At 67.5% G+C, this 54,717-nt stretch carries 61 protein-coding genes (1 of these 61 running past the window's edge); 35 read left to right on the top strand and 26 right to left on the bottom strand.

Annotation, left to right across the window (positions count from 1 at the left end; translation table 11 throughout):
* Positions 1-173: 173 nt before the first annotated feature.
* The 5 genes from BLU02_RS11600 to BLU02_RS11580 all read right to left on the bottom strand — a co-directional run bounded on the left by BLU02_RS11600 (position 174) and on the right by BLU02_RS11580 (position 5,379).
* Complete coding sequence (locus tag BLU02_RS11600; RefSeq protein WP_025104028.1) at positions 174-377, bottom strand: cold-shock protein; 204 nt, start codon at positions 375-377, stop codon at positions 174-176.
* Between the two features lie 73 nt (positions 378-450).
* The gene (locus tag BLU02_RS11595; protein ID WP_167627849.1) at positions 451-3,318 is read right to left on the bottom strand and encodes a helix-turn-helix transcriptional regulator; all 2,868 of its coding nucleotides are present in this window, start codon (positions 3,316-3,318) and stop codon (positions 451-453) included.
* Between the two features lie 68 nt (positions 3,319-3,386).
* The gene (locus BLU02_RS11590; RefSeq protein WP_083370983.1) at positions 3,387-3,611 is read right to left on the bottom strand and encodes a hypothetical protein; all 225 of its coding nucleotides are present in this window, start codon (positions 3,609-3,611) and stop codon (positions 3,387-3,389) included.
* Between the two features lie 130 nt (positions 3,612-3,741).
* A complete protein-coding gene (locus tag BLU02_RS11585; protein WP_083370982.1) occupies positions 3,742-4,830 on the bottom strand; it encodes a DUF998 domain-containing protein in 1,089 nt (362 codons plus the stop codon).
* Between the two features lie 93 nt (positions 4,831-4,923).
* Entirely contained in the window at positions 4,924-5,379 is a 456-nt protein-coding gene (locus BLU02_RS11580) for an SRPBCC family protein (RefSeq protein WP_025104032.1), read from the bottom strand.
* Between the two features lie 101 nt (positions 5,380-5,480).
* Between BLU02_RS11580 and BLU02_RS11575 the strand changes: the two genes are divergently transcribed.
* The 7 genes from BLU02_RS11575 (at position 5,481) to BLU02_RS11545 (ending at position 12,262) form a co-directional block, all read left to right on the top strand.
* Positions 5,481-6,518: an FUSC family protein gene (locus BLU02_RS11575; protein WP_060923400.1), complete on the top strand. Its 1,038-nt coding sequence runs from the start codon at positions 5,481-5,483 to the stop codon at positions 6,516-6,518.
* A gap of 106 nt (positions 6,519-6,624) precedes the next feature.
* Entirely contained in the window at positions 6,625-7,284 is a 660-nt protein-coding gene (locus tag BLU02_RS11570) for a DNA alkylation repair protein (RefSeq protein ID WP_060923399.1), read from the top strand.
* Positions 7,285-7,297: 13 nt separating this feature from the next.
* Positions 7,298-8,011, top strand: a complete 714-nt coding sequence (deoD, locus tag BLU02_RS11565) for a purine-nucleoside phosphorylase (RefSeq protein WP_060923398.1) — start codon at positions 7,298-7,300, stop codon at positions 8,009-8,011.
* 110 nt (positions 8,012-8,121) lie between these two features.
* Positions 8,122-8,493, top strand: coding sequence for a roadblock/LC7 domain-containing protein (locus BLU02_RS11560; protein ID WP_025104036.1), 372 nt, complete (start codon positions 8,122-8,124; stop codon positions 8,491-8,493).
* Positions 8,494-8,561: 68 nt separating this feature from the next.
* The gene (locus tag BLU02_RS11555; RefSeq protein WP_060923397.1) at positions 8,562-9,125 is read left to right on the top strand and encodes a GTP-binding protein; all 564 of its coding nucleotides are present in this window, start codon (positions 8,562-8,564) and stop codon (positions 9,123-9,125) included.
* On the top strand, positions 9,122-9,622 hold the full coding sequence (locus tag BLU02_RS17680) for a roadblock/LC7 domain-containing protein (RefSeq protein WP_060923396.1): 501 nt from the start codon (positions 9,122-9,124) through the stop codon (positions 9,620-9,622). The genes BLU02_RS11555 and BLU02_RS17680 overlap by 4 nt, the downstream gene beginning before the upstream one ends.
* Before the next feature lie 24 nt (positions 9,623-9,646).
* Positions 9,647-12,262 (top strand): DEAD/DEAH box helicase, encoded by a 2,616-nt coding sequence (locus BLU02_RS11545; RefSeq protein ID WP_083370981.1) that lies wholly within the window; start codon positions 9,647-9,649, stop codon positions 12,260-12,262.
* A gap of 15 nt (positions 12,263-12,277) precedes the next feature.
* On the opposite strand, the gene BLU02_RS11540 is transcribed toward BLU02_RS11545, so the two are convergent.
* The 4 genes from BLU02_RS11540 to BLU02_RS11525 are packed head-to-tail and all read right to left on the bottom strand — an operon-like array spanning position 12,278 to position 15,440.
* Complete coding sequence (locus BLU02_RS11540) at positions 12,278-12,667, bottom strand: VOC family protein (RefSeq protein ID WP_060923038.1); 390 nt, start codon at positions 12,665-12,667, stop codon at positions 12,278-12,280.
* A 42-nt stretch (positions 12,668-12,709) separates the two neighbouring features.
* Complete coding sequence (locus BLU02_RS11535) at positions 12,710-13,660, bottom strand: D-alanine--D-alanine ligase family protein (RefSeq protein ID WP_060923037.1); 951 nt, start codon at positions 13,658-13,660, stop codon at positions 12,710-12,712.
* Positions 13,657-14,778, bottom strand: a complete 1,122-nt coding sequence (gene alr, locus BLU02_RS11530) for an alanine racemase (RefSeq protein ID WP_060923036.1) — start codon at positions 14,776-14,778, stop codon at positions 13,657-13,659. Before alr ends, BLU02_RS11535 begins: the two co-directional genes overlap by 4 nt.
* Positions 14,775-15,440, bottom strand: coding sequence for a M15 family metallopeptidase (locus tag BLU02_RS11525; protein ID WP_060923035.1), 666 nt, complete (start codon positions 15,438-15,440; stop codon positions 14,775-14,777). Before BLU02_RS11525 ends, alr begins: the two co-directional genes overlap by 4 nt.
* Positions 15,441-15,527: 87 nt before the next feature.
* Between BLU02_RS11525 and BLU02_RS11520 the strand changes: the two genes are divergently transcribed.
* Together BLU02_RS11520 and BLU02_RS11515 are read left to right on the top strand one after the other, a co-directional pair.
* Positions 15,528-16,199: a response regulator transcription factor gene (locus BLU02_RS11520; RefSeq protein WP_060923034.1), complete on the top strand. Its 672-nt coding sequence runs from the start codon at positions 15,528-15,530 to the stop codon at positions 16,197-16,199.
* A complete protein-coding gene (locus BLU02_RS11515) occupies positions 16,192-17,283 on the top strand; it encodes a sensor histidine kinase (RefSeq protein WP_060923033.1) in 1,092 nt (363 codons plus the stop codon). Before BLU02_RS11520 ends, BLU02_RS11515 begins: the two co-directional genes overlap by 8 nt.
* Positions 17,284-17,353: 70 nt before the next feature.
* On the opposite strand, the gene BLU02_RS11510 is transcribed toward BLU02_RS11515, so the two are convergent.
* Positions 17,354-18,871: an SDR family NAD(P)-dependent oxidoreductase gene (locus BLU02_RS11510; protein WP_025104046.1), complete on the bottom strand. Its 1,518-nt coding sequence runs from the start codon at positions 18,869-18,871 to the stop codon at positions 17,354-17,356.
* Between the two features lie 107 nt (positions 18,872-18,978).
* On the opposite strand from BLU02_RS11510, the gene BLU02_RS11505 reads away from it, so the two are divergent.
* From BLU02_RS11505 to BLU02_RS11475, 7 genes are all read left to right on the top strand, one after another.
* On the top strand, positions 18,979-19,179 hold the full coding sequence (locus BLU02_RS11505; protein WP_060923032.1) for a hypothetical protein: 201 nt from the start codon (positions 18,979-18,981) through the stop codon (positions 19,177-19,179).
* Between the two features lie 94 nt (positions 19,180-19,273).
* Positions 19,274-20,344: a M4 family metallopeptidase gene (locus BLU02_RS11500; protein WP_060923031.1), complete on the top strand. Its 1,071-nt coding sequence runs from the start codon at positions 19,274-19,276 to the stop codon at positions 20,342-20,344.
* Positions 20,319-20,630, top strand: a complete 312-nt coding sequence (locus tag BLU02_RS11495; protein WP_060923030.1) for a protealysin inhibitor emfourin — start codon at positions 20,319-20,321, stop codon at positions 20,628-20,630. The genes BLU02_RS11500 and BLU02_RS11495 overlap by 26 nt, the downstream gene beginning before the upstream one ends.
* A 103-nt stretch (positions 20,631-20,733) precedes the next feature.
* A complete protein-coding gene (locus BLU02_RS11490; protein WP_060923029.1) occupies positions 20,734-20,955 on the top strand; it encodes a hypothetical protein in 222 nt (73 codons plus the stop codon).
* A 99-nt stretch (positions 20,956-21,054) separates the two neighbouring features.
* Positions 21,055-21,813 carry a ribonuclease H family protein gene (locus BLU02_RS11485; protein WP_060923028.1) on the top strand — a complete coding sequence of 253 codons (759 nt, stop codon included), beginning with the start codon at positions 21,055-21,057 and terminating at the stop codon, positions 21,811-21,813.
* A 28-nt stretch (positions 21,814-21,841) separates the two neighbouring features.
* Complete coding sequence (locus BLU02_RS11480; RefSeq protein WP_060923027.1) at positions 21,842-22,228, top strand: DoxX family protein; 387 nt, start codon at positions 21,842-21,844, stop codon at positions 22,226-22,228.
* A gap of 138 nt (positions 22,229-22,366) precedes the next feature.
* Positions 22,367-23,065: a Pr6Pr family membrane protein gene (locus tag BLU02_RS11475; RefSeq protein WP_231919563.1), complete on the top strand. Its 699-nt coding sequence runs from the start codon at positions 22,367-22,369 to the stop codon at positions 23,063-23,065.
* Here the strand turns inward: BLU02_RS11475 and BLU02_RS11470 are convergent.
* From BLU02_RS11470 to BLU02_RS11450, 5 genes are all read right to left on the bottom strand, one after another.
* The gene (locus BLU02_RS11470) at positions 23,056-24,408 is read right to left on the bottom strand and encodes a flavin monoamine oxidase family protein (RefSeq protein ID WP_083370980.1); all 1,353 of its coding nucleotides are present in this window, start codon (positions 24,406-24,408) and stop codon (positions 23,056-23,058) included. The genes BLU02_RS11475 and BLU02_RS11470 overlap by 10 nt on opposite strands.
* 95 nt (positions 24,409-24,503) lie before the next feature.
* Positions 24,504-25,481 (bottom strand): SRPBCC family protein, encoded by a 978-nt coding sequence (locus BLU02_RS11465; protein ID WP_060921762.1) that lies wholly within the window; start codon positions 25,479-25,481, stop codon positions 24,504-24,506.
* Position 25,482: 1 nt separating this feature from the next.
* On the bottom strand, positions 25,483-25,887 hold the full coding sequence (locus BLU02_RS11460) for an ArsR/SmtB family transcription factor (protein WP_060921761.1): 405 nt from the start codon (positions 25,885-25,887) through the stop codon (positions 25,483-25,485).
* A 456-nt stretch (positions 25,888-26,343) separates the two neighbouring features.
* Entirely contained in the window at positions 26,344-27,693 is a 1,350-nt protein-coding gene (locus BLU02_RS11455) for a dihydrolipoyl dehydrogenase family protein (protein WP_082750005.1), read from the bottom strand.
* The gene (locus tag BLU02_RS11450; protein ID WP_060921760.1) at positions 27,690-28,004 is read right to left on the bottom strand and encodes a hypothetical protein; all 315 of its coding nucleotides are present in this window, start codon (positions 28,002-28,004) and stop codon (positions 27,690-27,692) included. Before BLU02_RS11450 ends, BLU02_RS11455 begins: the two co-directional genes overlap by 4 nt.
* A 54-nt stretch (positions 28,005-28,058) precedes the next feature.
* Here BLU02_RS11450 and BLU02_RS11445 point away from each other — a divergent pair, with 54 nt between their 5' ends.
* From BLU02_RS11445 to BLU02_RS11425, 5 genes are all read left to right on the top strand, one after another.
* Positions 28,059-28,463, top strand: a complete 405-nt coding sequence (locus BLU02_RS11445; protein ID WP_082750004.1) for a heavy metal-responsive transcriptional regulator — start codon at positions 28,059-28,061, stop codon at positions 28,461-28,463.
* A gap of 185 nt (positions 28,464-28,648) precedes the next feature.
* Positions 28,649-29,245 carry a recombinase family protein gene (locus BLU02_RS11440; RefSeq protein WP_060921759.1) on the top strand — a complete coding sequence of 199 codons (597 nt, stop codon included), beginning with the start codon at positions 28,649-28,651 and terminating at the stop codon, positions 29,243-29,245.
* Between the two features lie 7 nt (positions 29,246-29,252).
* Entirely contained in the window at positions 29,253-30,641 is a 1,389-nt protein-coding gene (locus BLU02_RS11435) for a TnsB C-terminal domain-containing protein (protein WP_082750003.1), read from the top strand.
* Positions 30,641-31,450, top strand: a complete 810-nt coding sequence (locus BLU02_RS11430) for an AAA family ATPase (RefSeq protein WP_060921758.1) — start codon at positions 30,641-30,643, stop codon at positions 31,448-31,450. The genes BLU02_RS11435 and BLU02_RS11430 overlap by 1 nt, the downstream gene beginning before the upstream one ends.
* 166 nt (positions 31,451-31,616) lie before the next feature.
* Positions 31,617-31,928: a hypothetical protein gene (locus BLU02_RS11425; protein WP_029153956.1), complete on the top strand. Its 312-nt coding sequence runs from the start codon at positions 31,617-31,619 to the stop codon at positions 31,926-31,928.
* A gap of 228 nt (positions 31,929-32,156) precedes the next feature.
* Here the strand turns inward: BLU02_RS11425 and BLU02_RS11420 are convergent, their stop codons facing one another.
* The 6 genes from BLU02_RS11420 to BLU02_RS11395 all read right to left on the bottom strand — a co-directional run bounded on the left by BLU02_RS11420 (position 32,157) and on the right by BLU02_RS11395 (position 36,814).
* The gene (locus BLU02_RS11420) at positions 32,157-32,690 is read right to left on the bottom strand and encodes a signal peptidase II (protein WP_029264099.1); all 534 of its coding nucleotides are present in this window, start codon (positions 32,688-32,690) and stop codon (positions 32,157-32,159) included.
* A complete protein-coding gene (locus tag BLU02_RS11415) occupies positions 32,687-33,295 on the bottom strand; it encodes a cadmium resistance transporter (RefSeq protein ID WP_036275918.1) in 609 nt (202 codons plus the stop codon). The genes BLU02_RS11420 and BLU02_RS11415 overlap by 4 nt, the downstream gene beginning before the upstream one ends.
* Positions 33,295-35,220 carry a heavy metal translocating P-type ATPase gene (locus tag BLU02_RS11410; protein WP_197676692.1) on the bottom strand — a complete coding sequence of 642 codons (1,926 nt, stop codon included), beginning with the start codon at positions 35,218-35,220 and terminating at the stop codon, positions 33,295-33,297. Before BLU02_RS11410 ends, BLU02_RS11415 begins: the two co-directional genes overlap by 1 nt.
* Complete coding sequence (cmtR, locus tag BLU02_RS11405; RefSeq protein ID WP_036275916.1) at positions 35,217-35,576, bottom strand: Cd(II)/Pb(II)-sensing metalloregulatory transcriptional regulator CmtR; 360 nt, start codon at positions 35,574-35,576, stop codon at positions 35,217-35,219. Before cmtR ends, BLU02_RS11410 begins: the two co-directional genes overlap by 4 nt.
* Before the next feature lie 321 nt (positions 35,577-35,897).
* Positions 35,898-36,416, bottom strand: coding sequence for a DUF305 domain-containing protein (locus BLU02_RS11400; RefSeq protein ID WP_231919562.1), 519 nt, complete (start codon positions 36,414-36,416; stop codon positions 35,898-35,900).
* On the bottom strand, positions 36,413-36,814 hold the full coding sequence (locus tag BLU02_RS11395) for a four-helix bundle copper-binding protein (RefSeq protein WP_082750002.1): 402 nt from the start codon (positions 36,812-36,814) through the stop codon (positions 36,413-36,415). The genes BLU02_RS11400 and BLU02_RS11395 overlap by 4 nt, the downstream gene beginning before the upstream one ends.
* 215 nt (positions 36,815-37,029) lie before the next feature.
* Here BLU02_RS11395 and BLU02_RS11390 point away from each other — a divergent pair, with 215 nt between their 5' ends.
* The 14 genes from BLU02_RS11390 (at position 37,030) to BLU02_RS11325 (ending at position 51,177) form a co-directional block, all read left to right on the top strand.
* Positions 37,030-37,311: a metal-sensitive transcriptional regulator gene (locus BLU02_RS11390; protein WP_053095982.1), complete on the top strand. Its 282-nt coding sequence runs from the start codon at positions 37,030-37,032 to the stop codon at positions 37,309-37,311.
* Between the two features lie 30 nt (positions 37,312-37,341).
* Positions 37,342-37,665 (top strand): heavy-metal-associated domain-containing protein, encoded by a 324-nt coding sequence (locus tag BLU02_RS11385; protein ID WP_060921756.1) that lies wholly within the window; start codon positions 37,342-37,344, stop codon positions 37,663-37,665.
* Between the two features lie 55 nt (positions 37,666-37,720).
* Complete coding sequence (locus BLU02_RS11375; RefSeq protein ID WP_164479519.1) at positions 37,721-39,859, top strand: heavy metal translocating P-type ATPase; 2,139 nt, start codon at positions 37,721-37,723, stop codon at positions 39,857-39,859.
* Positions 39,860-39,906: 47 nt separating this feature from the next.
* Positions 39,907-40,347 carry a DUF6153 family protein gene (locus tag BLU02_RS11370; RefSeq protein WP_042538298.1) on the top strand — a complete coding sequence of 147 codons (441 nt, stop codon included), beginning with the start codon at positions 39,907-39,909 and terminating at the stop codon, positions 40,345-40,347.
* 86 nt (positions 40,348-40,433) lie between these two features.
* A complete protein-coding gene (locus tag BLU02_RS11365; protein WP_026049681.1) occupies positions 40,434-41,030 on the top strand; it encodes a DUF305 domain-containing protein in 597 nt (198 codons plus the stop codon).
* Between the two features lie 143 nt (positions 41,031-41,173).
* Positions 41,174-42,019: a F510_1955 family glycosylhydrolase gene (locus BLU02_RS11360; RefSeq protein ID WP_017201937.1), complete on the top strand. Its 846-nt coding sequence runs from the start codon at positions 41,174-41,176 to the stop codon at positions 42,017-42,019.
* 420 nt (positions 42,020-42,439) lie between these two features.
* Positions 42,440-42,694: a hypothetical protein gene (locus BLU02_RS11355; protein ID WP_081859903.1), complete on the top strand. Its 255-nt coding sequence runs from the start codon at positions 42,440-42,442 to the stop codon at positions 42,692-42,694.
* Positions 42,695-43,018: 324 nt separating this feature from the next.
* Positions 43,019-43,828: an RNA polymerase sigma factor gene (locus BLU02_RS11350; RefSeq protein WP_029264083.1), complete on the top strand. Its 810-nt coding sequence runs from the start codon at positions 43,019-43,021 to the stop codon at positions 43,826-43,828.
* Entirely contained in the window at positions 43,825-43,989 is a 165-nt protein-coding gene (locus tag BLU02_RS17440) for a hypothetical protein (protein ID WP_157547053.1), read from the top strand. Before BLU02_RS11350 ends, BLU02_RS17440 begins: the two co-directional genes overlap by 4 nt.
* 189 nt (positions 43,990-44,178) lie before the next feature.
* Positions 44,179-44,385: a hypothetical protein gene (locus BLU02_RS11345; RefSeq protein WP_017201940.1), complete on the top strand. Its 207-nt coding sequence runs from the start codon at positions 44,179-44,181 to the stop codon at positions 44,383-44,385.
* 574 nt (positions 44,386-44,959) lie between these two features.
* Positions 44,960-45,787, top strand: coding sequence for a TnsA-like heteromeric transposase endonuclease subunit (locus tag BLU02_RS11340; protein WP_164743619.1), 828 nt, complete (start codon positions 44,960-44,962; stop codon positions 45,785-45,787).
* A complete protein-coding gene (locus BLU02_RS11335; protein ID WP_060921754.1) occupies positions 45,777-47,813 on the top strand; it encodes a TnsB C-terminal domain-containing protein in 2,037 nt (678 codons plus the stop codon). The genes BLU02_RS11340 and BLU02_RS11335 overlap by 11 nt, the downstream gene beginning before the upstream one ends.
* Positions 47,810-48,853 carry a TniB family NTP-binding protein gene (locus BLU02_RS11330; RefSeq protein ID WP_017201943.1) on the top strand — a complete coding sequence of 348 codons (1,044 nt, stop codon included), beginning with the start codon at positions 47,810-47,812 and terminating at the stop codon, positions 48,851-48,853. Before BLU02_RS11335 ends, BLU02_RS11330 begins: the two co-directional genes overlap by 4 nt.
* Complete coding sequence (locus BLU02_RS11325) at positions 48,850-51,177, top strand: zinc-ribbon domain-containing protein (protein WP_082750001.1); 2,328 nt, start codon at positions 48,850-48,852, stop codon at positions 51,175-51,177. The genes BLU02_RS11330 and BLU02_RS11325 overlap by 4 nt, the downstream gene beginning before the upstream one ends.
* Positions 51,178-51,362: 185 nt before the next feature.
* On the opposite strand, the gene BLU02_RS11320 is transcribed toward BLU02_RS11325, so the two are convergent.
* The 5 genes in view from BLU02_RS11320 to trxB are tightly spaced (at most 25 nt apart) and all read right to left on the bottom strand, a layout consistent with a single transcriptional unit that may run on beyond the window.
* Complete coding sequence (locus tag BLU02_RS11320; RefSeq protein ID WP_029264080.1) at positions 51,363-51,770, bottom strand: arsenate reductase ArsC; 408 nt, start codon at positions 51,768-51,770, stop codon at positions 51,363-51,365.
* A gap of 25 nt (positions 51,771-51,795) precedes the next feature.
* Complete coding sequence (locus tag BLU02_RS11315) at positions 51,796-52,788, bottom strand: metalloregulator ArsR/SmtB family transcription factor (protein ID WP_029264079.1); 993 nt, start codon at positions 52,786-52,788, stop codon at positions 51,796-51,798.
* Positions 52,789-52,790: 2 nt separating this feature from the next.
* Positions 52,791-53,885, bottom strand: a complete 1,095-nt coding sequence (gene arsB / locus BLU02_RS11310; RefSeq protein ID WP_042538305.1) for an ACR3 family arsenite efflux transporter — start codon at positions 53,883-53,885, stop codon at positions 52,791-52,793.
* Positions 53,882-54,208 carry a thioredoxin gene (gene trxA, locus BLU02_RS11305; RefSeq protein ID WP_060921753.1) on the bottom strand — a complete coding sequence of 109 codons (327 nt, stop codon included), beginning with the start codon at positions 54,206-54,208 and terminating at the stop codon, positions 53,882-53,884. Before trxA ends, arsB begins: the two co-directional genes overlap by 4 nt.
* A protein-coding gene (gene trxB / locus BLU02_RS11300) for a thioredoxin-disulfide reductase (RefSeq protein ID WP_029264076.1) crosses the window boundary here: on the bottom strand, positions 54,205-54,717 show its 3' portion. The gene runs 465 nt beyond the window's last position; only the last 513 of its 978 coding nucleotides appear in the window; its start codon lies off the right edge, out of view; the stop codon is at positions 54,205-54,207. The genes trxA and trxB overlap by 4 nt, the downstream gene beginning before the upstream one ends.

The raw sequence follows: 54,717 nt of genomic DNA, 5'->3' as shown, positions 1-54,717 counted from the left end.
GCCTCGCCTAATCTAACACGGAGGTTAGGGCGCCCTCACTCCCGTTTCGAATCGCTCACCTTGTCCCATCCGGCGCCCGGATGCCGCAAAGTGGGCGATTCGAAAGTGCCGGGGCAGCGAAAAGCCGGCCGGACCCGTGCGGATCCGGCCGGCTTCAGGAAGTCAGCGCACGCTCAGAGAGCGCGGATGTTCGCCGCCTGCATGCCCTTGGGGCCACGCTCAGCGTCGAATTCGACCTTCTGGTTCTCGCGGAGCTCCTTGAAACCGGAGCCGGCGATAGCCGAGTAGTGGGCGAAGAGGTCTTCGGTACCGTCATCGGGAGCGATGAAGCCGAAGCCCTTCTCTGCGTTGAACCATTTCACAGTGCCAGTGGCCATGTGTTTTCTACTTTCTGTTGACCGGCCGCTCACGCGGCCTGCATCATGCCGATGATCCGACATGCATGCTCGGTCACGCTACCACGGCGGACTGACGGGTCTCCCCTTCTTCGGCCGTGCGATGGGCGAGCGCCGCTTCGGTGCGCGTGCTCACGCCGAGCTTCCGCAGCACCGCCGAGACGTGGACGCTGACGGTCTTCACGCTGATGAACAGGCGCTCCCCGATCTGGCGGTTGCTCAGGCCCTCCGCGATGAGGGCGAGCACCTGCCGTTCTCGGGCCGTCAGCTGCTCCGTGTCGGTGGCCTCGCGGGGCCCGATCGGACGCAGCCCTGCCGCCTCGCCGAACCGCGCCAGAGCCTTCCGCAGCGGGACGTGACCGAGATCCTCCGCGATCGCCGTCGCCGCGGCGAGCACGGCCGCCGCCTCCGCGCGCTCACCCGCCGCCACGTGCAGCCGGGCCCGTTCGAGGCGCAGCACCACCCGGAACGTCACCGGCACGTCATCGCCGTCCGCGCGGAGCAAAGCCTCGTCGACAGCAGCGGCCGAGGGGTCGAGGAGTGCGCCGAGCACCGTCGACCACGCGTCGCCCTGCAGTTCCTGCGGCTGTGCCGCCCACGCCGCCTCGATCGCCGCGACCGCCGCCTCGTCGTCCCCACCGCTCGCCCGCAGCTCCGACACGAGGGCGCCGGCCTCGAGGAGCAGTCGGCGCTCGTGCAGCAGCACCGGACCCTTGTCCGCCAGCATCTCCCGCACCGCGTCCAGCGCCTCGCGGATGTCGCCACGGCTCTCCGCCACCGCGACCGTCATCGTGATCCGGTCGTACCAGATCTGCCGCTCCGAGACCCCCGTCTCCTCGAACGCCGGCAGCCACTCCTGCAGGGTCTCCGCGGCCTCCGTCGCCCGGCCCCGCCACGCGAGCACGCGCACCCTGGTCATGCTGACGTACATCCGGAAGACTCGCAGCGTGCCCTGCAGGAAGTCTCGGGCCAACATGTCCTCGACCGTGCCGATCTCCCCGAGTTCGAGCAAGGAAACGATCATGTTCTGCGCCATGATCGAGCCCGACGTCCGCTCGACGCGCAACTCGCGGGCCCGGCGCAGGCCCTCCTCCGCAACGGCGACCGCCTCCCGATAGCGACCGAGCAGCGTCAGCAGATCGGAGTAGTTGACGCGGTACCGCATCTCGGCGGTCGATCCGGCGGCCAGCTCACGCGCCCGTTCGTACTCGCGCACGCCCTCCGCAATCCGGCCGAGGTGGGCCAGCGACGCGCCGCGGACATTCGCGGCGATCGAGAGCTGATCGGTGGTCGCGGCGCCCTTCGCCCGACGTTCGGCCTCGTCGGCGAGCCGGATCGCGTCCTCGCGGTCGCCCGCGATCATTCGGCGACTCGCGAGCTGATTGAGCAGCTCCGCACGGAACACGTCGTCGTTGATCCGCTCGGCCAGTTCGAGAGCCTCCTGCAGCAGCGGGATCGCCCCCAGCCGCCCGAGGTTCACGAGATACAGCGCTTTGTTGCGGAGCAGCCGCGCGTGCAGTCGCGGGTCGACCGTCGCCGGGTCGACCTCGCTCAGGGCGACATTGGCGACCGCCAGCGCGCGCTCGCCGTCACCGGCGTTACGGAGGACCGACCCGAGCACGTGGAGGAGCGCGAGCCTCGCGAATCCGGTGGCCTCCTCCGCGTCCGGCACGAGCGGCCAGAGCTCGAGGACGAGCTCCCCGAACCGCGCCGCACTGGCGAAGGCGTACTGGGCCTTGGCCTGCCGCATGGCCTCCGCGGCGGCGGCGATGGCGCGACGGTCATCCTGTGCGAGCTGCCAGTGGTAGGCCAGCGCCGCCGGGTCGTCAGCCTCTCCCTGCTCCAGCGCCTCGGCATAGGACCGGTGCAGGCGCGCCCTCTCGCCGGGCAGCAGGTCGTCGTGCACGGCCTCGCGCAGGAGGGCGTGACGGAATCGGTAGTCGTCCTCATCGACGACGATGATGCTGCTGCGCACCGCTTCACGGACCGCCTCCTCGAGCCGCGCCTCCGGAAGCTCGGCGAGGCGCTGGAGGAGCGGGTCCGCGATCGGCCGCTCGGCGCCGGACAGGACCTGCACCACGCGGCGCGCGTCGTCGCCGAGACGGTCGAAGCGGGCGAGCAGGAGGTCGCGCAGACTCTCCGGCAGCGGACCTTTGGCGCATCCGGCGATCTCCTCTACGAAGAAGGGCACGCCCTCGGCACGCACCTGCAGCCGCTCCAGCGCCGTCACGCTGGGCGCGCGTCCTGTGATCTGCTCGACGAGCTCGCCGACCGCATGGTCGTCCAGGCGCGGCACGGTCATCCGTTCGAGCAGCCGGGCTCGCGAGGCCTCGCCGATGAACCGGCTCACCGCGTCTCCCCGACGCACGTCGTCGGTGCGGCACGTGATGAGCAGGAGGAGCCGTCCGCGGTCGAGCGTGCGGAGCAGGAAGGAGAGGATCGCGAGGGTCGAGTCGTCGGCCCAGTGCAGGTCTTCGACGAGGATGACCTGCGGCGCCAGTTCCGTGGCCGCTTCGATGAGTGAGGCGATCGCGTCGCGCAGGCGCTCGGGGCTCGTGCGGTCACGGGCGGCAGGGGTGTCGACGAGTTCCGGCAGCAGCATGCCGAGCGCCTCGACGCCCACGCCGACCGCCTCTCGTGCCCGCTCTTCACCCAGCCGCTCGACGATCGAACGAAGGATGCCGGCGAGCGGTCCGAATGGGGCGCGGGAGGAGCCGAGGTCGAGGCACCATCCCACGTGCACGTCGGCGGCGTTCGCGACGTCGGCGCCGAACTCCCGGACCAGCCGTGACTTGCCGATCCCCGCCTCGCCCTCGACGAGCAGCGCGGCGGGAACGCCCTCGCGCACGCCGTCGAACAGGCGGCGCAATTGGGCGAGCTCGGCGTCACGCCCGACCATCGCGGCGGCGGGGGCTGGGGCCATGGATCCATCGTGCCACTCCCCCCGGACATCCGGATGGCCGAGCGGGAAGGACAGCACGCCGACGTCGGTCATCGGGCGACGGCCGGGTCGCACGCTCCCGCGCGCGGCACCCGGTTCGCCGCGGCTCCGCTGCCGCGTCCGAGGCGGCGCAGCAGGCGGCGCAGCGGGCCTGCGGGGCGCGGGAGGATCTGGTCCGCATGCTCGATGAGCATCCGGCGCCGCGCGACCGCGCGCTCGATCTGCTCCTGCTCGAAAGCAGTGACCTGCTGGGTGAGGTAGGGGTGCTCGAACATGATGTCTCCTCGCGGTTCGGTGTATCCCTACACTCCGCTCTGAGGTGGCCCCTCGACATCGGACGGATGCCCTATTTCCCGCACCCTTTCCCTCCCGACGCCCCACGCCGACGCAGGCCTTCGCGCCACGTCAGGCGCTTGGCGCGCGCACCTGCCTGAGCTCGCGCGACCGCCTGCCCTGCCAGAGCGAGGGACGCGCGGAGGGACGCGCCTCCTCCGGCGCGAGGATCGCCAGCACCCGCACGAGCGTCGTCATCCACAGCAGCCCGAGCCCCACCACCACCGCCTCCACCGCGGTCACCGGGAAGAAGCCGATGGGCCACCACAGCAGCACCGCCGCAATCACGAGGATCCCCACAGCGACGGAGGTCACGACGAGGGCCAGGGGCCGCCCGGGGACGGCGGCGGTCGTCACCCCGGCCGCCCCAAGGAACAGGAGCAGTGCCGCGACGGCGGCGATGTCGTGCGGCACGGGCGCCCGGGAGAGCGGGACGAGACCCACCGCGGAGAGCGCGAGTCCGGCCGCGGCCCACAGCACGACCACGGTCGCGATCCGGGACAGCGCGTCGTCGCCGAGCAGCCGATGCAGGTCGCGTCCGATGTACGCGCCGACGGTGGCGACCAGCAGCCCGGCCACGACGAGGGTGCCGTTGAACGCCCAGCCCACCCCGAGCTGCGAGAAGTTCTCCTCCCACCACCGAGGGTCGACGGCGGTCACCATCGCGAACAGCGTGCCGATCACGAGGAACCCGAACAGGAGTCCGGCGAGGTCGGCGGTCCGGAGACCGATCCCCGCACCGAACGCGAGTCGTCCGCCGACCGCCGCCGCGACCCCCGTGAGCAGCCCGCCGCCGATCGCTCCGAGCGCGAGACCGCGCAGGCCCGCCGCGAGCACCTCCGCGGTGAGCAGCACGCCCATCGCCGTCACGGCCCCGAACGCGACGGTGAGGGCGGCGGCCGAGAGGCGCGACACGACCCGTTGCCAGCGCGGCATCGCGGCTGCCTCATCGCGACGGTGCAGGAGCGTGCTGACGACGAAGGCCAGCGCCGCCACGCCGCCGGCGACTCCCGCGGCGGGCAGCGCGAGGCCTCCCTCCCCTGTCAGGGGCCGCGGCGGACCGGCGAGGAGCAGCGCCCCGGTGAGACCTCCACCGACGAAGCAGATCACGGTCGCCAGCACGGCTCGAGCTTCGCCCCGGAGACGCTCCGTCGTGTCCATGCGCCCATGCAAGCACGCCCGTCCGACGTCCGCACGCCTGCGGACGCGACGAGGCCCGGGACCGTACGGGTCCCGGGCCTCGAAGAGGATGCGTCAGGCGTCCACGTCACCGCGCCAGGCGCCGGTCTCGACGCCGCGGCCCTCGATGAACTCCTTGAAGTTCTTCAGGTCCTTCTTCACCGCGTGGGATCCCGCGCCGACCAGCGCACCGACCTTCTCCAGCAGCCCCTCCGGCGCCCAGTCGAGCTGGACGGTCACCCGCGTGGTGTTGTCGTCGAGCTTGTGGAACGTCACGACGCCCGCGTGCTCGGTCTCGCCGCCGACGCTGTTCCACGCGACGCGCTCATCCGGGTGCTGCTCGGTGATCTCGGCGTCGAACTCACGCTCCGCGCCCCCCACGTTCACCTTCCAGTGCGTGTGGGTCTCGTCGATCTGCGTGATGGAGACGACCTCGTCGAGGAACTTCGGGAAGCTCTCGAACTGCGTCCACTGGTTGTACGCCGTGCGGACGGGAACGTCGACGTCGATGGTCTCGATGATCTGCACCATGGGGATGCTCCTCACTTGTTCGTCGTTCGTGTGCCTCCATTCAGCCTGCTGGGCGCGAGAAGGGCGATGGGGTTGACATCGGCGCGACTACCGTGGAGGTCATGCGCATCCCCGCCGCGATCCGCGCCTCCCAGCGCTCCCCCCTGCTGCAGGTGGTGAAGTCGGCCGCGGCGACCATCGCCGCGTGGCTGATCGCGGGCTGGGTCTTCCCCGGGCAGCTGCCGGTGTTCGCCGCGATCGCCGCGCTCCTGGTCGTGCAGCCCAGCGTCAACCAGTCGCTGTCGAAGGCGCTCGAGCGCAGCATCGGCGTGATCGTCGGGGTCGTCATCGCGGTCGGTCTCGGCCTGCTCCTCGGCTCGCCGAGCTGGATCGTGCTGCTGGCGATCGTCGTCGCGATGCTCGTCGCGTGGATCTTCCGGGCATCCCCCGGCACCGGCAACCAGGTCGCGATCTCGGCGATGCTCGTGCTGGCGCTCGGGTCGTCGAGCCCGGAGTACGCGGTCGCCCGGATCGTGGAGACCCTGATCGGGGTGGTGATCGGCATCGTCGTGAACGCGCTGATCGTGCCCCCGGTGCTCGTCGAGCCGGCCCGACGGAACGTGGGCTTGCTCGGGCGGGAGCTCGCCGCGAGCCTCGACCGCCTGGCGGACGCCCTGCCCGCCCCGCAGACGCCGGCGCGGCTGCAGGAGCTCATGGTCGAGGTGCGGCTGCTGCGGCCCATGAAGGATGCCGCGGCCACCGCCATCGCCGCCGGGGAGGAGTCGCTCACGCTGAATCCGCGGCGTTCGACCCATCGCGCCGACCTGCAGGAGCTGAAGGCGCTGCTCGACCGGCTCTCGCCCATCGTCACGCAGACCATCGGCATGACCCGCGCCTACTTCGATCACTACGACGACCGGCTCGGGGAAGAGCCCGCGGTCGCCGCGATCGCCGAGCAGCTCCGCCGCGCCGGACACGATGTGCGCCTCGCGGTGCAGACCACGGCTCCCTCCGCGGAGCCCGAGCCGCTGACCTCCGCCATCCCGGCCCTGACGGCTCCGCTCGTGATCCGTCCGCCGTCCTCGCAGCACTGGATCCTCATCGGCTCCCTCATGGAAGACCTCCGTCGCATCCGCGGCGAACTCCTCGACGAGGACTGACCTCCCTCCGATCCACCCCCTTCCGCGCCACCCGGCCCCGTAAGTGCGTCCGCAGGGGGCCGGGATGCACCGAAAGGGGTGGGTCGACGAGGGTTACCCTGGCGGGATGACAGTGGAGGAGGCGCTGGCGGAGCTCGCGGCGCTGGAAGACCCCAAGCAGCGCGCGGCGAACGAGAGGCGCGGCGACGACCACGGCATCAACCTGAGCCGGATGCGCGCCCTCGCGAAGCGCATCAAGACCGATCAGGCCCTCGCGCGCGAACTGTGGGCGACGGGCGAGACGTCCGCCCGGCTCCTGGCCCTGCTCGTGTGCCGCCCGGCCGACTTCACCGCCGACGAGCTCGACACGATGCTGCGCGAGACCCGTCCGCCCAAGGTGAACGACTGGTTCGTGAACTACGTGCTCAAGAAGTCACCCCTCGCCGAGGAGCTGCGCCGGCGCTGGTTCGACGATGCCGATCCCACCGTCGCCGCGGCCGCGTGGTCGCTCACGACGGTCCGGGTGACGAAGGACGCCGACGGCCTCGACCTGCCGCACCTGCTCGACCTCATCGAGCGCGACCTGCAGCAGGCCCCGCCGCGCCTGCAGTGGGCGATGAACGAGACCCTCGCGAACATCGGCATCTTCCATCCGGACCTGCGTGCACGGGCGGTGGACATCGGCGAGCGGCTCCAGGTCCTGGCCGACTACCCCACGGCCCCTGGCTGCACCTCACCCTTCGCGCCCCTCTGGATCGGGGAGATCGTCCGCCGTCGCGAGGGCTGAGTACGCTGAGCGGATGAGCACCCACATCGCCGCGGAACCCGGTCAGATCGCCCCCATCGTGCTGTTCCCCGGCGACCCGCTGCGGGCGAGGTGGATCGCCGAGACCTTCCTCGACGACGCCGAGCTGTACTCCGAGACGCGGGGGATGCTGGGCTTCACCGGCACCTGGGAGGGGCATCGGGTCTCCGTCCAGGGCTCGGGCATGGGGCAGCCGTCGATGGCGATCTACGCGACGGAGCTGTTCACCCAGTACGACGTGCAGACGATCGTCCGGGTGGGGTCGTGCGGCGCGCTGACCGAGAGGCTCGCGGTGCGCGACATCATCATCGCGAACGGCGCGAGCACCGACTCCGGCATCAACCGCGTGCGCTTCCACGGCCTCGACTACGCCCCGCTCGCCGACTTCGCCCTGCTGCGCGCGGCGGTGGAGGCGAGCGAGACGGAGCCCCTCTCGTCCACGGTTCACGTGGGGCCGCTGTTCTCGAGCGACCAGTTCTACAGCACCCGTCCGGAGCTCACCGCGCCCTTCGTGCAGCACGGCATCCTCGGCGTCGAGATGGAGGCGGCGGGGCTCTACACGCTCGCCGCCTTCCACGGGCGCCGCGCCCTCGCGATCTGCACGGTCAGCGACCACATCGTCACGGGTGAGGAGACCACGGCCCAGGAGCGCGAGCAGACGTTCGGCGACATGGTCCGCATCGCCCTCCGCGCGGCGACCTCGGTCTGAGACTGGCCCGCTCGCCGAGTAACGTTATACACTTCACAGGTCGCGCGGCGCTGGGGACGACCGCACAGGGCGGTCGCTGCTGCGCGCGACGGAGACGACTGGGGAGAACCATGGCCACGCAAGATCAGCTCAACGCGCTGCTGGCGGACATCGAACGCGACATCAACGGATTCATCGGGGCGTCGATCGTCGACCTCGAATCGGGGCTGCCGCTCGCCTCGAGCTCCGTCCGCCCGGATTTCGACCTCGAGGTCGCGAGCGCGTTCAACAGCGAGATCGTGAAGAACAAGAAGCGCACGATCGACGCCCTCGGCATCGAAGGCGAGCTCGAGGACATGCTGCTGACGCTGAACACGCAGCTGCACCTGCTCAAGATGCTCGACGACGACCTGTTCATCTACCTGGCCGCCGATCGCCAGGCCACGAACCTCGCCCTGCTGCGCTCCTCGGTGAACCGCCGGGTCGCCGCCCTCGGCGCGTGATCCATGGGGCCGTGGGGAGCGGCCTCGGGAGAGGGCGACAGCGGAAGAGCGGTCCCGTGGGGCGGACGATGAGGCGCCCGCGTCGGCGACGGACCGACCTGCCCCAGCGGTACCGGGTGATCTTCGCCGGACCGGTGGGCGCGGGCAAGACGACCGCGGTCCGCGCCCTGAGCGACGTCCCGCCGGTGGACACCGACGTGCCGATGTCGCTCGCGAGTGGTGACGGCAAGACCACGACGACCGTCGGGCTCGACTACGGGACGTGGCGGCCGACGCCGGAGGTCTCCATCGCGCTCATCGGCATCCCGGGACAGCAGCGGTTCGCCTCGGCGCGACAGCGCGTCTCGATCCCTGGCACCCGGGTGCTGCTCTGGCTGCGCGGCGACCGCGACACCCTCGTCGCCGACGCCGAGGAGTGGCTCGGCGTGTTCGCGGGCGAGGAGCATCGCGTCGCGATCGCCGTCAGCCACACCGCCGCACGAGCGATCGGCGACATCCGCCGCGCCCTCGCCCCCGTGCTCGCGCGACACGGCATCCCGGCCTCGCGTGTGCTCGCGGCCGACGCGCGCGACCGCGACAGCGTGATGCGCGTCGCCGGTGCCGCTCTCGATCTTCCGGAGGAGAAGCCATGACCGGACCCGCCGGGCGGCAGGACGCCGCCGCGACGCCCGATCCGTCCCGCATGCACCCCGACGTCGCCGGCAACTGGGCGCTGTGGTCGCGGATCGTCGGCCCGTCGGCCCAGACCCGTCTGCAGCAGTTGGAGGAGCGCTTCCCGGAGCTGACGACCGCGGTCCTCGGCACTGCGGACGGCCTCCACATCGCCTCCCTCGGCGTCGACCCCGACGGCGGCGAGCAGCTCGCGGCGATGAACGGCTCGCTGTTCGGGGTCGCGCGGGCCGAGGCCGAGATCATCGCGGGAGGGACGGAGCCGACGCTGTCGGCCATCGTGTCGCTGTCCATCGGCGAGAACCAGATGGCGCTGCTCAGCTTCATCCTCGCACCCTACGGCCAGCTCCTGCTGTCGGTGTCGGCGTCGTCGTCGCAGCTCGGGACCGTGATCGTGCACGCGCGCTCCACGGCGTACGAGCTGCTCACCGCGCTCGGGGTCACGGGATCGGCGACATGACGCAGATGGGATGATCGAAGCACCATGAATCCCACGCCGCGGCTCGAACCCTCGCTCGTTCCCGACGCGGCGGACGCCGATGCGGTGTACCTGACCTTCGTGGAGTGGGCGGAGTCGACCGGCATCCGCCTCTACCCCGCGCAGGACGAGGCGCTCATCGAGATCGTCTCGGGTGCGAACGTCATCCTGTCCACGCCGACGGGCACCGGGAAGTCGCTCGTCGCGGTCGGCGCCCACTTCGCGGCGATGGTCGGCGGACGCCGCAGCTACTACACGGCACCGATCAAGGCCCTCGTGAGCGAGAAGTTCTTCGCGCTGGCAGAGGTGTTCGGCGCCGAGAACGTGGGGATGGTCACGGGAGACTCCGCCGTGAACGCGGACGCCCCCATCATCTGCTGCACCGCGGAGATCCTCGCGAACCTGGCCCTGCGCCAGGGCGACGCCGCCGATGTGGGCCTCGTGGTCATGGACGAGTTCCACTTCTACGGCGACCCCGACCGCGGCTGGGCCTGGCAGGTGCCGCTCCTCGAGCTCCCGCAGGCGCAGTTCGTGCTGATGTCGGCCACCCTCGGCGACGTCACCACCCTCGCCGCCGACCTGACGCGCCGCACCGGACGGGAGACCGCCTCGGTCACGGGGGTCGAGCGCCCGGTCCCCCTGCACTTCTTCTACGAGACGACGCCCATCCACGAGACCATCGACGACCTGCTCAACACGGGGCAGGCACCGATCTACATCGTGCACTTCTCGCAGGCGGCGGCCATGGAGCGGGCGCAGGCCCTGTCGAGCACGAAGGTCGCCACGCGTGAGCAGCGCGACGAGATCGCCGCCCTCATCGGCGGCTTCCGCTTCACGACGGCGTTCGGCAAGACGCTCTCGCGCTTCCTCCGGGCCGGCATCGGCGTGCACCACGCCGGCATGCTGCCGAAGTACCGCCGACTCGTGGAGCAGCTCGCCCAGCGCGGTCTCCTCCGGGTCATCTGCGGCACCGACACCCTGGGCGTGGGCATCAACGTCCCCATCCGGACCGTGCTGCTCACCGCGCTGACGAAGTTCGACGGCACGCGGATGCGCCAGCTCAACGCGCGGGAGTTCCACCAGATCGCGGGCCGGGCCGGACGCGCGGGCTATGACACCGCTGGTACCGTCGTCGCTCAGGCCCCGGAGCACGAGACCGAGAACCTCGCCGCGATCCGCAAGGCCGGCGACGACCCGAAGAAGAAGCGGAAGATCATCCGCAAGAAGGCCCCCGACGGCTTCGTGTCGTGGGGCGAGCCGTCGTTCCGGAAGCTCATCGACGCGACGCCGGAGACCCTGACCTCGCACATGCAGATCACCAGCGCGATGCTGCTCAACGTGATCGCCCGGGGCGGGGATGTGTTCGCCAACGTCCGCCGGCTCGTCTTCGACAACCACGAGCCGCGCGCCCGTCAGCGCGCGCTCGCGCTCCGCGCCCTCGCGATCTTCCGCACGCTCCGGGAATCGGGCGTCGTGGAGACGTTCGACACGGGCGTACCGGGAGAGCCGAAGGGCGTCCGGCTCACCGTCGACCTGCAACCCAACTTCGCGCTCAACCAGCCGCTCTCCCCGTTCGCCCTCGCGGCGTTCGATCTGCTGGACCCTTCGACAGGCTCAGGGACCCAGACTTCGACAGGCTCAGGGACCCAGACTTCGACAGGCTCAGGGACCCAGGCGGGCTCGGGGGATCAGGGGGTGGGGACGGGGTCGTACGCGCTCGACATGATCTCGATCGTCGAGGCGACGCTCGACGATCCGCGTGCCGTGCTCAGCCAGCAGGAGTTCCTCGCACGGGGCGAGGCGGTCGCCGCGATGAAGCGCGAGGGCATCGAGTACGACGAGCGGATGGAACTCCTCGAGGCGATCACCTACCCGAAGCCGCTGGAGGAGCTCCTCGATGCGGCCTTCGAGACCTTCAGCGCGGCGCAGCCGTGGATCCGGGACTTCGCGCTGCACCCGAAGTCCGTCGTCCGCGACATGTACGAGCGGGCCATGTCGTTCGGCGAGTACGTCGCGTTCTACAAGATCGCCCGCTCCGAGGGCGTCGTGCTGCGGTACCTGTCGGACGCGTATCGCGCCGCCTCCCAGACGATCCCCGAGGAGCGGAAGGACGAGGACCTCCACGACCTCATCGCCTGGCTCGGCGAGCTCGTGCGCCAGATCGACTCCAGCCTGCTCGACGAGTGGAGCGAGCTGACCGCCGGCACCGCCGCCCGCAGTGAGACCGACGAGCCGATCGTGCCGCCCGCACCGAAGCGCCTCACGAGCAACACCCGCGCCTTCCGCACGCTCGTCCGCAACGAGCTCTTCCGGCGGGTGCAGCTCGCCGCCCGCGAGGACGTGGACGCGCTGGCCGAGCTCGACCCGTCGTTCGGCGCCGCCGCCTGGTCGGACGCGCTGGACGCGTACTTCGCCGAGCACGACGACATCGGCATCGGCCCGGACGCCCGGAGTTCCCGGATGCTGCTGCTCACCGAGGGCCCGACCGCCTGGACGGCACGGCAGATCATCGACGACCCCGCCGGCGACCACGACTGGGGCATCAGCGCCACCGTCGATCTCGCCGCGTCCGACGAGGCGGGCGAGGCGGTCGTCACGGTGACGGCGGTCGACCGGCTGTGAGCGAGGCGGGCCCCGTCAGGCCTGCATGACGGCGAGCACGTTGCCCGCCGGGTCGCGGAACCACGCGATGTCGGGGCCCTGTCCGTTCCCCCTGACGATGCCGCGGGAGTCCGACGGGAACTCGTCGTCGCCGTAGATCTTGGTCTGCACCCCGCGCTCGTTGAGCTCCTCGACGGCGGCATCGATGTCCGCCACCGGGAAGTTCAGGATCGTGAAGCTCGCCGGGGTGTGGTTCGGCTTCGCGTAGACGAGGACCGACCCGCCGCGGGGGAGGCGCAGATCGAGGAACCCCATCGCGTTGACCTCGACGTCGAGCCCGAGGGTCGTGCCGTAGAACTCTCTCGCCGCGTCGATGTCGTCGACGCTGAAACCGCTGAACGCGTTCTCCGCTGTGAAGGCTGCCATGCCCCCAGCATCCGCCTCTCCCTTACAGATGTCGACCCCTTCTCACACGGCCGCTCGGACGAGCCGGTCCACGAGGTCGACGTAGTCCACTCCGGCCGCCGCGAACATCCGCGGCACCTGGGAGGCGGCGGTCAGCCCGGGCATCGTGTTGACCTCGTTGAGCACCGGACCTTCGTCCGTGAGGAAGAAGTCCATGCGGGCGACCCCGTCGCACCCCAGCGCGTCGAACATCGCGATCGCGGCGCGTTTGAGCGCTGTCGTGGCGGCCGCGTCGAGCTGCGCGGGAACCGTGAAGCGGGCCGTGCCGTCGTACTTCGTCGCGGTGTCGAAGAGCCCGGGCGCGTGGATCTCCAGGGGCGGGGCGGCCCACCGCACCCCGCCCTTCTCCCGCAGCACGGCGACGTCGATCTCCCGCGCGTGCACGACCTCCTCGACCAGGACCCGCCGGTCGAAACGCGCCGCCCCCCGCAGCGCCGTGAGCAGATCGCCCTCCTCCGTCACCAGGCTCACGCCGTGGCTCGAGCCGGCCGTGACCGGCTTGACCACGACGGCGCCCTCGAACTCCACGTCGCCGATGTCCTCCGCGGCGACCAGCCGCCCTCGGGCGGTGCGCAGCCCGACGGCCTGGGCCACGAGCTTCGTGGCCCATTTGTCCATGCCGATCGCCCCCGCCCCCAGCGCGGAGCCGACGGCCGGCACCCCGGCGAGCGCACACAGCGCCGCGAGGGCGCCGTCCTCCCCGAGCGCGCCGTGCACCGCAGGGAACACGACGTCGCTCGCCGCGAGCAGCGGCAGGGCCTGCTGCAACGACGCCGCCGGACTCACGCCGGGCGGGATGCCGTCGGCCCGCCACACGCCGTCGCGGTCGATCGTCACGGTCGTGACGGTGTGTCCCCCCAACCGCAGCGCCGCGGCGACCGCTGCCGCCGAGGCGAGCGACACCTCGTGCTCGGGATTCTGTCCCCCTCCGATGACCAGGACCTTCATCGTCATGCCACGCTCCTCTTCACCCGCGGGCCGATGCCCGTGACGATGGTGTGCGGGATGGTGCCCGCCCACCGCGCCCACTCCTGCACCGACGGCACCGCGCCGCCGTCCGGCCCGAACACCGTCGCGACCGCTCCCCGGGGGAACGCCCTCCCCCCGGTGTCGACGACGATCTGATCCATCGACACCCGGCCGACGATCGGATGCCGTTCGCCTCCGATCTCCACCCCCGCGCCCGACGCGATCTCCCGCGGGACGCCGTCGGCGTATCCGACGCCCACCACGCTCAGGTGCGTGGCCGCCGCCGTCGTGTGCGTCCCGCCGTAGCCCACCACCGTGCCGGCAGGCACGGTGGCGCTGTGCACCACGGGCGCGGTGAAACGCGAGGCCCCGACCAGAGAGACCGTCTCGGACGGGTCGATCCCCACGAGGGCGGCCCCCACCCGCACCATGTCGAAGTGCGTCGCCGGATCGGTCAGGGCGCCCGAGGTCGCCGCGAGATGCACGAGCAGCGGTCCGAAGCCGGCGCGCAGGACCGCGTCCCTCCCCTGGCGCATCCGCAGCACCGCGGCCGCATTCGCCCGCGGATCCGCGCTGTCGGCGTGCGGGAGGTGTCCCATCACCCCGACGACCTCGATCCGGCCACGGGCCGCCCGCGCCGTGCGCAGCAGCGCATCCCAGTCCTCCACGGGACACCCTCCGCGCGCCATCCCGGTGTCGAGATGCAGATGCACCCGCACGGAAGCTGTGGCATCGGCCGCGAGCTGACGAAGCTCCTCGACGGAGCCCACAGCCACGTCGACCCCGGCGGCGGCCGCGAGCGGCGCGTCGATGCCCGCGGGGTGCAGCCAGGCGAGGATGGGCACGCGCAGTCCGGCCTCGCGCAGCACGACCCCCTCGGCGACGTCGGTGACCCCGAGCCACTCGGCCCCCGCGGCCACGGCGGCGGTCGCCACGGCCACTATTCCATGGCCGTACGCGTCGGCCTTGACCACGGCCATGACGGGTACCGCGGCGGCCTCCCGCACACGGCGGAGGTTCTCGGTCACGGCGTCCGGGAGGGTGGACAGTGTCGGTGGGTGGAGGCGGGACAGGGTCATCCCCTCCGCGAGCACGGCCGTCATCGCTGCATCCTCGGGTCTTCGGTGGGGTCGGCGTACTGTGCGGGGCAGCCGTTCTCGACGGCCTCCGGTCGCAGCTCGTAGTGCCAGGATTCGTTGCCGTAGGTCTGGCAGAGGCCGTAGCGCCATCCGCGCTGTGTGAGCCAGTCGAGAGTGGGCAGGGGACCGAGGTCGACGGCGTCGCCGGAGACGTGCGCCGAGGTCTCCGCGGTCGCCACCCAGCGGCGCGCCTCCTCTTGCGAGCCGTAGTCGTCGATCGCGTCGCGAAGCAGCTGCTCCTGCAGGGCCGCCGAACGCCATCCGCTGTTCACGAGGAACGTCACCCCGTCGGCCTCCGCATCGGAGGCGGCGCGCTGGAGGGCGTCGAGCAGGGCGGGGTCGAGATTGCCGACGGCGACCCTGTCGACGTCGAACACCGTGGGCTGATCGCCGTCGCGGATCACGCCGTCGGCCTCGCTCGGGGCGAGCACCGATCCGGTCGGCGGGTGCGGATAGGAGGAAGGGGCGGGGCCGGCGACGTGCGGGGCGGTCTCGGCGAACGCGGCCGACAGCGACTGCTGCACGGCGACGGCGCCGACCACGGCGAGCGCCAGCACGGACGCCGTGGTGGCGATCCGCCGACGGCGCCGGGCACGGACGGCTCGGGGGGTGCGGAGGTCGTTCATGCTTCCAGTGAAGAGAGCACGCGGTTGCCACGGCGTATGGCCTTTTCCATACACCGGCGATATGCCGCACTGCGTAGGATCACTGCCATGCGTGTGCTGATCGTCGAGGACGAGCCCTACCTCGCCGAGGCGGTCCGCGACGGGCTGCGACTGGAGGCGATCGCGGCTGACATCGCCGGCGACGGCGACACCGCGCTCGAACTCCTCGGCATCAACGCGTACGACATCGCGATCCTCGACCGCGACGTGCCAGGCCCGTCCGGCGACGACATCGCGCGGTGGATCGTCGCCTCGGGCAGCGGCATCCCCATCCTCATGCTCACGGCCGCCGACCGCCTCGACGACAAGGCCTCCGGGTTCGAGCTCGGCGCCGACGACTACCTCACCAAGCCGTTCGAGCTGCGGGAGCTGGTGCTGCGGCTGCGTGCCCTCGACCGCCGCCGACAGCGCGCGCGGCCACCGGTGCTGGAGATCGCCGGGCTGCGCCTCGACCCGTTCCGCCGCGAGGTCTACCGCGACGGCCGGTACGTCGCCCTCACCCGCAAGCAGTTCGCCGTGCTGGAGGTGCTCGTCGACGCCGAGGGCGGGGTGGTCAGCGCCGAGGAGCTGCTGGAGCGGGCGTGGGACGAGAACGCCGACCCGTTCACGAACGCCGTCCGCATCACCGTCTCCTCGCTGCGCAAGCGCCTCGGCGAGCCGTGGCTGATCCTCACGGTGCCCGGCGTCGGCTACCGGATCGGAGCCGACGCGGATGCGTAGGCGACGGGGGCTGAGCGTCCGCCTCAAGCTGACGCTGAGCTACGCGGGCATCGTCGTCGTGTCCGGCCTCCTGCTGCTCGGGGCCGTGGCGCTCTACCTCCTGCGGTACGTCCCGGATGTGCAGATCCCCGTCGTCGATTTCTTCGTCCCCAACCGCTCGGATCTGATCCGGGCGTTCGTGCCGGTCGCGGCGATGGTGATGGTCGCGCTGCTCGCGATCGGCCTCGGCGGCGGGTGGCTGCTCGCCGGACGGATGCTGGCGCCGCTCGACCGCATCGGCGACGCCGCACGGCTCGCGGCGCAGGGCTCCCTCTCGCACCGGATCCGCATGGAGGGCCCGAGCGACGAGTTCCGCGACCTCGCCGACGTCTTCGACACGATGCTCGAGCAGCTCGAGGCACACGTCGCCGAGCAGCAGCGCTTCGCCGCGAACGCCTCGCACGAGCTGCGGACCCCGCTCGCTATCTCGCAGACCCTCCTCGACGTGGCCCGCACCGATCCCGACCGCGACGTAGACGCCCTGATCGACCGGCTCCACGAGGTCAACACGCGCGCGATCGATCTCACCGAGGCGCTGCTGCTGCTGAGCAGGGCGGATCAGCGCACCTTCCCGCGGACGCTCGTCGACCTGTCGCTCCTGGCCGAGGAGTCCGTCGAGGCTCTCCTCCCGCTCGCCGACCGCCGCGGGGTCGAGGTCGAGGTGTCCGGCGTGCCGGCGACCGTGCTGGGCTCCTCCGCCCTGCTGCCGCAGCTCGTCATGAACCTCGTCGCCAACGCGATCGTCCACAACCGCAGCGACGGCGGCGGCTCCGTCGCGGTGCGCACGCATTCCCTTCCGCACGCGGAGGCCCTCGTCGTGGAGAACACCGGTGCGGAGCTGCACGCCTCCCAGGTCGCGACGCTCGTCGAGCCCTTCCAGCGCGGCACCGAGCGCACGCGCGGGCCGGAGCACGCCGGGGTGGGTCTCGGCCTCGCGATCGTGCAGCGCATCACGCAGACCCACGGCGGCACCCTCGTGCTCACACCCCGCACCGGCGGAGGCCTCATCGTGACGGTCTGGTTCCCGCACCCCTACCCCGGCTGACGGCTTTCGAATCGCCCGATTGGCCCTATTTCGGCTCCGGATGGAACCATTCAGGCGATTCGAACGGGCGTCACCAGGGGCTGGGCTCGTAGTCCTTGAGGAAGACGCCGTGGATGTCCTCGCCGGCCTCGCCGCGCACGATGGGGTCGTACACCCGGGCGGCGCCGTCGACCAGGTCGAGCGGGGCATGGAAGCCCTCCTCCGCGAGGCGCACCTTCGTGTAGTGCGGGCGCTCGTCGGTGATCCAGCCGGTGTCGACGGCGGTCATGAGGATGCCGTCCTTCTCCAACATCTCCCCCGCGCTCGTGCGGGTCAGCATGTTGAGCGCGGCCTTCGCCATGTTCGTGTGCGGGTGCCCAGGCCCCTTGTAGCGGCGGGAGAACTGCCCCTCCATGGCGGAGACGTTCACGACGTACTTCCGGCGCGACGACGACGCGGCCATCGACGCCCGCAGCCTGCTGATGAGCAGGAACGGCGCGGTCGTGTTGGCGAGCTGCACCTCGAGCATCTCCAGCGGGTCGACCTGATCCACCGACTGCACCCAGCTGTTGACGCGGTTCACGTCCGGCACGAGGCCGCCCGCATCGATCGCCGTGCCATCCGCGTGCTTCTCGAGCGAGGAGGAGCCGGGGGCCATCGCGAGCCTCGCGAGGTCTTCGGCCGTAAGGGCCTGTCCCCCCTGCTCCGCGACCGTGCCGCCGAGCGCCGCGACCGACAGCAGCGGATGCGCGTCGACCGATGCCTGCAGCGCCTGCGGGTGCGGGTCGACCGTGTGCCCGAAGGTCTCCATCTCCGGCAGCGGACCGTCCGGCAGCGGCTGGAGCTCTGCGTCGGCGAGCAGCGAGTACGCCCCCGGTGAGCGGCGGACCGTCTGTGCGGCGTTGTTGATGAGGATGTCGAGCGGGCCCTGCGCGGCGACCGAGTCGGCGAGCCCGATCACCTGGGCGGGGTCGCGGAGGTCGATGCCGACCACGCGCAGCCGGTGCAGCCAGTCGCCCGCATCCGGCAGGGCCGAGAACCGGCGCACGGCGTCACGCGGGAACCGGGTGGTGATCGTGGTGTGCGCGCCGTCGCGGAGGAGGCGCAGCGCGATGTGCATGCCGATCTTCGCGCGGCCGCCCGTGAGCAGGGCGCGCTTGCCGGTGAGGTCGGTGCGGGCGGTGCGCTTGCCGTGGCTGAAGCGGGCGCAGTCCGGGCAGAGCTGGTGGTAGAACGCGTCGACGAGCGTGTACGGCTGCTTGCAGATGTAGCAGTTGCGCGGCTTGAGGAGCTCGCCGGCGATGGGGGCGTCGATCACACGGGACGCGAGGTCGTGCCCGCGCGTCTCGTCGTCGATGCGGTCGGGGGCACCGGTGGCGGTGCGGGCGACGACGGCCTTGTCCGCCTCGGCGATCGCATCCCGGATCTCCTTGCGCCGCACGCGCTTGACGGCCTTGAACATGGCCGCGGTCGCGTGGCGTACGGCCACGAAGTCGGGGTGCTCGTTGTCGATGGTGTGCAGCTCGGCGAGGACGCGCAGCGTCGTGGCGAGGTCGTCGGGGTCGATGCCGGGGCCCAGGTCGGGGGTGGCGTCGGGCGCGTCGGTCATTAGGCCGATTTTACGCGACCGTCCTGGGGGTCTCCTGCTGTGTGGGGTGCCGGGCGCCTCGCGGCTACGCTGTGTCCGGACGGAGGGATGCGATGAGGAGGGCCGGCATGCTGAGGATCATCGGTTTCGTGTGCCTCGCTCTCGCCGTCGTCGGGACGGTCGCATCCTTCTCGGTCGTCCGGGCGGGTGGCGCCGACGGCGCCGTGTACCTCGGTGTGAACGTCCTGCTGGCGTTGCTGGGAATCGTGCTGCTCGTCATCGGGGCACGACGCCGACCGGGCGCCTCCCGCGGCGAATCCGCCGACTAGTACGCGCTCGGCCACCACCGACATCGCTCCCGCCCTCATCGCAGAACGGCGGCGGGTCTCCTGCTGTGTCCGCGCCCCGGCGTAGGGTCGACGCATGAGCAGCGCAGAATCCTTCCCGCATCCCGGCGTCGTCCCCTCCTACCTGCTCGCCCGGCTGGCGGAGTCGGGTCGGTTCCCGAAGGCCGCCGCCGCCGCCCGACAGACGCTCACCGCGGGGCGCCCGCCGTTCCGCGCCCGCATCGACCTCTCCATCGACGAGAACGGCGACCTCGTCGCGCAGCTCTCCGATGCGCCGAACCGCACGATCAGCGACGCCGGCAACACACAGCAGCTTCCGGGGGCCGTGGTCCGCACGGAAGACGATGAGCCCGTCGCCGACACCGCGGTCAACGAGGCGTTCGACGGCCTGGGCGCGACGTTCGAGATGCTGCTCTCCGCGTTCGGCCGCAACTCGCTCGACGACGCCGGCGCTCCTCTCGACGCGACCGTCCACTACGGCGTCGACTACGACAACGCCTTCTGGGACGGCGAGCGCATGGTGTTCGGCGACGGCGACGGCGAGGTGTTCCAGCACTTCACGGGCTCGCTCACCGTGATCGGACATGAGCTCGCCCACGGTGTCGTGCAGCACACGGCGAACCTGGAGTACCAGGGCCAGCCGGGCGCACTCAACGAGTCCGTGGCCGACGTGTTCGGCGCCCTCACCGAGCAATACTCCCTGGGTCAGTCCGCCGACCAGGCGAGCTGGCTCATCGGGGCGGAGATCTTCACGGATGCGGTGGAGGGCTCAGCTCTCCGCTCAATGATCGCGCCGGGCACGGCCTATGACGACGATGAACTCGGGAAAGACCCGCAGCCCGACCACATGAGCGGATTCGTGCGCACCACCGAGGACAACGGGGGCGTGCACATCAACTCCGGCATCCCGAACCGCGCCTTCGCCCTCTTCGCCCTCGACCTCGGCGGCAACGCCTGGGAGCGCGCCGGAACAGTCTGGTACCGGGCACTCACCGGCGGGCTGTCGAGCACCGCGAACTTCACCGAGTTCGCCGACGCCACGGTCGTCGCGGCAGCCACGGTCGATCAGGAGACGGTCGCCGCCGCTCGACGCGCGTGGACGACCGTGGGAGTCTATGAGGATGACCGAGGATCCGACTCCGCCTGACGCCCCCGTCGTCATCGCCGTCGTGCGCTCGGGAGGTCTCGCCGGCATCCGTCGCCAGTGGCGTGTGGAGGCCGAGCCGCCGGACGCCGAGGAATGGATCGGCCTCATCGACAGCTGCCCCTGGGACGACGACGTCGACACGGAGCCCGGGGCGGACCGCTTCGTGTGGAGCATCCGCGCCCGCACCCCGTCCGAGCGCCGGGAGCGCGAGCTGCCCGACTCCGCCGTGGACGGTCCGTGGCGCACCCTCGTCGATGCCGTGCGGGAGGCCGCTCGCGACGCGTGAGCCGCGGTCGGAGATTCGCGCTCCCGTCGCAGGATGCCGCCGGATCCCTGCGACCTCGGTGCGAAACCGCGACCTCGCGCCGCCCGGGGGCGACAATGGAGACATGGGACTCTTCCAGCAGCGACCGGAGGAAGAAGAGAAGCAGTGGGGACTCCCCTCTGAACCTCTCGAGACCTCGGCCGCAGACACGCTCGACGCCGCGCCGACGGTCGACCCGCTGACCCTCGGCCTCGACACCCCGTCCTCGGTGAGCTCCATCGTGTTCCCCGTCGCCCCACCCGCCCCCGAGGCCGCGAGCACCGAGAACGCCGACCCCGAGGACTGACACCGCGCGTCGCTCTTTCGCACTCCCGTCGCAGGTTCCGCGGGAATCCGTGCGACCGCGGCGCGAAAGTGCGTCCGCGGCCAGCGATACGGTGGACGGATGACCATCACCGCCGCCGCAGACGGCTCCGCCCTGGGCAACCCCGGCCCGAACGGCTGGGCCTGGTACATCGACGACGCGAACTGGGCGGCCGGCGGCTCCCCGCACGGCACGAACAACCAGGGCGAGCTCCGCGCCGTCCTCGAACTGCTCCGGGCGACGGCCGGCACCGACGAGAAGCTGCTGATCGAGTGTGACAGCCGCTACGTGATCGACTCCGTGACGAAGTGGATGCCCGGCTGGAAGCGCCGCGGGTGGCGGAAGTCCGACGGCGGGCCCGTGCTGAACCGCGACCTCCTCGAGGGGATCGACGAGGCGCTGCGCGGTCGCGACGTCGAGTTCTCCTGGGTCAAGGGCCACGCCGGGCACCCGCTGAACGAAGCCGCCGACGAGCGCGCGAACGCCGCCGCCAAGGCCTACCAGCAGAAGCAGGAGCCGCGTCGAGGCCCCGGGTTCACCCGCGCGACCGATGCCGGAGCCGCCGTCGCCGCCTCCGCCCCGGTCGCCGCTGCCGCCGCCGAAGCCCCGGCATCCTCCTCGACTGCAGCCCCATCCCGCACCTCGACACCCGTCGCCGAGGCGGAGTTCGCCGCGCCGCTGTGGGCCGAGACCTCCGACCTCCTCGACGGACTCGACCTCGCGCAGGACGACCCCATCGTGCTCCAGCTCCCGCTGTCGCCCGACGAGCACGCCCGCCTCCGGGACCGCGCCGACGCGCAGGGCATCACCCTCGAAGAAGCACTCCGCCGCCTGATCTGACGGAGACCGCGAGGCGTACACTCGCAGCATGTCGACTCCCCGCACCATCGGCCGGATCTTCCTCGGCGTCTCGCTCGTGTTCGCCGGCGTCTCCCACCTCACGTTCGCCCGCGAGGAGTTCCAGGCGCAGGTGCCGGAATCGTTGCCGCTCGATCCCGACACCACGGTGCTCGCGTCCGGCGTCGCGGAGGTCGCGCTCGGCTCCGCTCTCCTCTTCGCCCGACGCCGCCGTCGCACGGTCGGCACCGTCGCCGCGCTCTTCTTCGCGGCGGTCTTCCCGGGCAACGTGGCGCAGTGGATGCATCACCGGGACGGCTTCGGACTCGACACCGATATGAAGCGCTTCGTGCGTCTGTTCTTCCAGCCGGCGCTCATCGCGCTGGCCCTGTGGTCGACGCGCGCCCCGCGCCGCTGACTCCCTCCGCCACAGCAGGCCTTCGCGCGAGAACAGGCCCCCACGCCCACCCGCGCCTGAACCCGCGCGACGGCCTGATGCGGCGTCCCCCGGATCGGCTCCGTAGACTCGGCGGATGGCGGAAAGGACGAGGCGACGGTGAACAAGCGCACCGTCTTCGGCCTGCTCCGGCTCACCGCCGCCGCCGTCTGCCTCGTCGCGCTGATCCACCGCCTCGCGTGGGGACTCGCGTCGAACACCATCGCGAGCCAGAACTTCTTCGCGTACCTGACGAACCAGTCGAACATCGCCTTCGTCGTCCTCCTCACCGTGGCCGGAGTCCTCGCGCTGCGCAGAGCCCGCGATCCGCGGTGGCTCACGGTGGCGCTCGCCCTCGTGCTCACCTGGACCATCACGGCGGGACTCGTGTTCGCGATCCTCGTCTGGCAGGCCGGCGTCCGGGGGATCCGCATCGACGTCCCGTGGTCGGATCAGGTGCTGCACTTCTGGCTGCCCGCGGTGACCGTCGCGGCCTGGGCCCTGGCCCCGGGGCATCGGGCGGTGCCGTGGCGCGTGATCCCGGTGACCCTCGCCTATCCGGTGCTGTGGGGCGTCGCGACGCTCATCCGCGGGCCACTGATCGGCTGGTACCCGTACTACTTCCTCGACCCGCGGCAGGTGAGCGGCCCCGTCGAGTTCACCGTCTCCTGCGCGATCGCGCTGGCCGTCTTCGCCGCCGTGGCGACCGCGCTCGTGCTCATCAGCCGCCTGCCGGACCCGTGGGACCGCGCTCCTGCCGAGCCCCCTCCCGAGGACCGCGCCCCGGTCGAGGCCGCACGCGAGACGGTTCAGGCGTAGAGCGCCAGCGATGCGAGCGCCGCCTCGACGGCCTCGGCCTCCCCGAGCTCCGCGAAGTCCCGCGCCGCCGCACCGCCCACGATCCCGACGAGCACGTTCTCGCCGGTCGAGGGGCGGAGGTTGATCCACGTGGGGATCGCGATGTCGTCGCCCACCGCGTGCCAGATCGCCTCGTCACCGTCCCAGAACGGCTCGTCCCATCGCAGCCACACCGTCTCGATGGCGCCCATGCCGAGCGCGGACACGGCGCCGCGGTTGTCGAACGGCAGCGGCGGGTCGAACTCGAGGGCCTGCTCCTGCAGCACCCCGAGCGGCACCGTCAGCAGCACCCGGTCGAAGGAGAGGGCCTCCCCGGTGCCGAGGCGCACACTCACCCCGGTGTCGTCCCACGCGAGACGGGTGACCGGCGAGCTGAGGCCCACCTTCACCCCGTCCAGGGCACTCTCGATGAACGGGGTCAGGTCGTCGCCGACCCCCTGCAGCGCCGCGTCGGGGAGCGGCGGGGCGAACCAGCTCGACAGGTCGGCGGCGTCCGCGCCCGTCCGTGCGGCGAGGAGCGCCAGGAGCGCAGCGGTCGCGGGATCCTCCGGGTCGATGCCGGCTGCCGCGAGGGCGTCCGCCACCGAGGAGTCCTGCGGGGCGGACTGCGCCGTGGTCACCGCGGCCTCCACCGGCTGCGGGTCCACGGGGTCGACATCGCCCTCGGCCGAGCGCCACCGCGCCCCGTCGAGGTCGACGAGGTCCATGTCCCCCTCGTCGATCGTCTCGAGAAGCTCCGCGTCGGCGTCGCCGAACAGCCACGCGCCGAGCTGCACCGGAACCGGCCAGTCGTCCTCCGCGCGGGAGAGGATCCGGCCGCCGACGCGGTCGCGCGCTTCGAAGACCGTCACCTGCAGGCCGTCCTCCGCGAGCTGCGCGGCCGCGGTCGCCCCGGCGATCCCGGCGCCGATCACGGCCACCCGCTCGCCGTCCTCGGCGGCGACGATGAGCTCCCGCGCGGCACGGCGGCCCGAGCGGAGGGCTCCCCGGACGGTACCCGGCGCCTCGTCGTCGGTCGCCTCACCGGCGAAGAAGAGCCGGTCGTCGACAGGCTGCGCGAGCGCCGCACGGGTCGCGGCGAGCACCCCCACGGGAGTGAAGCTCGCGGCGCCCCGGGCGAAGGGGTCGGTGGTCCAGGTGCTGCGGACGCTCCCGCTCGGGGCGGGGACGCCGGGCGGCGGCTCCGGTTCGCGCGTGCGGGTGGGGGTCGGCGTCGGTTCCGGCTCCGGAGTGCAGGAGGCGAGAAGCACCGAGACGGCACCGGCTCCGGCGCCGAGGAGCAGGGTACGGCGCGTGATCCTCATCGTGCCGCCACTTTATCCCGCTTTCGCACAGGCAGAAGCGCCGGAGCAGGCGGCTCTCGATGAGAACCGCCTGTTCCGGCGCGAGCGCCTGCGTGTCAGACGGACAGCAGCTCCCGCTCCAGTCGCGCGAACGAGGCCTCCATGCCGTCGGCCATGCCGGTGGCGAGGATCATGTCCCGCGTCTCCTTGTCCGGGTACTCGATGAGCACCGTGACGAGGGTCGCGCCGTCCTCCTCGTAGAGGTTGAGGTCGTTGAGCGTCTCGGTCGGCATGCCCTGCATCCGCTCGGTGGTGACGGCACGCTTCGGGGCGTCGATCAGCAGCGCCTCCCCCTCGAATCCGAACGGCTCACCCTCCGTGTCGCCCACGGGCGCCCAGGAGTTCCGGTACGACTGGCCGACCTCGGCCGCCGACACGCACTCGGTCATCTCCCACCCGTCCGGGCCGAGCATCCACTGCCGGATGAGGTCGGGCTCGAAGTGGGCGCGCCACACCAGCTCGCGCGGACCCTCGACGAGCCGGGTGATGCGCACGTGCGTGTCGTCCAGCAGCTCCACCCGGGTGCCCTTGCCCTGCGCGTAGTCGCGGAGGTCCTGCAACACGGCGTCGAGCTGGGCCGTGGCCATCCGGGTGCCCTCAACGGCGCCCATCGCGACGACCTGCTCGAGCGCCTCGGCAGACGTGAAGTGGCTCGTGTTGACCATGCGTGTGCCCTCGGCCGTCGGCTCGAACGTGAAGGTCATGCGCATGGAGGGGAGGTTGGCGTCCGGCGTGCCGTCCTCGTCAGCGAACGAGTCGAGCACCGTGAAGCTGCGCGGCGCGTCGATCTCCAGGAACTCCCAGGTGCCGGACGCCTTCTCCCCGCGGGGGCCGTTCATCGTGTACACGGCTCGGCCGCCGACGGTGTGGTCCCACCGGGAGAAGGTGGCCGGCCAGCCGGGAGGGCCCCAGAACCGCTCGAGCTGCTGCGGGTCGGTGTAGGCGGCCCAGACGCGCTCGACGGGCGCGGCGAGGTCGGCGACGACGGTCATGGTGAGGTTCTTGGCATCCGTGATGATGTCCGTGACAGGCATGTCAGTCTCCTTGCGATTCGTTGCGTTGACTGCTGGTGGGGTCGGTGGAGGCCGGCTTCCCCGCGGGCGGGGACGGCTCGGCCAGGAGATCGTCGAGCCGGGCGATGCGCGACCGCCACAGCTCTTCGTATCGGGCGAGGAGCGCCCTGGCGCGGGCGATCATCTCGGGGTTCGCGCGGACGAGCCGCTCGCGTCCCTCGGCGCGCTTGACGATGAGGTTCGCCGCCTCCAGCACGGCCACGTGCTTCTGGACCGCGGCGAACGACATCTCGTACTCGGAGGCGAGGGTCGAGACGGACTGCTCCCGCTCGATCGTCCGGCGCAGGATGTCCCGCCGGGTCGACGTCGCCAGTGCGTGGAACACACGGTCGACCTCCGCTTCGCTCAACTCCGTTTGTGCAACCATTTGGTTGTACGTTAGACCTGGGCCCGGATCGTGTCAAGAGTTTTTCTGTGACTTGCGGCTTTAGATCGGACTAGATGCTTTACATCGGACTACCCGAGGCTGAGCCGGACTGAGTCCGATCTAAAGCAGAGTGCTGGGGGCCGCCTCCCTTCGGAGTGGCAATGAAGCCAGCTGCGGTCGCGAGGAAAGTCAGATCGTCAGGCCGACTCATGCAGGACGACGGTCAAAACGCGCGCACATCCAGACCCCGAATACGGATGGTTGGCGGTCGGCAGAACCTGCGCCGAAACCCATACACCACCCGTTTCGGCGCCCTAACGTTTCGGCAGGGGGTTACGGCGGGGCGACGTGTGGACATTGTCGCTTTTTGGCGGTGTTTTGTGATCGCTTAGTGACGGGTGTGGCTGGCCGGCGACTGACGGAAAGCAGAGGTAGTCGGCTCTGTGTGTTAGTTGGTCAGAGTAGGGAGCCGAGGTCGGAGCCGAGGGAGGGGTAGGTGGCGGTGGTGGATTTGAGTTGCCGGGTGGTGAGACCCAGTTTGATGGCGATGCCGAAGGTGTTGATCAGTTCGGAGTAGCCGGGGCCGAGCAGGTGCGCGCCAAGGATCTGATCGGTGTCGGTATCGATGATGATCTTCGCGGCGGCGGTGGTTTCGGCGACCCGGTAGGTGGAGTACCAGTTGCTGGTGTCAGTGAAGCGAACGGCGGTGTTGTGGCTTGTGGCGGCTTCTTCTTCGAGGAGGCCGACCCGGTTCAGCTCCGGGATGGTGAACACGGTCGTGGGGACCCCGGTGTAGTCGGGTGCTGTGGTGGTTCCTTTGAGCATGTTCGACGCGGCGACTTTCCCCTCAAACACGGCCACCGGAGTCAGGGGACGTCCCGCGGTGTCGGCGGCGTCTCCTGCGGCATAGACGGCGGGGTTGGTGGTGCTTTGCAGGTGCCCGGCGACGGTGACTCCACGTAGGCTGCCGGCAATACCGGCAGCGTCCAAATGGAGGCCATCGAGGGCGGGGACGCGACCTGCTCCATGAACGACGAGGTCCGCGTCAAGACGGGTGGTCGTGCCGTGGGTGTTGATGCTGATCTGGAACCCGGCGGGGGCGGCCTCGATGGCGGTGACGTTGGTGTTTCGGTAGACGTGGATGCCGGCTTGCTCGGTGCGGGAGGTCAGCAACTCCACCAGGTCGGGGTCGAACTCGCGCAGGGGTCGCGGGCCGTGGTCGATGATCGTGCACTGCGCGCCGGCGCGGGCGGCGATGTGCGCGAACTCGAACGAGATGAAGCCGCCGCCGATGAACACGATCCGCTGCGGTAGAGCATCGAGGTCGAGGAATTGGGTGCTGTCGATGAGGTGTGCCGCACCGGGGAACGTCAACGGCCTCGGGGTGGCCCCGGTGGCGATGAGGAAGCGGTCGGCGTGGTGGGTAGTGCCATCGATGGTGAGGGTGTTCGGGCCAGTGAACTCGGCGTGGCCGTGAAAAGTGGTGGCACCGTTGCCGGTGAGTTCGTCTTCCATGCCTTTCGGGACACCGTCGGTGAAGCCGCGCTTGCGCCGCATCAGGGCCGGCCAGTCGACACGGAGGCCGCCTTCTGTAATGCCGGTGTCGTTCATCAGCCGGGCGGCATCGACGATTTCGGCGCCGCGGCGGAGGATCTTTTTCGGGTCGCATCCCCGGAGCGCGCAGGTACCGCCGTAGGGCAACGCGTCGACAATCCCGACCCGCCAGCCCTGCGCCGCACACTTGTTCGCAGCGGACGTGCCCGCCATGCCTGCACCGATGACCAGCAGATCGAACGCGTCACTCACCGGATACCCGCTTCGACGGTCCTGATGGCGTCCCGGATCTGCTCTGTCGTGGGCGACCCGGCAAGACCTGCCGGTGTCAAATACACCCGGCACGACAGGCCGGGCGGAGCTTCTGGCGCGGGAAACAGCGGCACACCGTCGGCCAGGAGAGTCGGGGACCCGCGGAAGTCGAGAGCTTCCGCTTCCTCCTGCGTCTCGATGAGCTGCCGGCTCACCGTGACGTCGGATCGTTCCGCGGCGATCACCGTGAGGCGATCCGCGGCCGTCTCCCAGTTCGGGCACCCATCGAAGTACTGCAACGTGATCTGCATGCATCGACCGTAAACGTTGCAGCCCGGTACAAGGTCAAGTGGTGAAATGGGGGTATGCGCATTGGAGACCTCGCCGCCACCACGGGAGTCAGCACCCAGACCCTTCGTTTCTACGAACGCGAAGGGCTACTTTCTGCACCGAGTCGACAAAGCAATGGATACCGGGTCTATGACGATGAGGTCGCTTCCCGCGTCGGATTCATTCGCGCCGCTCAATCTGCCGGATTGACGCTGGCCGACATCGCCGGAGTCCTCACTCTCCGGGAAGACGGGCAGGCGCCCTGCTCGCACGTGCACTCGCTGCTCGATGGCAAACTCAATGAAGTCAGGGTCCGTCAACAAGAACTCGCCCGTCTCGAAACAGAACTCGTCGACATGCTCACCACCAGTTCGGCCGTCGACCCAGCGACGTGCTCGGAGCGCAGCATCTGCAACGTCATCCCGCGGCTGCTACCGTAAACCCGTCGTTGTACGCACCAGCAGGGCATCTCGAAAAGCTACAGCTTTTCGAGACATCGGCCGGATCCCGGCTGTGTGATCGCTGATCCGTGTGATCCTCGGTCAGCGTCTGTCTCAACAATGCGTCTCACCGGAAAGTGTCTCAGCGCGATGACGCGGCGGGGTTTGTGAGGCACAATGGCCGAGTGAGACTTCTTGGATACACCCGCGTGAGCACATCGAGCCAGGATGCGCAGCTGCAGCTCGACGCACTCGTCGCCGCTGGTGTTCAGAAGCGCGACGTGTTCGCCGATGTCACCTCCGGGAGCAAGACCGCGATCGAGCGTCGTGGGATGAAAAAACTCCTCGAGCACGCAGAAGCCGGTGACACCGTCGTCGTCTGGCGCGTGGACCGCCTCGGCCGCTCCCTCATCGACGTGCTGAACACCGTAAACCTGCTGCGCGAGCGGGGCATCCATGTGCGTTCTGTCTCGGATGGGATAGATCCAGCGACATCGACGGGCCGGTTGATGCTGAACATGCTCGCCACGCTCGCGGAGTACGAGCGTGAACTGATTGTCGAGCGGGTAAATGCTGGGATCGCCGCCGCCAGGCAGAGCGGCACTCGCTTCGGTCGTCCACTCTCGGACCCAGCGGTAATCGCCGACAAGCTCGCGATCGCCGCCGACGCCCGAGCGAAAGGTCGCACCGCCGAAGATGCAGCACGGCTCGTCGGGTGGAGTCGCGCCACGCTCTACCGCCACCAGCAAGCCCTCGCCAGCCGCGAGAGCATCACCATCTAGCGATGTGATGAGCGGCGGGGAGCGGTGGCGAATTCTTCGACTACACGTCGAGGACCAGATACCTCTCACCGCTCTCTCCCGAGAAACCGGGATTGGCCTGCGTACGCTCCAACGCTGGCACCAGCTCTACCGAGACCACGGCATCACTGCACTCGACCCTCAACCGAGAGCCGACGCCGGCATTCGTCGCACGGGGGGCGAATTGGTCAGATTCATCGAGCACCTCGCGTTGACCAGGCCGAGGCCAGCGATCGCGACGCTGCACCGCCTTGCGAGTACCGAAGCGGAGCGGCAAGGCCTGGTGGTGCCCAGCTACGCCACTGTCAGAGATATCGTGCAGTCCCTCGACCCGGCACTGGTAACGCTCGCGTTGGATGGACCCATTGCGTATCGCGATCGATACGAGCTCGTATACCGGCGCCGAGCCGACGGGCCCAACCAGATCTGGCAGGCCGATCACACCGAACTCGACATCCTCATCACCAGTGCCGTAGGCGGCAAATCTGATCGACCCTGGCTCACGATCGTGATCGACGACCACTCACGCGCGATCTGCGGATACACCGTCTTCACCGGTGCACCATCAGCGATGAACACGGCCCTCGCGCTCAGGCAGGCGATCTGGCGCAAGACCGACCCCGCGTGGGCCATGTGTGGAATACCCGACGTGCTCCACGTCGACCACGGCTCCGACTTTACCAGCCATCACCTCGAACGCACCGCCATCGAGCTGCGCATCCGGATCATCCACTCCACCGTGGCTCGGCCCCAAGGCCGCGGCAAGATCGAACGCTTCTTCCGCACCATCAACACAGAGCTTCTCTCCACTCTCCCCGGGCACCTCAGACCAGGCGACAGGAATCCTCACCCCGCTCTAGATCTGGCCGCCCTCGACCAGGCGATCGGCGGGTTCATCGGGATGTACAACGCACGCCCGCACCGGGAGCTCGGAGTATCGCCTCGGGACGCGTGGGTCGCGAACGGCTGGCTTCCGCGAATGCCCGACAGTCTGGAACAACTCGACGGCCTCCTGCTCACGGTCCCCAAGAACCGGGTCGTGCAGCGCGACGGCATTCACTTCCAGGGCCAGCGCTACCTCGCTCCGACACTCGCCCCCTTCGTCGGGCACACGATCACAATCCGCTACGACCCGCGCGACATCTCCGAGATCCGCGTGTACGACCGCGACACATTCGTCTGCATCGCCGTCGACGAAGCCCACCCCAATCTCCGCCTCAGCCTCCGCGACATCGAAACCGCCCGCCGAGCCCGCCGCCGCGCACTCCGACACACCATCAACGACCGCATCCTCACCGCCGTCACCCGCGACGAGCCACGCGACGTCGCGGCACCTCCGCATCGCCGCCGGCTACGCACCTACGAAGAGGACGAGTGATGAACCAGCCATTCATCGTCACCAAAGAGCACCGACGCTTCACCGAATTCGCGAACGCCGTCCGCAAAGAGAAAACCATCGGCATCTGCCACGGCGACGCCGGCGTCGGCAAGACCAACTCCGCCCGCCGCTACGCAAACTGGGACGCTCTGGAGCCCTACATCAACAAGTGGGGACCTCGCGGCGAGCACGACGCCAAGCACTACGCCCTCGCCAACCGATCCCGGACTGTCTTCTACACACCCGAGGTCCTCTGCAGACCCAAAGATCTCATGCACGACATCGACCGCTGGCAGGCAAAGGTCGAGATCTGCGCCGACGAACACCTCCGCTCGCGTGAGACCGAACCGACCACCACGCCGATCGGCATGTCTCACCTCGTGGATCTGCTCATCATCGACGAAGCCGAAAGGCTCACACCGACTGCGCTCGAGCTGCTCCGCGACCGCCACGACCGTGAACACCTCTCTATGATCCTCATTGGCATGCCCGGCATCGACCAACGGTTCCGCCACTACCCACAGCTCTACAGCCGACTCGGCTTCTCCCACCACTACCGAACCCTCGGCCGAGAAGAACTCCTCTTCGTCCTCGACCGCCACTGGAAACACCTAGGACAGCAACTCGACCCAGAGGACTTCACCGACGCGCAGGCGATAGCTGCGATCGAACGCATCACCCGTGGCAACTTTCGTCTCCTTGAACGGCTCTTCCCTCAGATCGCCCGAGTGCTGAAGATCAACGGGCTTGAGACCATCACCGACGACGTCATCGAAGCCGCAGCTAGCATCCTCGTCATCGGCAACTAACGCCGCCAAGCGATCACAGAACACCGCCACCGAGCGATCAACTCCACAGGGCGACGCTCGGCGTGTCGCACTTCCCCAGCACCACCACGGGTGCCCGGCCGCAAACGATCGTTTTCGGTGGTAGCCCGGGCACGACATCAACAGCGAAGTCGAGGATGATTGAGTCGTGGAGATTGAGCTGCTTTATATCGCCGGTTGCCCCAGCTGGGTTGAGGCTGGCCGTCGTGTTTCTGAGGCGCTACGAGAAACAGGCCACGACGAATCGGAGGTTCACTACCGACTCATCCGGACGGAGGAGGACGCGGGCGCAGTCTCGTTCGCGGGCTCCCCCACGATCACCCTGGATGGCAACGATCTCTTTCCGGGGTCGGGGCGAAGCAATGACCTCGCCTGCCGTATTTACAGCACCCCTGCTGGGCTGGCCGGGATGCCAACGGTTGAACAGATTCGAGAGGCGCTCTCCGCTCATGGCGACTGACGAGGACGTTGCGTGCACGTGCTGCGGGCGACATCTGCCACGCAAGAAGCTGCACGCACTCGGAGACGATCGCGCTTTCATCTGTCGACGATGCGGCTGGTGGGTGGCTCTGCGCCTACATCGCGACCGCCCGCCTGCCTAAGCGTGAACTCACTCAACGGCTGCCCACGGCGATCGCGCCGATGTAGAGGGCGAGTTGATGGGTGTCCCACCACCGCACAACGGATCTCACTCGGTGCTCTCATCCCCGGCGCGGATCATGAAAACTGCTCCGGTGATCGCTGCGGCGAAGATTACGATGTCGGCGATGTTGCCGATGAACCAGTTTCCGTAGGCGAGGAAGTCCACGACGTGACCACGGGCGAATCCGGGGTCCCGGAAAAGGCGGTCGCCTGCGTGTGAGGCGGAAGCGCCGCCGAGCGCGCCGATGACGATCGCCCATCTCACGCGTTGCACTCGGAACGCGAACACGATCGCTGTGACCGTGGCGGCGACAGCGAGCAGCGCGAACACCCAGGTGAAGCCTTCCCCGAAGGAGAATGCCGCTCCGGGGTTATAGGCGAGCTGCAAACCCAGCAGGTCACCGATCAGCGGGATGCGCTCACGGTCGGTGAGGGTCGCTTCGGCCCACACCTTGGTTCCCTGATCGATCAGCACGACGACCACGGCGATCAAGAGCGCTCCACCAGTGAGCTGCCGCCGCCGGGTCGACGACAGCTTGCGCGCAGCGGGCGGATGAGCCTCTGACTGGGAGGAGGTCATGCGAGCACCTCGATCAGACGGACGATGACCCCAGATTCGATCAGGATGAACAGGCCCAGGCCGATGAACACGGCCGGTACGAGCCAGTGCTCGACGCGCTCCAGCCCCTCGGTAACAGCCTTGTTGGTGCCGATCAGCCGGCCGGCCGCGCACCAGACCGCGACGAGGATCAGGAATACGACGATCATGATCGCGACGTCGCTGGGGGCGCTGGTGCGGAAGATCGGCGTGTAGAGGGAGATGTTGTCGGCCCCGTTGGCGATCGTGATCCCTGCGACGCCCCATAGTCCGACCGCGGTGATCTTGGAGTCGTCATCATCGTCATCGCTGTTACGGCGCAGGCCGCGAATGAGCGTCCAGATGCCGATGCCGAGCGGGATCAGACCCAGGAAACCGACCCATTCGTCCGGAACGATGGTGAGACCGAGAGCGGCGATCACGCTGATCACGACGAGGGTGATGAACCCGAGATACTGGCCCGCGACGATCTGCCACGGCCGGGGCTTCCCTCGACTGGAAGCCAGGAACAGCACGGTGAGCACGACAATGTCGTCGATGTTGGTTGCCGCGAACAGGCCGATCGCTGAACCGATAGTTGCGAGCATCAGCTTTCCAGTCGTGGCGTGCGGGTGCGTGCGGCGCGCAGACCGTTGAGGATCACGATGACCTCCGCGACCTCGTGGACCAGGACGACGGCCGCGAGCCCCAGGACGCCGAAGAGCGCGAGCGGGAGCAGTGCAGTGATGATCAGCAGCGACAGGATGATGTTCTGGTTGATGATCCGTCGACCGCGGCGGGCGTGATCGAACGCTCGCGGGATGAGGCGCAGATCATGGCCGGTGAAGGCCACGTCGGCGGATTCGATTGCCGCGTCGGAGCCGGTGGCGCCCATCGCGATACCGATGTCTGCGCCAGCGAGGGCCGGTGCGTCGTTGATTCCGTCGCCGATCATCGCGACCGGCCCCGCCTTTGACAGCTCGCCGATCGCGGTTGCCTTATCCTCGGGACGCAGTTCCGCGCGCACGTTGCTGATCCCGGCCTGCGCGGCCAGTGCACGAGCGGTGCGGGCGTTGTCTCCGGTGAGCATCGTCACGCCGACGCCTTGGTTGGTGAGCGTCCGGACTACCTCGGGGACTTCAGGGCGCAGTTCGTCGCGGACGCCGATCGCGGCGACGGGGGTTCCGTCGCGGTGGACGATCACGACGGTCATGCCCTGCTCCTCCAACTCCGCGACCTGCTTCCCGAGGTCGCCCGCGTCCAGCCAGCGAGGACTGCCGACGGTGATTCTCGATCCGCCGACAGTGCCGTCGATGCCGTGCCCGGCCTGCTCGGTCACATCTGCAGCTGCCGGTGTGCCCGGGGCCGCGGCGGTGATCGCAGAGGCAAGGGGATGCGTGCTGTGCTGCTCCAGTGCGGCCGCCCAGGCCAGCGCCTGTGTCTCGGTCACGCCGTTCGCAGTGAGCACCGCGGTGACCGCAGGTTCGTTGCGGGTGAGGGTGCCGGTCTTGTCGACCGCGACGTGGCGGACCGTGCCGAAGCGCTCGAAGACGGCGCCGGACTTGATGATCACGCCGAACTTGCTTGCTGCGCCGATCGCGGCGACGACCGTCAGCGGCACCGAGATCGCCAGCGCACACGGAGAAGCGGCGACCAGCACGACAAGCGCGCGGGTGATCCACACCTCTGGATCGCCCAGCAGCGACCCGATGATCGCGACGAGCGCTGCGAGGATCAGAACGCCGGGTACGAGCGGGCGGGCGATCCTGTCCGCGAGACGTGCACGCTCGCCCTTCTCGGTCTGCGCCTTCTCGACCAGCTCCACGATCGTGGTGAGCGAGTTGTCGGTGCCCGCAGCGGTCGTTTCGACCTCCAGCGCGCCGGCGCTGTTGATCGCACCGGCCGACACCGCATCGCCGGGCTCGACCTCGACGGGGATCGACTCCCCGGTGATCGCCGAGGTGTCCAGGCTGGAGCGGCCAGAACGGACGATCCCGTCGGTTGCGATCCGCTCGCCGGGACGGACCACCATGACCTGGCCGACCGTCAGCTCTCTCGCGGGCACCTGCGCAGAGACGCCGTTCTGCAGCACGGTCGCTGTCTCCGGCACGAGGTTCAGCAGCGCCCTCAGCCCGCCCCGGGCACGGTCCATCGCCTTGTCCTCGAGCGCCTCAGCAATCGAGTACAAGAACGCCAGAGCCGCAGCCTCCTCCACGTAGCCGAGGATGACCGCGCCGATCGCGCTGATCGTCATCAGCAGCCCGATACCGAGCTTGCCCTTGAACAGTTTCCGGATCGCGCCGGGCGTGAACGTCGACGCACCGAGGAGCAGACCGGCCCAGAACAACACCAGCGCCGGGATCTCGAGGCCGGACCATTCAAGGATCAGACCGGCCAGGAATGCGACACCGGAGAAGACCGGCACCATGATCCCACGGTCCCTCCACCAGGGCCGCACAACCTCTTCGGTCTCATCCTCCGCCGCAGTGGCAGGCTGGGCAGGCTCGTGCTCGCAGCCACACGCCGCGCTCACGCGTCCGCCCCCGTCCCACAGCAGCCAGCCACCGTGCACGCAGAGTCCACGCACGGCGCGTGCTCATCGACCGCCAGCGTCACGTCCACGAGCGCGACGAGCGCAGCCGTAAGATGCGGGTCGGCGATCTCGTAACGAGTCTGGCGACCCTCCGGCTCGGCAACGACAATCCCGCAGTCACGCAGGCAGGTGAGATGGTTCGACACGTTCGAACGCGTCAGCTCCAGCTCACGAGAGAGCACAGCCGGGTAGCTCGGTCCACCGAGCAGAGACATTAGGATTCGGGAACGCGTGGGATCGGCCATGGCCCGGCCGAGCCGGTTCATGACATCGAGGCGTGAGGAAATAGTCAGCACACACTGAACTATACAGTGATTGATGACCTATTGGAACGGCTTCACCCCAGGCGACATCTCTGGGGCCTGGGTGTAAGTACATCCGGCTCACACCCCACCGAATACGCCTACCGAAACCCGCTTACGGCGCACGTTTCTGGCATTCGATCTGGTGTGCCTTCACTCACCGCGCCGCAAACGATCGTTTTCGGCAGCTCTCGCGTAAGGCTGAGGCGTAAGGTTGCCTGGTCGACCCGGACCCTGTCGACGGCGGTGATCCGGTCCGCTCGTCATGAGCGCGGTAGCCGGTCCACTCGTCGCAAGGGTGGTGCCGACGCCCCACTAATCGTCGAGACGGTCGAGAATCTCATTCATCTGGTCGATCTCTTCCTGCTGTGACGAGATGATCTGCTCACAGAGATCTTGGATCTCCGGGTCGCTGATGTCTGATTGCTCACACACCAGAATCGCTCGAGAGTGATGCGGGATCATGGAACGGAGGAACTGGTCGTTACCGACGAGCGCTTCCGAGCGTCCCATGAAGAAGGCGACAAGGAAAAGCGCGGCGAAACCTACGAGCAAGCTGATGTTCGCGGCCTTGTTCGGGAACATCTTCCACATGACGATGACCATGATGATGCCCATGGGGAAGACCATCATCAGTGCCATGTAGAGGTTGCTGATGTTGAGGAAGAGATCGTCCAGGACGTTGATCATCGCAAACGTGAGGAAGTACATCACAACGAAGCTGAGCGATAGCGAGACGGCGAGCTTAAGGTAGCTCGACATCCCGCCCTGATTCTTCCCCTGGGAGTGGCCGGCCGGCGGGCGTGAACCGTTGTCGGCGTGCTGGCTTGTCATAGCGACTCCAGCAGTGCAACGCACGCCTGTTCGCAGCGTCGGCATGCCTCAGCGCAGATCGTGCAGTGTTCGTGCATGGTGTGCTGTTCACACTCGTTAGCACAGCTCAGGCACGCCGCTCGGCAAGCTTCGAGCGCGGCACGGGTGACGCTGGCGTCGTGCCCGGTGCGACGGGAGAGGATCCGGGTGGTGGTTACGCAAAGGTCTGCACAGTCCTGGTTCGCGCGAATGCACTTGATTAGGTCAGCAACCATGTCCTCGCTGAGGCAAGCGTCGGCACATGCGGTGCAGGCTTGCGCGCACGCGAGACACGCGTCGATGCAGTCGACGAGCTTCTTCTGATCAATTCCGCCCAGATCTTTCGGATACGTGCTGAGCATTTCTTCGGTGACGGTCATGAGAGAACTCCTTTCGTGAGCCACGAAAGTACGCTCGCATCGCCCGCGCACTGAGGCCCTTGAATACCCCGCTGGGGTCTGGTAACCCGGTATTGATAAGCCGCCGCGCTGCGCAGATCAGCCTGTGAGCTGAACAGAGTCGGCGACCACGTTCGCCTAGCGGGAATAGAAGCGAAAACATTGAGTTAGATACCCCCAGGGGGTATGCTCGAGGCATGAACGGGTACGACGGAAGCAAGGACGACCTGCGCAAGCGGTTGAATCGCGTCGAAGGCCAGGTGCGGGGGATCTCCCGGATGGTTGATGAGGACAAGTACTGCATCGACATCCTTACGCAGGTCTCTGCGGCGACGAAGGCCCTGGAGACGGTGGCGTTGTCGTTGCTGAGCGATCATCTGAGTCACTGCGTCGCTCAGGCAAGTGCTGAGGGTGGCGACTTCGCAGCGGAGAAGGTTCGTGAGGCCAACGAAGCCATCGCCCGCCTGGTTCGTTCATGACCACACGTCTGTTTAGTAAAGGAGAACACCATGACTGATCGCATCGAGCTGGGACTGACGGATGCGAACGCTGGTTGCGCATGCTGCGCTGCCCCATCGAACACAGAGACAGCCGTCCACGACGATTCTGCGGTCACATCGGAGGTGCTCGTCGACGGGATGACATGCTCGCATTGCGCATCGAGCGTCAGTGAGGAGCTGGGCGCTGTCGACGGTGTCGAGTCCGTCACCGTGGATCTCAACGCGGGTGGCACCTCCCGGGTGACCATCCGCAGCACCGCCCCGGTTGACCCCGCCGCTGTGAAGGCTGCGGTGGAGGAGGCCGGCTACGCTCTCGCGACCAGCCAGCCCTGAGTTGCATCTGTCGGCGTCCGGCTTACCCCGGGCGCACCTGAGCAAGGAGTCTCCGATGAGCCAGCACGACGAACACACCGATCACACCGCGCACCGCAACCACACGGCGGCGGCAACGACGGAGCACGACCATGGGGCGATGAGCCACGATCACGCTGCACCGCACGAAGACACCGGGCACGGCGGCCACGAAGATCACGCCGGTCACGGCGGGCATGGCGGCCACGGGGATCATGTGGGGCAGTTCCGGCGCCTGTTCTGGATCATGCTGCTCCTCGCCGTGCCGGTGGTCGGATTCTCGACGATGTTCTCGATGATCCTGGGGTACCCGCTGCCGGACGCGGCGTGGGTCGCGTGGGTGTCACCGGCTCTCGGAACGGTGATGTACGTGTGGGGCGGTGCCCCGTTCCTGACCGGTGCGGTCGGTGAACTTCGTGCCCGCAAACCGGGGATGATGCTGCTGATCGCCCTCGCGATCACCGTGGCGTTCCTCGCCTCCTGGGGGGCGAGCATCGGGCTGCTGCACCACGAGCTGGATTTCTGGTGGGAGCTGGCGCTGCTGATCGTGATCATGCTGCTCGGCCACTGGATCGAGATGCGTTCCCTCGCCCAGACGACGTCGGCGTTGGATTCCCTCGCCGCATTGCTGCCCGACGAGGCGGAGAAGGTCGACGGAGACACCACTGTCACCGTCGCACCGGCTGATCTGCAGGTCGGAGACGTGGTGGTGGTGCGTCCGGGCGGGCGGGTCCCCGCGGATGGGCGGATCGTGCAGGGTTCGGCCAGCATGGACGAGTCGATGATCACCGGAGAGTCTCGGCCGGTGCGCCGCAGCGATGGTGACCCGGTAATCGCTGGAACCGTAGCCACCGATTCCGGGGTGCGGGTAGAGATCACCGCCATTGGTGAAGACACCGCACTCGCGGGCATCCAGAAACTGGTCACGGAGGCGCAGAGTTCATCGTCGCGGGCGCAACGACTCGCGGATAAGGCAGCGGGGTGGCTGTTCTGGTTCGCGCTCGGCGCTGCCGCGATCACCGCGATTGTGTGGACTCTCGTCGGCCAGCCCGAGGCAGCCGTGATCCGCACCATCACCGTGCTGGTCATCGCCTGCCCGCACGCGCTGGGTCTCGCGATCCCACTGGTCGTGTCGATAGCGACCGAACGCGCCGCCCGTGGAGGTGTGCTGATCAAGGATCGTCTCGCCCTGGAGAGCATGCGCACCGTCGACACGATCCTGTTCGACAAGACCGGCACGCTCACCAAGGGCACCCCCGCCGTGACCGCGATCGATCCCGTCACAGGGGCCGACGCCGATCAGCTGCTCGCGTGGGCGGCGGCCGCGGAAGCGGACTCCGAGCACCCCCTCGCCCGTGCGATCGTCAACGCAGCGAAAGAGAAGAACCTCACCGTTCCGCGATCGACCGATTTTGAATCCTCCCCCGCCGTGGGGGTGCGTGCCCGTGTCGACGGACACGTCGTGCAGGTCGGCGGCCCGTACATGCTCGAGCAAGAACACGCCGCCGAGCTGCCGGTTGCCGACGAGTGGCGCGGTGAGGGTGCGATCATCCTCCACGTGCTCGTCGACGGTCAGGTGACGGGCGCGCTGCGCCTCGCGGATGAAATCCGCTCCGAGTCGCGTCACGCGGTCGTTGCGCTTCACGAGCGCGGCGTGCAGGTGGTCATGATCACCGGTGACGCTGACGCGGTCGCCGCGTCCGTCGCCGGCGAGCTGGGTATCGACCGGTACTTCGCCGGGGTCCGTCCGGAGGACAAAGCCTCCAAGGTGAAAGAACTGCAAAACGAAGGCCGCAAGGTCGGGATGGTCGGTGACGGCGTGAACGACGCCCCCGCCCTCGCCCAGGCAGACGTAGGGATTGCGATCGGTGCAGGAACGGACGTTGCGATCGCCTCCGCAGGTGTCATCCTCGCCAGCGACGACCCCCGATCGGTGATCTCCGTGATTGAGCTGTCGCGGGCCAGTTACCGGAAGATGAAACAGAACCTCTGGTGGGCCGCCGGGTACAACCTTCTCTCGGTGCCGTTGGCTGCCGGTGCGCTCGCCCCCGTCGGGTTCGTGTTGCCGATGTCGGTCGGTGCAGTGTTGATGTCACTATCCACGATCGTTGTCGCGCTGAATGCGCAGTTGCTGCGACGGCTGAACCTCAGCCCGGACGCCGTCGTCGACAAGTAGGCGCATGGGCGGCGGCGACGTACCCTGGAAGAAAGGGAGGTGGGACAGTGTTGACGACGATCGCACGGCGCGTGCATGACCAGCGCACCCTCACCCGCACCCTCCTGACCGTCGTCGCCGTCGCCTTTTCCGTGATCTTCGGGCTTCTGGCGATGCACTCGATGAACACGCACACCATGCCCTCCGGGCACAGCGAAACCATCGCGGTCGCACCCGCGCATGCCGACGCTCACCCCGCACACGCCTCAGGCGAAGCTGCAGCGATGGATGAGACGGGCTGTGCGACGTGCTCTGACGATCACGGCATGTCGTGGATGGCCTGCGTTCTCGCGCTCCTCATCGCCGTAGTGCTGGTCACCCGGCCGCCCGCCTGGTGGCGCTCACTCACCGAAACCCCTGGTCCGCTCCTTTCACGTTTTGCGCTTCGCGGCGCGCTGTACCCGCTGCGGCCGCCGTCTCTCACCGTTCTCTGCATCAGTCGCACCTGATGGCTGGCATGCCCGTTCTATGGGCAACGCCCCCTCGCCCAGCCTGTCTCGCTGGGCACCATCATCGACTCTTGGAGAGAACCATCATGAAGACCCGTTTTGCGGCGACCGCCGCACTCACTCTCACTGCTGTGCTCGCCCTTGCCGGCTGCGCTGGAAACACCTCCGGCGGAGGCGATATGCCCGGCATGAATCACGAGAGCAGCAGCTCCGCCCCGGCGTCGGCGGACGCCAATGACGCCGACATCATGTTCGCCAGCATGATGAAGGAGCACCACGCTCAGGCCATCGAGATGTCTGACATGCTCCTCAGCAAGGACGGCGTCAACGAGCGCGTCGCCGCCCTCGCGGAAGAGATCAAGGCAGCGCAGGGCCCCGAAATCCAGAAGATGGAGCAGTGGCTCGAAGAGTGGGGCGCTGATACCTCCAACATGGAAGGCATGGACCACGGCGGCGGCATGATGTCCGACGACGACATGCAGGCCCTCGAAGATGCCACCGGGGCGGACGCCAGCCGTCTGTTCCTCGAGCAGATGATCGAGCACCACCAGGGTGCCGTCGAAATGGCCCAAGACGAAGTCGACAACGGCCAGAACAGTGACGCGGTCGCCCTGGCCGAGACGATCATCGAGGCACAGACCACGGAGATCGCCACGATGAAAGACCTCCTCGACACACTCTGATCTACCTTCGGGGGTGCGGCGCTCGCCCGCACCCCCGAACTGGCCTTCTCGCAGTAACCCACGCCACCGCGCTGGTGCCATGTCGCGACTCTCATTCGCGTACCGCTCGCGCACCTGCATGCATTTCTTCACGTCGGAGTCTCATGAACCGCCACTCGCCCCTACCCGCTTTCGCGATCGCTCTCGCAGCCGTCGCCCTCACCGGCTGCGCCGTGCCGCAGGCCTCCGGCACCAACGCGGTCCCCCCCGTTATCCAACACATTCACGGTGTTGCCGCTGACCCCCGCGGTGAGGACCTCTTCATAGCCACCCACGGAGGACTCTTCACCCTCACTCCTGAAGGTGCGATCGCCGGTCCCATCGGAGGCCACGATTTCGATGCGATGGGCTTTACCGTCCTCGACGACGCCCTCTTCGCATCCGGTCACCCGGGCACACAGACACCCGCAGAGCTCGGCTCCCCGAACCTAGGTGTCATTCGTAGTGACGACTTCGGCGAATCGTGGTCACCGATCGCCCTCACTGGCAGTACGGACTTCCATGTCCTCACCGCCGGACCAGACGGCACTCTCTACGGGATCGCCTCCGATGGCGTCGATCTGCTCATCAGCACTGACGACGGTCTCGAATGGACCCGCGGCGCAACACTTGCCGCGGCAGACCTCGCCGCCACCGGCGACGGTCTCTACGCCGCCGCGGAAGAAGGACTGCTCCTCAGCACCGACAACGGCGCCACCTTCACCCCCGTCGCCGACGCCCCGCTGCTCTACACACTCGACGCCAAACCCAATGGCTCGCTCGCAGGAGTCGGAACCGACGGTGCCCTCTGGTCACAGAACACCGAAGGAACATGGCAACGCCTCGACGCGCTTCAAGGGGCCGCTCAGGCCTTCACCGCGATCGATGACGAACGCTTCATCGTTGTCGACGACCGCGGCATCGTCCAGATCACAGCCGACGACACAACCATCCTCGCCCCCGCCCGGTAGAGAACGCCACCACCAGAACGGCCACCCATGGTCCCCCGCCGCAATCCCTTCCGACGCATATCCGTCTTCATCGCGTGCGCCACAGTCCTCGCCCTGCTTCTCGCCCTTGCGAGCTTCTACCTCATCGGAGCCATATTCAGATGACCCGCCACCTGCACCCAGCTCGGCACCGTCCACGAGCACACGTTCCCACGCGCACCAGCCACATGTCCCCACAGCGGCGTCACGATCGCCTCGTACGTATCGGGGCCTTCCTTCTCCTGGCCGCCGTCGCACTGATCGCAATTCATCTCCTCATCGACACAACCGTTCCAGACCAACGGTCACTCTGGGCATACACGCTCGGAAGCTACGAAACAGCGTTCATCCTCGCGATCGTCGGACTGGCGCTCGTGCTGCGTGAACCCCCGGGAGGCGCGGATGAATCTCAATGACTACTGGACCAACGCCTTTTGGTCCGTCATCCCCACGATCGCCGTCGTCGCAGCATTCTGGTTCGTCCTGCGGTCCATCATCAGAGCCGACCGCAACGAACGAAAAGCACACGCCAAGATCGAGCAACAACTCCGCGCGGAACGAAACCATCCTCGCCAACTCGCATCGGCGGACGACGAGCGAGACCCGCTACCTGAACGCCGGAAACGTCTGCCGAAAGCAGATACCGGCGAACGTTAACGGCGGGCGCACGATGACGGGCGACGCGAACTCGCCGGAAACGATCGTTTTCGGCGGGTCGTCTGCTGCACGCTCCCTCCTGCTGTGCTCACTCGCGTCTTCAGCGGGAGATTTTGGAAAGCGGAGATGGGTCCGAGGCCTCGCTTGCGGCACCACCAGTAGAACCGAATGCGAAACCACGCCGCAAACGATCGTGTACGGCGGGCGGCACCGAACCGTGAGGTTGCTCAACATTTTCTTGCGAGAGGCGAGGGGAAGTCTGCAATGTCGGACATATGAGGGATCGTGGTGACTATGAGCTGACCAGGATCGTGAGGGAACGCTATGACCGGTAACGACGAGCCCGAAGGGCATTCGTCCCCCGATGGCGTTCCTACTCTCATCGCGTGGGCAACGGATCAGGCCTGGCTGGCCGAGGCAGACCGCGATCGCGCCGAGGAACGTTTCGACCGGCTCGCTGGAGACCGCGAACTCGCGACCGCACTCCAGGCCAGCGGATACCGTGGCCGGAACTACGATCTGTTCGCGAATGAGATCGCGAAGTACGGGTGGGCTGTCATCCGCGGGTGGATCTACAAAGGGCAGATTCGTGGCGAGGTGAAGCGAAAAGGCTTCGGCGCACTGGAGCCTGAGCCCCGCCCGGGCTCGATGATCGAAGAGGCCGAGAGCCTGGCGGATGAGACGATCGTGCTCGCCCTCACCGCGTTCCGAGACAAGGTGCTCGTCCCGGGCAAGTGGGACCCCGCCAAGGGAGCTTCCCTGCGCACGTTCTTCGTGGGCCAGTGCCTTCTGCAGTTCAGCAACGTCTACAAGCGTTGGCGTCGAGAAGAGCTGCGTTCATATGCGGAGCCGCAGGCTCCGCCGCCCGCAGCGGCCTGGGCCGACGACTTCGAGGAGGGTCCGTCGACGTCGGCTGCTCCCGACGCGAGCGAGGCGGCGCACATCAAGGACGAGCTGCGTCGTGCATTCGGGAGCATCAAGGACGAGCGTGTCCGCTCAGCCTTTTATCTGAACGTGACGCATGGCTTCACGCACGCGGAGATCGGCGAGAAGCTTGGCATGACCGCGAAAGCGGTGGAGTCGGCGATCGCGCGCGCACGTCAGCAAGTACGACAGAACCGGGAGTCCGCATGAGCAGTGAATTTCGAGGCAAGATCGAGCGCTCGTCCTTCGGGACCCAGAACGCGAAGGCGGCACGCCGAACCGTTTCCGCCAACAAAGCGCAGTCGCTCGTCTCGCGATCGATGACGGGCAAGACTCAATCGAAGCAGTTGAGAGGCCGCGAGGGGAAGTGACCAGCGGCGGACATATACCGAGATGTCGGGATCACAACGGAAAAGAGCCGCCCCGCGGTAACGGGACGGCTCACAAGCCCTGAGAAGGTCAGGTCTCATCCAGAGCACTGACTGTACCGGAGTTGGCAGCCGCAGACTAGCGGCGCTCCATCTCATGGCACCCCGGCACCAATCAGTGAAGGAGTTCCCATGGGAACCGTTCGTCGCTCTGCATCCACCGGTCGTTTCGTCTCCAAGGCCGCTGCGGCCCGCTGGCCCGGAAAGACCACCACCGAACGTGTCGGTTCCGGCACGAGCAACTCGACCACGGTGCACCGCTCCGCGTCGTCGGGCCGGTTCGTCACCGAATCGACCGCCAACCGCAACCCGGGCGGCACGATCAGCCAGCGCGTCTAATCGAACCTGAGGGCCTGCACGTGCACACGTGCAGGCCCTCGTTGTGTAAGTCGAGGGCCTCCAGAACCCCGTCGGTGGCGGTCAGTAGTTCACCTTGTCGATGACGAGGTTCCCGTCGAGCATCTCGTGCGGGACGGGTCCTGCACTGGGGGAGCGGGATGGTCAGTCTCACGAGGTCGGGGTCCGCAACGGTCTCCGCGGACGCCAAGGCGTGAGCGCCCGGGCGGCAACGCCGACCGGCATCTCAATGTCTGCCGCAGCGCCGGAGCCGGCAATGTTCACCGGAAGCCGGCGGCGAGTACTGTTCACCCGAAGGCTAGTGGGGGAGCTTTCCCCTCGTTCGTTCAAGTCTGGCCTTGCGTTGCCTAGACCTTGCGACGGAAGCCGGTGGAGTCCCGAGTGACATCGGGCGACCAACGATGCGGTTCTCGCTTCACGTCGGGCCACTCGAGATCAGATCGAACGATATCCGGTCCGCGCCGGTGTGTCGGAAGCCCGTCGAAGCCGACCGGGCTGATCCTGGGCGCAGGCGACGAAGATGTGCCTACCGGCACTCCGCCTCCCTCCGGGAGTGATGATGAAGCCAGCTGAGATCGCACGGATGATCGCTCGTCGACGGTTCTCGAAAGAGTCGGAGCTGCACTGGGTGCCGCGTGATCATCGTTCGGAGACTGGCTATGCGAACAACACCTCGTTCGCACCGGTCGACCGAAGTCTCGGCCGTTTGGATTGGTCTGTCATCGACCCCATGAAGGTTCGAGTATCGAAGGGCGCCAGCCACTTCTTCACAGGATCTGAGTACTTCTGGAGTCGCACCCGCAGCCACGTGTGGTGTGAGTCTCAGTTCGAGCGCGACGAGTTGATGTGGCTCGATTTTGCCGGACAGGTCGAAAGGGTGTGGTCGCAGCCGTTTGGCGTGGTGTTCGGCGTCCGCTCACCGATGGCCGGTCATTGGCACGTGCCGGATTTCTTGTTGCAGATGTCGGACGGCTCCTACGCCGTCCGAGATGTGAAGCCGAAGGAACGCATCGACGAGTCCGTGCAACTGCAGTTCGATGAAACCGCACGGCTGTCGGCAACGCTCGGCTGGCACTACGAGGTGCTCTCCGGTCACAGCGTCCATGCGACTCGCGTGGTCGAATGGTTGTCGGCGTCGCGTCATGACCGTTGCAGGCCGTCGGCGGACATCGAGGACAAGATCCTCGACGCAGCTACTCAGGGCAAAACACGCCGGGAGTTGTGTGAGCTGGCGTCTCCAGATTGCCCGCTTCTAGCGTGCGCATGGGTTGACAACCTCGCCTGGCGCAGACTTCTCGCGCTCGACTTGTCGTCCGTATTCAATAGCAACACGCTACTGACTACCGCACATCGGGAGAGAACGGACGCGATCAGTGTCCGATGAACGCAAACTGAAGCTCGGAGACTCTTTCGAGATTGACGGCGAGAGCTGGGTCTGGGTCCACATCATTCCTGGCCTGGAGGTGAAGCTCCGCTCTGAACACGCGCCCGATCGACACCTGATCATGTCCGTAGACGAGTTCCTGCTCCAGGCCGGAACAGCCCAACGGGATCGCAGCGTATCTCTTCGACCGGACGGGGATGCATGGCCGACCGACGTATGCGATATGGAAGCCCATCTCCTTGAGGCGTTCACGGGCAGGCCGATGGATCCGTTGGCCTCCGCTTCTCGGGCACAATACGACCCTGCGCTGACAACTCAGAACGCACGCGTTGACGCGAAGCTGCTCGAGCTAAAAGGCACGTCACTTGGGCGAGCGCGCAGCACCTTACACCTCCTGTGGAAGACGTACCAGCAAGACGGTGCAGCCGGGCTGAATGCCCGCATGCATCGCAAGGGCGAGCAGCGACTCTCCATCAGCCGGGCAGATGCACGGCTGGTGACGATCATCGATCGATTCCTCGATCGCCAAACGGACAAGTCGACGAGCAGCAAACGCCGGTGCGCTGTCTTGGTGAGGCGAGAGCTCGAGACCACTTACCCGGGCGATCCTCTATGCGAGATCAAGGCTCGCACCCTCCAGGGCTACATCAACGAGCGGGCGGCCGGCCGTTACAGCTTCGACAAAGCGACCACCCGGCGAAACACCGATAACAGCCCCAAGCGTCAGTACTACTCCGGGGCTGCCTATCAACTTGGGGAGCGATGCGAGATCGATTCAACGAAACTCGACGTTCTCGTCTGGGATGAGAACAGTGAGTTCCGGCCGACACTCACCGTGCTTCTCGATGTCGCAAGCCGGGTACCGCTCGCTTGGGCGATTCACGCGGACAGCCCTGGCGGATTCGACCATGCACTCCTGCTCGCCCGGGCTGTCATCGGGCGCAAAGCCGTACCTGGTTCGGGAGCAGCCACCCTCGCGGGATCAGCCACGTTGCCTTCTGACCTGATGAAGCAGGTGAACCCCTACCTCACTGACGATTCTCTGGCCCTCCCGTGGATCTTCCCGCGATCGATCACTATCGACGGCGGAGCAGATTTTCGGTCCCGCACGTTCAGAGATGCCTGCAGCGCGTACGGAATCCACAGGGAACTTGCCCCCTCCAGAACGCCGACGGTAAAGCCACACGTAGAGCGCAACTTCGGCACCCTCTCGACAGACTTCGCCGCATGGCTGGCCGGTTTCGTGGGGAACTCCGTCGCCCATCGGGCCGCCAAAGACGACCCCACCCTCACCCTGGATTCGCTTCGCCTCATCCTCGACAGCTGGATAACGAACATCTACCTGAACAGGCCTCACCGTGGCTTGAAGTCGACGAGCTCCCCAGGGCGCATCTTCACCCCGAATCAGATGTACACCGAACTGTTCGCTGTAGGACCCGGCGTCCCGGTGCCTTTCGGAGTTGAGGAGTACCTCGCGCTCTTGCCCACGGAACGGCGCATGATCGGTCGTGCAGGGATCGAACTCCACAATCGCCGCTACGACTCATCCCACCTGGAAGATCTCCGCAATCGCTCCCTCACGGGCGCTGAACCGGGATCCGCGAAAGCCAGGAAATTCCCAGTGAGCTTCGACCCCTACAACGCCAATGCCGTCTGGGTGCGTCACCCAGAAACCGGTGTGTGGATCGAGTGCTGGGACATCGCTCTGCGGGAGAAGACAGCACCGATGGTCGCCGAGATCGACATGAAACTCCTTGCCCGATACCCCGACGCCGCAATCGACGATCCCGACCGCCGCCGCGAGTGGATCGACCACGTCGAAAGTCGCGAACGAGGAGACAAACGGAAGCGCACCCAGCACAAACGGGAGCAACAGCGCCTCAAGGTCGAAGCGCAACGTGAACCAGGCCCCTCGACAACGACACCGATCCCACTACGGCAATGGGCCAAACCCGTCGACATCAGCACCATCGATTGGACATCCCCCGACATAGATCTCGCGCAAGCAGAGGAGCTTGATTCATGAAGATCACCCCACTCGTCCTCCACCATGACCGCAAGACCAGCCTTGCAGGGCTTCGAGAAGCATTCGACGCCGAGCCCGCATCCCCGCCGAAGATCACCTTCCGTCAGTACAGAGATCTGGACAGTGAAGCTCGAGAGCTATACGACCAAGCTCGCGAAGACTTTCTCCGGCTGACGCTGAGGGTGAAGACACGCGAGCAAGCGGTCTGCGCTCGCATTCTGGAGGACCTCATCCGGATCAACCCTCGGCTGAAGAACTCGCGGCGCGGGCTGATGATATCCGCGCCGATGTTCTCCGGCAAGACAGAGCTCGCTCTCCTGTTGGCTCGATCCGTAGAACGCAGACACGCAGCCCAACACCCCGACTACCTCAGAGACGGAGACGCACCGGTCGTCTGGGTGGAGATGACCGAACACTCGACCGGAAAAGCTCTCCTTGCCCAGATCGTGGAGTTTCTCGCCCCCACCATCGTTCTCCCCAAACAGATCGCCACCGACAGGCTGAGGAAGCTTGCCGTCGAGGCCCTCCACCGTCACGGCACGAAGCTGCTCGTGATTGACGAAGCGCACAAGCTCGGCGGGACTGAACCCTCCAGTGTCATCAAAGCCCTCCAGAACGAGTCTTGTGCGACCGTCGTCCTGGTTGGAATCAATCTCGACCAAGCATTCAAGACGGGCGACGGCCTGCAAGTCAGCGCACGATGTGACTTCGTCACACTCGACAAGATCGACCCCGCCGTCCAAGAGGACTTCGAACAATGGATCAAATGGGTCGCCACCTTCGACAGCTTCCTACCACTATGCGGGCACGCCCACGGCCTTCTCACCCGCAACGCCGGCACGCTAGTCCACGCCGCCGACGGGAAACTCGCCGTTCTCGCGATGATCGTGGACCGCCTAGTCGCGTCCATCTTGCGCGACGAATCGCGCACCTCGGAGACCGTAACCCGCGAGCGACTCTTCGGGGTTCTCGACACTCTCCGGCGCACCACGCTCAACACACACAACGTCACCCTTGACGACTTGGTGGACGCCGCATGATCAGCACGCAGGCGTGGGCGAAACGACCCAAGTGGCATCATCTTGAGACGCCACGCTCCTACGCGCAGCGGCAATGCCACGCCGCAGGAGTGCCGTTCGATTTCGCCGAGAGGGCGCTGACCAGCCGAGCGCAACCGAACATCCACCGCGTCTGGATCGACGATGAAGCGGCCGCTCGGACGGTCGAGGCGACGGCAGGGCGCCCGGCCGGTCATTACCTCCGCATGAAACGTCTAGCGCAACCGGACTCCACACGGGCCTATCCGCAGCGCTTCCTGTGCCGCCTATGCAGTGCCGGGGAGACGATCGAGCAGATTCCCCACGATCGGGAAAACTTCTGTCTCCGACACCCGGGGCAGATGGTGTGGGTCGGTCCCGGAACGGAACTCGATACCCAGGTGATCGTTCCCTTCGATCCCACGCTTCGGAACGCGGAACTCTCCTTCCGTCGACTCGTCGCTACTGGTCGAGTCACCACGCAACTGCACAGTCAAGTGTGGGCCATGGTGCGCGACAACGACATGCTCTCCGCCCAGAACGGAGAGACCGGGCAGGATCCGTCCTTGATGAGCGCGGTACGCGAGATCGATCGCCGCGCACATCTGTACCGCGCGACGGTGCGCGTTCTGCAGATCTTGTCCAATCGTTCGCACTGCGCACGATGGCGCACTCAGCCGGCGGCAGATCTACGACTCGACATCAACGCAACGTTGGGCATCGCCAACAGCGACATCCTCGTCGAACGGGTGGTTCTCTGGCTCCGACCCCTCCGCCGCCACACCATCCCCACGAAGTTCCGCCCCCTGGAACCCGCCCTCGACACCGTCGACGTCCCCCGCATCCTCGACGCCACCGCCAACTACCCGCTATGGATCCTCCGACACCCGAAAGCCATCTCCGAATGGGACTGGGATCGCAACCCGCCCACCCGAGACCCCTGGTCGGGAGTAGATGTCTCCCACAAAGCCTGGTGGTTGTGCGAAGAGGGGCACTCCTGGGAAGCAAGCCCCCACGTGCGAGGCTTTGCCAAAACGAACTGCTCATACTGCATCGGCATGGACTTCTGGCCTGGACATACCGACCTCGGCACCCTGCGGCCAGACATCGCCGCGGAATGGGACACCACCCCAGGAGTCAACCGCGGGGGCCCCCATCACGTCAGCGTCACCTCCGCACGGAAAATTAACTGGCGGTGTGCGGCTCGACAGCACACCTGGCCTGCCCAGGTGCGCTCCCGCACCACGCTAGAAAGCGGCTGCCCCTATTGCGCCGGCAGCCGGGCGATACCGGGTGAAACAGACTTAGTCACTCTTCACCCCGGCCTCGCAGCAGAGTGGGACTACCAACGCAACGACAGTTCCATCACACCGGAGACAGTCACCCCCGGATCAGACCGTGTGGTCTGGTGGCACGGCCCCTGCGACCATAGCTGGGACGCGGCTGTCGGCGACCGTTGCTCAGGACACGGGTGTCCGTACTGCTCCAACCAACGCACCCTCGCTGGTTTCAACGACCTCGCCACCACCCACCCTCAACTCGCCGAACAGTGGGACCACGTGAACTCCAAGACTCCTTGCGAGGTCACCGCGGGTTCGGATTTCCCCGCAGTATGGCGTTGCGCGCTGGGTCACAGGTGGGAACTCCCCGTCTGGGGCCGTACGAAGGACAAGACGGGCTGCCCCGTGTGCGCGAATCGCGTCGTCTTGGCAGGATTCAATGACTTGGGAACTCTCGACCCTCACTTGGCTTCGGAATGGGACCACAAAGCAGGCGCGAACGACCGGACACCGTCCGAAGTGACCGTCAGCAGCCAATACGAAGCCCGATGGCGCTGCGTGAAGGGTCACACCTGGCCAGCGACAGTCGCCAACCGACACGCTGGCTCAGGTTGCCCCTCATGCTCCGGCCGCGTTGCCATCCCTGGTACAACCGACCTCGCAACGCTTCGGCCAGACATCGCCGCTCAATGGGATCCCAGCAACGACTGCTCACCGAATCAGGTCACAGTCTCATCCCACGTGAAGGTGTCATGGAACTGCCATCGCAACCACTCGTGGCCGGCGACAGTCAAGAATCGGACGTGCGGCCACGGCTGCCCCTACTGCGCAGGAAAGCTGCCCATCCCTGGCGAGAACGACCTTGCGACTCTGCGCCCCGACCTCGCCAAGCAATGGGACCCAGCGAACGCCCTCTCTCCTACCGAGGTCACCGTCGGGTCGGGTCGAAAAGTCATGTGGATCTGTGCGTGCGGATACTCGTGGCCGTCCACGATTCAGACCAGAACCCGCAGACCTCACGCCCACTGCCCCGAATGTCGCAAGTAGTAACAGGACCCGATGCGAACCTCGTCTGGGGTTTTACTCGTGGCGCTGAGTCCTCCTCGCATCCAGCGCTAGCTCTCTGTTTGGCGCTGACGCTGACACGAGCGAATCGGGAGTGATCGAGAGACTCGAGCTCCCGATTCGATCACTGACGAAAGCATCCCGGATCGGCGAGCACATTCCCCTCGTTAGACGAGTTCGCTCACCAGCTGCTCGATTCGCGCCTTGATGTCGTCACGGATGGGACGCACGGCGTCGATGCCCTGGCCGGCCGGGTCGTCGAGCTTCCAGTCCTCGTAGCGCTTGCCGGGGAAGAACGGGCAGGCGTCACCGCATCCCATCGTGATGACGACATCGGATGCCTGCACGGCCTCGGTCGTCAGGATCTTGGGCTGCTCGGCGGTGATGTCGATCCCGAGTTCATTCATCGCTTCGACGGCAGTCGGGTTGATCTGGTCGGCGGGCATGGAGCCGGCGGAGCGGACCTCAATGCGGTCGCCGGCGATGTCGCGGAGGAATCCGGCGGCCATCTGCGAGCGTCCGGCGTTGTGGACGCAGACGAAGAGAACGGAGGGCTTGGTGGTCGTGTCAGTCATGGTTGCTCCTGGTGCGAGGGGTTGGTCAAGGGAGAAGGTCTTCGACGAGCGCGCGCACGCGGCCGGCGATGTCGTCACGGATGGCTTCGACACCGTCACGCGATGCGAGAGCAGGATCGCCGACTGCCCAGTCGTCGTAACGGACGCCGGGGATGATCGGGCAGACATCTCCGCAGCCCATCGTGATGACGACGTCCGCCGCACGGACGGCATCATCGGTGAGCGGCTTCGGAAAGCGCTCGACGGCAGCGTCACCTTCGATCTCGGCGAGAATCGACCGGACGTGAGGATGGATGACGTCGGCAGGAGCCGATCCTGCCGAGCGAGCCACGACCTTGCCGCCCGCCATCTTGTTGACGAGCGCGGCGGCGAGCTGCGAACGCCCCGCGTTGGCGACACAGACGAAGAGCACCTGGGGCACAGCAGAGTCGCGGTCCCGTGTGAGGTCGGCGAGTCGCTGACGTGCGAAGCGTTCGGTCAGTGGCACGAGTGCTGAGGTGACTCGCGCGGTGCGGGCGAGGGCGGTGTAGGACTCGCGGACGATGGTGAGCACGACATTGGGGTCGAGCTCGGGGACTTCTGCTGCGAGTTCATCTGCGAGATGGGTCACCCGCGCGTCGAAGTCGGGCCGCGGCTCATCGCGGCCGTCAGAGACACTCCACGGTGCGAGCGTCGCGGGCGCGAAGGATTCCAGCAGGGCCGTGACGGCGCTGCGCAGGTTCGGGTTGATCCGATACCAGACCCAGGTTCCACGCCGCTCCGAGGTGAGGACATCGACGTCCTTGAGCACCTTCAGATGGTGAGAGACCGTCGGCTGGGAAACCTCGGCGAGCTCGGCGAGATCGCAGACGCACGACTCCCCTCGAGGGTCGGATGCGATGGCAGACAGCATCCGAAGACGGAGCGGATCCGACAGCGCCTTCAGAGTAGAGGCGACCGAGGTGGCCGCATCGACGCCGATTGCGTGGCTGGCGACGGGACTGCAGGTGTCACCCTGGGTGGTCAGCACGGCGTTCATGTCTACATCCTTTCAGCGGTGAATGGATCGGTGTGGAACCAGCGTCGGGCTGCCCAGAGAGAGACATAGACGAGTCCGACGAGAACAGGAACTTCGATGAGCGGGCCGACGACCCCGGCAAGGGCCTGGCCGGAGGTCGCGCCGAAGGTGCCGATGGCGACGGCGATGGCGAGCTCGAAGTTGTTGCCCGCTGCGGTGAATGCCAGCGTCGACGAGCGTGCGTATCCGAGCCCCAGCGCCTTGCCGGTGAAGAGGCCGATAAACCACATGATCCCGAAGTACGCCAGCAACGGGAGTGCGATCCGAGCGACGTCCCAGGGGCGGCTGGTGACCTGTTCGCCCTGGAGCGCGAACAGCAGCACGATGGTGAAGAGGAGACCGTAGAGGGCCCAGGGGCCGATCTTCGGGAGGAAGCGGTCTTCGTACCAGTCGCGTCCCTTCGTCCGCTCCCCGATGAAGCGGGAGGCGAATCCGGCGACGAGGGGTATGCCGAGGAAGATCAGCACGTTCAGCGCGATCTGCCAGACCGAGATCTCGAGGCCTTGGGAGTCGAGCCCGAGCCAGCCGGGGAGAACCGTCAAGTAGAACCAGCCGAGCAGCGAGAAGGCGATGACCTGGAACACCGAGTTGATGGCGACGAGCACTGCCGCGGCTTCCCGGTCACCACACGCGAGGTCATTCCAGATGACGACCATGGCGATGCAGCGGGCGAGGCCGACGATGATGAGCCCGGTGCGGTACTCAGGTAGGTCCGGGAGGAGAGCCCAGGCGAGAACGAACATGAGCGCCGGTCCGACGAGCCAGTTGAGCACCAGGGAGGAGATGAGCAGCTTCTTGTCTCCGGTGACCGCGGCGACCTTGTCGTAGCGGACCTTGGCGAGAACCGGGTACATCATCACCAGTAGGCCGAGGGCGATGGGAATCGAGATTCCACCGACCTCGAGGTCGGCTAGGAGACCGGAGACTCCGGGGATGAAGCGACCGATGACGATGCCGCCGACCATGGCGAGACCGATCCAGAGCGGCAACCAGCGGTCGAGGGTCGACAGACGACGCGTTGTGGTCGGGACGGTAGTGGGTGCGGTGGCGGTGCTCATGCGAGGAGAGCCTCCATCTTCGTGGCGATGATGGGCTTCGGGTGGGCGCCGATGAGTGTGTCGACCCGCGTGCCTCCCGTGTAGAGCCCGAGTGTGGGAATGGACGTGACACCGACTGCGGCTACCGTCTCAGGGTTCTGGTCGGCGTCGAGCTTGACGATCTTCACACGGCCGTCATACTCGGCGGCGAGCTGATCCAAGAGGGGTGCGACCTGCTTGCACGGCCCGCACCAGGTGGCCCAGATGTCGACGACGACGGGGATCTCGGAGTCGATGACCTCGGCCTGGAAAGTGGCATCGGTCACAGTGATGGGCGCGCTCATGCGAAGACCTCCTCGGTCTCGGTGGGTACTGATACGGTCTCGTCCCGCGCCGCGAGGTAGTGCTGGGCGTCTTGTGCTGCGGCGCACCCGGTGCCTGCAGCGGTGATCGCCTGACGGTACGTGTGGTCGACCAGGTCGCCGGCGGCGAAGACGCCCGCGAGGTTCGTGCGGGTGGAGGGGTGCTCGACGAGCACGTAGCCGTCGGCATCCGTGTCTACGAGGCCGGTGACGATCTCGGAGCGCGGGTCGTGGCCGATGGCGACGAAGACTCCGGTGGCCGAGATCGTCCGCTCGGCGCCTGTGACGGTGTCGCGTAGCGTGACGGCTTCGACCTTCTCGGCGCCGACGAGGCCGGCGACCTCGCTGTTCCATGCGACCTCGATCTTCGGATGGTCGAGCACACGCTGCGCCATGATCTTCGAGGCCCGGAACTCGTCACGGCGGTGCAGGACGGTGACCTTCGACGCGAAGCGGGTGAGGAACAGTGCCTCCTCCATCGCGGAGTCTCC

The sequence above is a fragment of the Microbacterium paraoxydans genome (genome assembly GCF_900105335.1).
GTDB classification, from domain to species: domain Bacteria; phylum Actinomycetota; class Actinomycetes; order Actinomycetales; family Microbacteriaceae; genus Microbacterium; species Microbacterium paraoxydans.
Note: the sequence above shows the minus strand (reverse complement) of the source record. Positions and strands in the feature narration are given on the sequence as shown.

What these genes read in the sequence shown, in the direction of transcription:
- BLU02_RS11600 (WP_025104028.1), bottom strand. Translation starts at nt 377, where the DNA reads ATGGCCACTGGCACTGTGAAATGGTTCAACGCAGAGAAGGGCTTCGGC.
- BLU02_RS11595 (WP_167627849.1), bottom strand. Translation starts at nt 3,318, where the DNA reads ATGGCCCCAGCCCCCGCCGCCGCGATGGTCGGGCGTGACGCCGAGCTC.
- BLU02_RS11590 (WP_083370983.1), bottom strand. Translation starts at nt 3,611, where the DNA reads ATGTTCGAGCACCCCTACCTCACCCAGCAGGTCACTGCTTTCGAGCAG.
- BLU02_RS11585 (WP_083370982.1), bottom strand. Translation starts at nt 4,830, where the DNA reads ATGGACACGACGGAGCGTCTCCGGGGCGAAGCTCGAGCCGTGCTGGCG.
- BLU02_RS11580 (WP_025104032.1), bottom strand. Translation starts at nt 5,379, where the DNA reads ATGGTGCAGATCATCGAGACCATCGACGTCGACGTTCCCGTCCGCACG.
- BLU02_RS11575 (WP_060923400.1), top strand. Translation starts at nt 5,481, where the DNA reads ATGCGCATCCCCGCCGCGATCCGCGCCTCCCAGCGCTCCCCCCTGCTG.
- BLU02_RS11570 (WP_060923399.1), top strand. Translation starts at nt 6,625, where the DNA reads ATGACAGTGGAGGAGGCGCTGGCGGAGCTCGCGGCGCTGGAAGACCCC.
- deoD (WP_060923398.1), top strand. Translation starts at nt 7,298, where the DNA reads ATGAGCACCCACATCGCCGCGGAACCCGGTCAGATCGCCCCCATCGTG.
- BLU02_RS11560 (WP_025104036.1), top strand. Translation starts at nt 8,122, where the DNA reads ATGGCCACGCAAGATCAGCTCAACGCGCTGCTGGCGGACATCGAACGC.
- BLU02_RS11555 (WP_060923397.1), top strand. Translation starts at nt 8,562, where the DNA reads ATGAGGCGCCCGCGTCGGCGACGGACCGACCTGCCCCAGCGGTACCGG.
- BLU02_RS17680 (WP_060923396.1), top strand. Translation starts at nt 9,122, where the DNA reads ATGACCGGACCCGCCGGGCGGCAGGACGCCGCCGCGACGCCCGATCCG.
- BLU02_RS11545 (WP_083370981.1), top strand. Translation starts at nt 9,647, where the DNA reads ATGAATCCCACGCCGCGGCTCGAACCCTCGCTCGTTCCCGACGCGGCG.
- BLU02_RS11540 (WP_060923038.1), bottom strand. Translation starts at nt 12,667, where the DNA reads ATGGCAGCCTTCACAGCGGAGAACGCGTTCAGCGGTTTCAGCGTCGAC.
- BLU02_RS11535 (WP_060923037.1), bottom strand. Translation starts at nt 13,660, where the DNA reads ATGACGATGAAGGTCCTGGTCATCGGAGGGGGACAGAATCCCGAGCAC.
- alr (WP_060923036.1), bottom strand. Translation starts at nt 14,778, where the DNA reads ATGACGGCCGTGCTCGCGGAGGGGATGACCCTGTCCCGCCTCCACCCA.
- BLU02_RS11525 (WP_060923035.1), bottom strand. Translation starts at nt 15,440, where the DNA reads ATGAACGACCTCCGCACCCCCCGAGCCGTCCGTGCCCGGCGCCGTCGG.
- BLU02_RS11520 (WP_060923034.1), top strand. Translation starts at nt 15,528, where the DNA reads ATGCGTGTGCTGATCGTCGAGGACGAGCCCTACCTCGCCGAGGCGGTC.
- BLU02_RS11515 (WP_060923033.1), top strand. Translation starts at nt 16,192, where the DNA reads ATGCGTAGGCGACGGGGGCTGAGCGTCCGCCTCAAGCTGACGCTGAGC.
- BLU02_RS11510 (WP_025104046.1), bottom strand. Translation starts at nt 18,871, where the DNA reads ATGACCGACGCGCCCGACGCCACCCCCGACCTGGGCCCCGGCATCGAC.
- BLU02_RS11505 (WP_060923032.1), top strand. Translation starts at nt 18,979, where the DNA reads ATGCTGAGGATCATCGGTTTCGTGTGCCTCGCTCTCGCCGTCGTCGGG.
- BLU02_RS11500 (WP_060923031.1), top strand. Translation starts at nt 19,274, where the DNA reads ATGAGCAGCGCAGAATCCTTCCCGCATCCCGGCGTCGTCCCCTCCTAC.
- BLU02_RS11495 (WP_060923030.1), top strand. Translation starts at nt 20,319, where the DNA reads ATGACCGAGGATCCGACTCCGCCTGACGCCCCCGTCGTCATCGCCGTC.
- BLU02_RS11490 (WP_060923029.1), top strand. Translation starts at nt 20,734, where the DNA reads ATGGGACTCTTCCAGCAGCGACCGGAGGAAGAAGAGAAGCAGTGGGGA.
- BLU02_RS11485 (WP_060923028.1), top strand. Translation starts at nt 21,055, where the DNA reads ATGACCATCACCGCCGCCGCAGACGGCTCCGCCCTGGGCAACCCCGGC.
- BLU02_RS11480 (WP_060923027.1), top strand. Translation starts at nt 21,842, where the DNA reads ATGTCGACTCCCCGCACCATCGGCCGGATCTTCCTCGGCGTCTCGCTC.
- BLU02_RS11470 (WP_083370980.1), bottom strand. Translation starts at nt 24,408, where the DNA reads ATGAGGATCACGCGCCGTACCCTGCTCCTCGGCGCCGGAGCCGGTGCC.
- BLU02_RS11465 (WP_060921762.1), bottom strand. Translation starts at nt 25,481, where the DNA reads ATGCCTGTCACGGACATCATCACGGATGCCAAGAACCTCACCATGACC.
- BLU02_RS11460 (WP_060921761.1), bottom strand. Translation starts at nt 25,887, where the DNA reads ATGGTTGCACAAACGGAGTTGAGCGAAGCGGAGGTCGACCGTGTGTTC.
- BLU02_RS11450 (WP_060921760.1), bottom strand. Translation starts at nt 28,004, where the DNA reads ATGCAGATCACGTTGCAGTACTTCGATGGGTGCCCGAACTGGGAGACG.
- BLU02_RS11445 (WP_082750004.1), top strand. Translation starts at nt 28,059, where the DNA reads ATGCGCATTGGAGACCTCGCCGCCACCACGGGAGTCAGCACCCAGACC.
- BLU02_RS11435 (WP_082750003.1), top strand. Translation starts at nt 29,253, where the DNA reads ATGAGCGGCGGGGAGCGGTGGCGAATTCTTCGACTACACGTCGAGGAC.
- BLU02_RS11430 (WP_060921758.1), top strand. Translation starts at nt 30,641, where the DNA reads ATGAACCAGCCATTCATCGTCACCAAAGAGCACCGACGCTTCACCGAA.
- BLU02_RS11420 (WP_029264099.1), bottom strand. Translation starts at nt 32,690, where the DNA reads ATGACCTCCTCCCAGTCAGAGGCTCATCCGCCCGCTGCGCGCAAGCTG.
- BLU02_RS11415 (WP_036275918.1), bottom strand. Translation starts at nt 33,295, where the DNA reads ATGCTCGCAACTATCGGTTCAGCGATCGGCCTGTTCGCGGCAACCAAC.
- BLU02_RS11400 (WP_231919562.1), bottom strand. Translation starts at nt 36,416, where the DNA reads ATGACAAGCCAGCACGCCGACAACGGTTCACGCCCGCCGGCCGGCCAC.
- BLU02_RS11395 (WP_082750002.1), bottom strand. Translation starts at nt 36,814, where the DNA reads ATGACCGTCACCGAAGAAATGCTCAGCACGTATCCGAAAGATCTGGGC.
- BLU02_RS11390 (WP_053095982.1), top strand. Translation starts at nt 37,030, where the DNA reads ATGAACGGGTACGACGGAAGCAAGGACGACCTGCGCAAGCGGTTGAAT.
- BLU02_RS11385 (WP_060921756.1), top strand. Translation starts at nt 37,342, where the DNA reads ATGACTGATCGCATCGAGCTGGGACTGACGGATGCGAACGCTGGTTGC.
- BLU02_RS11375 (WP_164479519.1), top strand. Translation starts at nt 37,721, where the DNA reads ATGAGCCAGCACGACGAACACACCGATCACACCGCGCACCGCAACCAC.
- BLU02_RS11365 (WP_026049681.1), top strand. Translation starts at nt 40,434, where the DNA reads ATGAAGACCCGTTTTGCGGCGACCGCCGCACTCACTCTCACTGCTGTG.
- BLU02_RS11360 (WP_017201937.1), top strand. Translation starts at nt 41,174, where the DNA reads ATGAACCGCCACTCGCCCCTACCCGCTTTCGCGATCGCTCTCGCAGCC.
- BLU02_RS11355 (WP_081859903.1), top strand. Translation starts at nt 42,440, where the DNA reads ATGAATCTCAATGACTACTGGACCAACGCCTTTTGGTCCGTCATCCCC.
- BLU02_RS11350 (WP_029264083.1), top strand. Translation starts at nt 43,019, where the DNA reads ATGACCGGTAACGACGAGCCCGAAGGGCATTCGTCCCCCGATGGCGTT.
- BLU02_RS17440 (WP_157547053.1), top strand. Translation starts at nt 43,825, where the DNA reads ATGAGCAGTGAATTTCGAGGCAAGATCGAGCGCTCGTCCTTCGGGACC.
- BLU02_RS11345 (WP_017201940.1), top strand. Translation starts at nt 44,179, where the DNA reads ATGGGAACCGTTCGTCGCTCTGCATCCACCGGTCGTTTCGTCTCCAAG.
- BLU02_RS11340 (WP_164743619.1), top strand. Translation starts at nt 44,960, where the DNA reads ATGATGAAGCCAGCTGAGATCGCACGGATGATCGCTCGTCGACGGTTC.
- BLU02_RS11330 (WP_017201943.1), top strand. Translation starts at nt 47,810, where the DNA reads ATGAAGATCACCCCACTCGTCCTCCACCATGACCGCAAGACCAGCCTT.
- BLU02_RS11325 (WP_082750001.1), top strand. Translation starts at nt 48,850, where the DNA reads ATGATCAGCACGCAGGCGTGGGCGAAACGACCCAAGTGGCATCATCTT.
- BLU02_RS11320 (WP_029264080.1), bottom strand. Translation starts at nt 51,770, where the DNA reads ATGACTGACACGACCACCAAGCCCTCCGTTCTCTTCGTCTGCGTCCAC.
- BLU02_RS11315 (WP_029264079.1), bottom strand. Translation starts at nt 52,788, where the DNA reads ATGAACGCCGTGCTGACCACCCAGGGTGACACCTGCAGTCCCGTCGCC.
- arsB (WP_042538305.1), bottom strand. Translation starts at nt 53,885, where the DNA reads ATGAGCACCGCCACCGCACCCACTACCGTCCCGACCACAACGCGTCGT.
- trxA (WP_060921753.1), bottom strand. Translation starts at nt 54,208, where the DNA reads ATGAGCGCGCCCATCACTGTGACCGATGCCACTTTCCAGGCCGAGGTC.